Annotated in this window: 43 protein-coding genes and 1 pseudogene; 22 read left to right on the top strand and 22 right to left on the bottom strand. The window is 43.2% G+C overall.

Going from position 1 to position 51,908, the window contains the following annotated elements; translation table 11 throughout:
- The first annotated feature begins 259 nt into the window (after positions 1-259).
- Positions 260-4,330, top strand: coding sequence for a DUF2157 domain-containing protein (locus V7K27_RS11440; RefSeq protein WP_334947180.1), 4,071 nt, complete (start codon positions 260-262; stop codon positions 4,328-4,330).
- A gap of 18 nt (positions 4,331-4,348) precedes the next feature.
- On the opposite strand, the gene V7K27_RS11435 is transcribed toward V7K27_RS11440, so the two are convergent.
- Positions 4,349-4,702, bottom strand: coding sequence for a DUF5615 family PIN-like protein (locus V7K27_RS11435; RefSeq protein ID WP_334947178.1), 354 nt, complete (start codon positions 4,700-4,702; stop codon positions 4,349-4,351).
- A gap of 2 nt (positions 4,703-4,704) precedes the next feature.
- On the bottom strand, positions 4,705-5,031 hold the full coding sequence (locus V7K27_RS11430; RefSeq protein WP_334947176.1) for a DUF433 domain-containing protein: 327 nt from the start codon (positions 5,029-5,031) through the stop codon (positions 4,705-4,707).
- Positions 5,032-5,107: 76 nt separating this feature from the next.
- On the opposite strand from V7K27_RS11430, the gene V7K27_RS11425 reads away from it, so the two are divergent.
- Entirely contained in the window at positions 5,108-5,494 is a 387-nt protein-coding gene (locus tag V7K27_RS11425; protein ID WP_334947174.1) for a helix-turn-helix domain-containing protein, read from the top strand.
- A 263-nt stretch (positions 5,495-5,757) separates the two neighbouring features.
- Here V7K27_RS11425 and purE read toward each other — a convergent pair whose 3' ends face one another.
- Positions 5,758-6,276 (bottom strand): 5-(carboxyamino)imidazole ribonucleotide mutase, encoded by a 519-nt coding sequence (gene purE / locus V7K27_RS11420; RefSeq protein WP_334947172.1) that lies wholly within the window; start codon positions 6,274-6,276, stop codon positions 5,758-5,760.
- Between the two features lie 92 nt (positions 6,277-6,368).
- Here purE and nagA point away from each other — a divergent pair, with 92 nt between their 5' ends.
- Positions 6,369-7,550 carry an N-acetylglucosamine-6-phosphate deacetylase gene (gene nagA / locus V7K27_RS11415; protein WP_334947185.1) on the top strand — a complete coding sequence of 394 codons (1,182 nt, stop codon included), beginning with the start codon at positions 6,369-6,371 and terminating at the stop codon, positions 7,548-7,550.
- A 122-nt stretch (positions 7,551-7,672) separates the two neighbouring features.
- Here the strand turns inward: nagA and V7K27_RS11410 are convergent, their stop codons facing one another.
- The 3 genes from V7K27_RS11410 to V7K27_RS11400 form a co-directional block, all read right to left on the bottom strand.
- Complete coding sequence (locus V7K27_RS11410) at positions 7,673-8,797, bottom strand: site-2 protease family protein (RefSeq protein WP_334947170.1); 1,125 nt, start codon at positions 8,795-8,797, stop codon at positions 7,673-7,675.
- A gap of 472 nt (positions 8,798-9,269) precedes the next feature.
- The gene (locus V7K27_RS11405; protein ID WP_334947169.1) at positions 9,270-10,982 is read right to left on the bottom strand and encodes a putative bifunctional diguanylate cyclase/phosphodiesterase; all 1,713 of its coding nucleotides are present in this window, start codon (positions 10,980-10,982) and stop codon (positions 9,270-9,272) included.
- Positions 10,983-11,891: 909 nt separating this feature from the next.
- On the bottom strand, positions 11,892-12,608 hold the full coding sequence (locus tag V7K27_RS11400; RefSeq protein WP_334947166.1) for a 5'-methylthioadenosine/S-adenosylhomocysteine nucleosidase family protein: 717 nt from the start codon (positions 12,606-12,608) through the stop codon (positions 11,892-11,894).
- A gap of 235 nt (positions 12,609-12,843) precedes the next feature.
- Between V7K27_RS11400 and V7K27_RS11395 the strand changes: the two genes are divergently transcribed.
- From V7K27_RS11395 to radC, 4 genes are all read left to right on the top strand, one after another.
- A complete protein-coding gene (locus tag V7K27_RS11395; RefSeq protein WP_334947164.1) occupies positions 12,844-15,561 on the top strand; it encodes an efflux RND transporter permease subunit in 2,718 nt (905 codons plus the stop codon).
- Positions 15,561-16,610: a hopanoid-associated sugar epimerase gene (gene hpnA, locus V7K27_RS11390; RefSeq protein WP_334947162.1), complete on the top strand. Its 1,050-nt coding sequence runs from the start codon at positions 15,561-15,563 to the stop codon at positions 16,608-16,610. Before V7K27_RS11395 ends, hpnA begins: the two co-directional genes overlap by 1 nt.
- Positions 16,611-16,805: 195 nt before the next feature.
- Entirely contained in the window at positions 16,806-17,825 is a 1,020-nt protein-coding gene (gene hpnH / locus V7K27_RS11385) for an adenosyl-hopene transferase HpnH (RefSeq protein WP_334947160.1), read from the top strand.
- A 466-nt stretch (positions 17,826-18,291) separates the two neighbouring features.
- Positions 18,292-19,023 (top strand): RadC family protein, encoded by a 732-nt coding sequence (gene radC, locus V7K27_RS11380; protein WP_334947159.1) that lies wholly within the window; start codon positions 18,292-18,294, stop codon positions 19,021-19,023.
- Positions 19,024-19,306: 283 nt separating this feature from the next.
- On the opposite strand, the gene V7K27_RS11375 is transcribed toward radC, so the two are convergent.
- A complete protein-coding gene (locus V7K27_RS11375) occupies positions 19,307-20,851 on the bottom strand; it encodes a hypothetical protein (RefSeq protein ID WP_334947157.1) in 1,545 nt (514 codons plus the stop codon).
- Positions 20,852-21,503: 652 nt separating this feature from the next.
- On the opposite strand from V7K27_RS11375, the gene V7K27_RS11370 reads away from it, so the two are divergent.
- The 9 genes from V7K27_RS11370 to V7K27_RS11330 all read left to right on the top strand — a co-directional run bounded on the left by V7K27_RS11370 (position 21,504) and on the right by V7K27_RS11330 (position 30,255).
- Positions 21,504-22,661: a sulfate ABC transporter substrate-binding protein gene (locus V7K27_RS11370; RefSeq protein ID WP_334947155.1), complete on the top strand. Its 1,158-nt coding sequence runs from the start codon at positions 21,504-21,506 to the stop codon at positions 22,659-22,661.
- 84 nt (positions 22,662-22,745) lie between these two features.
- Positions 22,746-23,747, top strand: coding sequence for a PstS family phosphate ABC transporter substrate-binding protein (locus tag V7K27_RS11365; protein WP_334947153.1), 1,002 nt, complete (start codon positions 22,746-22,748; stop codon positions 23,745-23,747).
- A 49-nt stretch (positions 23,748-23,796) separates the two neighbouring features.
- On the top strand, positions 23,797-24,738 hold the full coding sequence (pstC, locus tag V7K27_RS11360) for a phosphate ABC transporter permease subunit PstC (RefSeq protein WP_334947151.1): 942 nt from the start codon (positions 23,797-23,799) through the stop codon (positions 24,736-24,738).
- Between the two features lie 6 nt (positions 24,739-24,744).
- Positions 24,745-25,644 carry a phosphate ABC transporter permease PstA gene (pstA, locus tag V7K27_RS11355; RefSeq protein WP_334947149.1) on the top strand — a complete coding sequence of 300 codons (900 nt, stop codon included), beginning with the start codon at positions 24,745-24,747 and terminating at the stop codon, positions 25,642-25,644.
- A gap of 51 nt (positions 25,645-25,695) precedes the next feature.
- Complete coding sequence (gene pstB, locus V7K27_RS11350) at positions 25,696-26,523, top strand: phosphate ABC transporter ATP-binding protein PstB (protein ID WP_334947147.1); 828 nt, start codon at positions 25,696-25,698, stop codon at positions 26,521-26,523.
- Positions 26,524-26,657: 134 nt separating this feature from the next.
- Complete coding sequence (locus V7K27_RS11345; RefSeq protein WP_334947145.1) at positions 26,658-26,882, top strand: hypothetical protein; 225 nt, start codon at positions 26,658-26,660, stop codon at positions 26,880-26,882.
- Positions 26,851-27,132 (top strand): type II toxin-antitoxin system RelE family toxin, encoded by a 282-nt coding sequence (locus tag V7K27_RS11340; protein ID WP_334947143.1) that lies wholly within the window; start codon positions 26,851-26,853, stop codon positions 27,130-27,132. The genes V7K27_RS11345 and V7K27_RS11340 overlap by 32 nt, the downstream gene beginning before the upstream one ends.
- A 430-nt stretch (positions 27,133-27,562) precedes the next feature.
- Complete coding sequence (locus tag V7K27_RS11335) at positions 27,563-27,988, top strand: hypothetical protein (RefSeq protein WP_334947142.1); 426 nt, start codon at positions 27,563-27,565, stop codon at positions 27,986-27,988.
- Between the two features lie 167 nt (positions 27,989-28,155).
- Positions 28,156-30,255: a single-stranded-DNA-specific exonuclease RecJ gene (locus V7K27_RS11330; RefSeq protein WP_334947140.1), complete on the top strand. Its 2,100-nt coding sequence runs from the start codon at positions 28,156-28,158 to the stop codon at positions 30,253-30,255.
- Between the two features lie 67 nt (positions 30,256-30,322).
- On the opposite strand, the gene psb30 is transcribed toward V7K27_RS11330, so the two are convergent.
- Positions 30,323-30,454 (bottom strand): photosystem II reaction center protein Ycf12/Psb30, encoded by a 132-nt coding sequence (gene psb30 / locus V7K27_RS11325; protein ID WP_334947138.1) that lies wholly within the window; start codon positions 30,452-30,454, stop codon positions 30,323-30,325.
- A gap of 271 nt (positions 30,455-30,725) precedes the next feature.
- Here psb30 and V7K27_RS11320 point away from each other — a divergent pair, with 271 nt between their 5' ends.
- From V7K27_RS11320 to V7K27_RS11310, 3 genes are all read left to right on the top strand, one after another.
- On the top strand, positions 30,726-31,076 hold the full coding sequence (locus V7K27_RS11320) for a YkgJ family cysteine cluster protein (RefSeq protein WP_334947136.1): 351 nt from the start codon (positions 30,726-30,728) through the stop codon (positions 31,074-31,076).
- Between the two features lie 371 nt (positions 31,077-31,447).
- Positions 31,448-31,882, top strand: a complete 435-nt coding sequence (locus V7K27_RS11315) for a TMEM165/GDT1 family protein (RefSeq protein ID WP_334947134.1) — start codon at positions 31,448-31,450, stop codon at positions 31,880-31,882.
- A 69-nt stretch (positions 31,883-31,951) separates the two neighbouring features.
- A complete protein-coding gene (locus V7K27_RS11310; protein ID WP_334947132.1) occupies positions 31,952-32,254 on the top strand; it encodes a TMEM165/GDT1 family protein in 303 nt (100 codons plus the stop codon).
- 339 nt (positions 32,255-32,593) lie between these two features.
- On the opposite strand, the gene V7K27_RS11305 is transcribed toward V7K27_RS11310, so the two are convergent.
- The gene (locus tag V7K27_RS11305) at positions 32,594-33,520 is read right to left on the bottom strand and encodes a cobalamin-binding protein (RefSeq protein ID WP_334947130.1); all 927 of its coding nucleotides are present in this window, start codon (positions 33,518-33,520) and stop codon (positions 32,594-32,596) included.
- A gap of 291 nt (positions 33,521-33,811) precedes the next feature.
- Here V7K27_RS11305 and V7K27_RS11300 point away from each other — a divergent pair.
- Positions 33,812-35,023 (top strand): annotated as a pseudogene (locus tag V7K27_RS11300) (sensor histidine kinase); the annotation flags it as partial.
- Between the two features lie 210 nt (positions 35,024-35,233).
- On the opposite strand, the gene V7K27_RS11295 reads toward V7K27_RS11300, so the two are convergent.
- The 4 genes from V7K27_RS11295 to V7K27_RS11280 all read right to left on the bottom strand — a co-directional run bounded on the left by V7K27_RS11295 (position 35,234) and on the right by V7K27_RS11280 (position 40,137).
- Positions 35,234-35,707: a GNAT family N-acetyltransferase gene (locus V7K27_RS11295; RefSeq protein WP_334947128.1), complete on the bottom strand. Its 474-nt coding sequence runs from the start codon at positions 35,705-35,707 to the stop codon at positions 35,234-35,236.
- A 233-nt stretch (positions 35,708-35,940) separates the two neighbouring features.
- Positions 35,941-38,994 carry an L-glutamate gamma-semialdehyde dehydrogenase gene (pruA, locus tag V7K27_RS11290; protein WP_334947126.1) on the bottom strand — a complete coding sequence of 1,018 codons (3,054 nt, stop codon included), beginning with the start codon at positions 38,992-38,994 and terminating at the stop codon, positions 35,941-35,943.
- 76 nt (positions 38,995-39,070) lie between these two features.
- A complete protein-coding gene (locus tag V7K27_RS11285; protein ID WP_334947124.1) occupies positions 39,071-39,202 on the bottom strand; it encodes a hypothetical protein in 132 nt (43 codons plus the stop codon).
- On the bottom strand, positions 39,199-40,137 hold the full coding sequence (locus V7K27_RS11280) for an RNA-guided endonuclease InsQ/TnpB family protein (RefSeq protein ID WP_334947122.1): 939 nt from the start codon (positions 40,135-40,137) through the stop codon (positions 39,199-39,201). Before V7K27_RS11280 ends, V7K27_RS11285 begins: the two co-directional genes overlap by 4 nt.
- Before the next feature lie 148 nt (positions 40,138-40,285).
- Between V7K27_RS11280 and V7K27_RS11275 the strand changes: the two genes are divergently transcribed.
- Complete coding sequence (locus V7K27_RS11275) at positions 40,286-40,936, top strand: HD domain-containing protein (protein ID WP_334947183.1); 651 nt, start codon at positions 40,286-40,288, stop codon at positions 40,934-40,936.
- 296 nt (positions 40,937-41,232) lie between these two features.
- Here the strand turns inward: V7K27_RS11275 and V7K27_RS11270 are convergent, their stop codons facing one another.
- The 7 genes from V7K27_RS11270 to V7K27_RS11240 form a co-directional block, all read right to left on the bottom strand.
- The gene (locus tag V7K27_RS11270) at positions 41,233-42,006 is read right to left on the bottom strand and encodes a HEAT repeat domain-containing protein (RefSeq protein WP_334947120.1); all 774 of its coding nucleotides are present in this window, start codon (positions 42,004-42,006) and stop codon (positions 41,233-41,235) included.
- Between the two features lie 426 nt (positions 42,007-42,432).
- A complete protein-coding gene (locus V7K27_RS11265) occupies positions 42,433-43,278 on the bottom strand; it encodes a HEAT repeat domain-containing protein (protein ID WP_334947118.1) in 846 nt (281 codons plus the stop codon).
- Positions 43,278-43,535, bottom strand: a complete 258-nt coding sequence (locus V7K27_RS11260; protein ID WP_334947116.1) for a phycobilisome linker polypeptide — start codon at positions 43,533-43,535, stop codon at positions 43,278-43,280. The genes V7K27_RS11265 and V7K27_RS11260 overlap by 1 nt, the downstream gene beginning before the upstream one ends.
- A gap of 135 nt (positions 43,536-43,670) precedes the next feature.
- Positions 43,671-44,540, bottom strand: coding sequence for a phycobilisome linker polypeptide (locus V7K27_RS11255; RefSeq protein WP_334947114.1), 870 nt, complete (start codon positions 44,538-44,540; stop codon positions 43,671-43,673).
- A 117-nt stretch (positions 44,541-44,657) separates the two neighbouring features.
- Entirely contained in the window at positions 44,658-45,470 is an 813-nt protein-coding gene (locus tag V7K27_RS11250; RefSeq protein WP_334947112.1) for a phycobilisome linker polypeptide, read from the bottom strand.
- Between the two features lie 166 nt (positions 45,471-45,636).
- The gene (gene cpcA, locus V7K27_RS11245) at positions 45,637-46,128 is read right to left on the bottom strand and encodes a phycocyanin subunit alpha (protein ID WP_334947110.1); all 492 of its coding nucleotides are present in this window, start codon (positions 46,126-46,128) and stop codon (positions 45,637-45,639) included.
- 86 nt (positions 46,129-46,214) lie between these two features.
- Entirely contained in the window at positions 46,215-46,736 is a 522-nt protein-coding gene (locus V7K27_RS11240) for a phycocyanin subunit beta (RefSeq protein ID WP_265273265.1), read from the bottom strand.
- 586 nt (positions 46,737-47,322) lie between these two features.
- Between V7K27_RS11240 and V7K27_RS11235 the strand changes: the two genes are divergently transcribed.
- The gene (locus V7K27_RS11235; RefSeq protein WP_334947106.1) at positions 47,323-47,979 is read left to right on the top strand and encodes a class I SAM-dependent methyltransferase family protein; all 657 of its coding nucleotides are present in this window, start codon (positions 47,323-47,325) and stop codon (positions 47,977-47,979) included.
- Between the two features lie 208 nt (positions 47,980-48,187).
- On the opposite strand, the gene V7K27_RS11230 is transcribed toward V7K27_RS11235, so the two are convergent.
- Both V7K27_RS11230 and V7K27_RS11225 read right to left on the bottom strand, forming a co-directional pair.
- A complete protein-coding gene (locus V7K27_RS11230; RefSeq protein ID WP_334947182.1) occupies positions 48,188-49,126 on the bottom strand; it encodes a phosphoribulokinase in 939 nt (312 codons plus the stop codon).
- 440 nt (positions 49,127-49,566) lie between these two features.
- Positions 49,567-51,558, bottom strand: a complete 1,992-nt coding sequence (locus V7K27_RS11225) for an alpha-amylase family glycosyl hydrolase (RefSeq protein ID WP_334947104.1) — start codon at positions 51,556-51,558, stop codon at positions 49,567-49,569.
- Positions 51,559-51,908 lie beyond the last annotated feature (350 nt).

Below are 51,908 nucleotides of genomic sequence, written 5' to 3'. Positions count from 1 at the left end.
GTCAGAATTCAGGAGTCAGAATTCAGGAGTCAGAATTCAGGAGTCAGAATTCAGGAGTCAGAATTCAGGAGTCAGAATTCAGGAGTCAGGAGTCAGGAGTCAGAATTCAGGAGTCAGAATTCAGGAGTCAGAATTCAGGAGTCAGGAGTCAGTTTTGTTAAAAATTAATATTAATTAGCCTCATAAGTGGCACAATTAAAGCCAAAATATACTTTAATTAAATTTACGATTTAAGTATATACTTATACTGCTGCCGCTTATGCCATCACCCCTTGAGCGCCCGCTAAAATTTGAAATCAGACTGCCATCCTCCCATCCTCAGTTATTAGAAGGACTAGATATCTGGCTGCGCTTAGGTTTGATATCCGATACCCAAGTTAGGCAGCTATGCCAAGAATTTCTGGTGTGTGCGGTGGTGTTGCAACCCCAGGCTAAAGCTAAAACAAAGGTAGCATTTGCAACTTCCGAATCCGTGCAACAGTTGCCCGTAGTAGCTTTAGAATCTAGTAGCCGTAGAGAACCGCAACAAAAACCAGCTAAACCCAACTTTATCAGCACAATGTTACAGTCCTTGGGAGCAGAACTGAGTGTGCGTTGGCTGCTTTTTCTAGGGGTATTTCTGGTAGTGGTGTCCTCTGGGGTACTGGCTGCGAGTCAGTGGGAGAGGTTTCCCGCTTCTGGACAGTATGGAGTTTTATTTGCTTATACTTTGACTTTCTGGGGATTAAGCTTCTGGGCAACTAGGCAAAATAATCTCAGATTGACGGCTCAAACATTGCTGATTGTCACCCTTTTGTTAGTCCCAGTGAACTTTTGGGCAATGGATAGCTTTCGGTTGTGGCAAAATCCTCTGGATTGGATTGTAGTTGCGATCGCCTGTCCTACCCTTACTGCTATAACTGTTTTACTCTCTAAAAATCGCACCATTTTTGCCAATTTACATACCGACAAATTACCTCTAGCAAATATTCTGGGGCTGAGTTATCTGCATTGGGGTTGGCAATTATCAGGATTTCCCTTGATTGCCGTTTATGTGGCAATGATCGGCACAACTATTATTACCATTTATCACAATCTTTACCAACAACCTAATTCTGTCAGCGAGGAAGATCGGCGCGATGTCTACGACGGGCTACGCCTACGCCATAGCTTAAGTATTAGTCTACTTTCTGCTGTAATTATTTATGCCTTGATAGTGTTATTAGTGCGGGCAATTTTTGTTGCTGGGGTAGATGTCACGCAGTTGGGATTAGCTATTGGTATTTGCGGCTGGTTAGTGACTTGGTTAGCACAGCAGGGAAGGGAGAGGGCAGGGGGCAGGGTGCAGGGGGCAGGGGGAGTAGAAGAAGTAACAGTAATATCTCCCTCATCCCCCTCATCTCCCTCATCCCCCCCATCCCCCTCATCCCCCTTACTCTGGGAAAAACTCGGTAGCATTTTACTCTTCCTGGGTTGGCTGGTTTCAGTAGTAGATTATCCTTGGCAAGCGATCGCTATAAGTGGTTTGAGTTTGTGGTTTATGGTAAATCGCTTGCGGCGGTACAGTTTAAAGATTGACTTCGCGGCAGTTTTTGTCATTGGCTTACAGACGATTTGCCTCTTTTGGCGGTTAGTACCTGATAGCTTACAGAAATGGGCGATCGCAATTGGCACCCAACTCACCAATTCTCAAAATGAACCTGGGGCATTGCTGAGTATAGCTTTATTTCCCTACGTAGTTTTGATGGTGGCGCTCACAGATAGCCTCTATCGCCGCCAAAAGCGAGAATTAGCTAAGTTTGGCGAACTACTCACCCTCTTATTTGGAGCTTTTTTAACAACGATCGCTCTCATAAATCCCACATTGCGATCGCTAAATCTGCTATTTTCCACAATCACTCTCGCATTCGTCACCCAACGCCGCTCCCCCTCATCCCCCTCATCCCCCTCATCCCCCTCATCCCCCTCATCCCCCTCATCCCCCCCATCCCTTCCCCTGATATATCTAACTCACATCATGGGTGTGCTGACCTTTTGTTCTACCATTAATTGGCTGTTACCAACCCTGACTCAACAAGCCTGGGCAAGTATTTTATTAGCTTTAATGGTTGCAGAATGGGTATTTAGCCTAGAGGAAGGTTTATGGCGACGTAGTGCATGGGACATCGGTTTAGGACTAGCCGCCGCTAGTTTTTTCCTATTGTGGATGAATGCAGAATTATCTTGGTATGGCCTGGCTGATAGTCAAGCTGATTGGGGAGTCTTATGGCTAGTTACGCCTTTAGCTCTCACGGGTGTTGCTAATTGCACAATTATAGAACGTCGGACTACTAGCCGTTACTTAAGCGTTTTGGCTGTCGGAGTTGCCCAGCTACTTACTTTACAGCTACCAGGAACCAGATTAATCGGTTTAGCTGTGGCTACCGGATTGATGTTTGTAAATACACGCTATTTACGAAACCAAACATCTGCGGTAATTACAGAAGGATTTGCTCTGAGTTTCATTGGGGCGCTGCTGTGGACGGGTGTACCTGGTTTACCTCGCCTCGCGCTAGCAGGTTGGTTTGTCGTGGGAGCGATCGCTACTCTCAGTTTATGGTTAGCGCGGACAGTTTTGAGCCGACGCAGTAACGAATTAGCAGTTATATATGCAGCCGCCAGTGATAAATGGGCGATCGCCTTGTGTGGTTTTGAGTTGTTGGGTTTGACGTTGCACTCAGTACTGATTTACCAAGGGTTTACTACTTCGGGATTTTTGTACTTAATTGCCACTGCGATCGCCTTGGCAGCCATTGTTTATCGCAGTTGGCGAGAACCGACAAATTGGGCATTTTATAGCATCGGTTGGTGTTTGGAATTGTTGACTGCCCAAGCGCTGGGATTTGGGGAACCTTCAACTGTTAGAATTGCGATCGCGGAGCGTGGCTTGCCAATCGCAAATATCGCTTTAGGTTTAATTGCTCAACTTGTCGGCGAGTGGTGGCAACGACGACATCAATTAGAAAGGCTTCCTAGCAGTTTTCACATTCTGCCATTAATTTATGCTGTATTTAGTGTATTGCTGCGTTTGGATACCTTCACCGAATGGACTGGTTTGTATTCTTTGGGTGTAGCTTTAATTATCATTGGCGTGGGGCGACGGCGCGAGAACTTTAAACCCCTGCTGTATTTAGGAATCATTGGCGTATCCATTTCTGCCTATGAACTTTTGTTCTATCAAATGTTACAAGCTTCAGGAGGAGCATTAGGTGATGGATTGATTGCCATGTCTACCCTTGGCGCCACTATCATGTATGCTTACCGCATCTTGTCGCCAAGGCTAGTCAGCTACTTACGTTTAACTCCCCAAGAACTGAAAGGAATTGCCCATATTCACTGGGTTTGGAGTAGCTGTTTATTAATGGCTGCCATTATTACTCCCATTGGAGTTAATCGTTTGGTGGGATTGGCAACGGGGGTATTTTTGATTCGTTATGCCATCTTTCAGGGACAAAATTCGCGCACTTCCTCCAGCATCTTGGGAGGAATCACAATCGGCGAGATGTGGGTTTACCTCGGCTTATTAGAAATAGCGGGTATGAGGATTTATTGGCGCGAGACAGCAGTCGGAAAATTTTGGGCTGGGCCATTAGTTCCTTGGAATGGTGCGATCGCTTGTGTAGTAGCCTATTTTCTATACATCCTACCTTGGGAAAATTGGGGTTGGTCTAAAAGACCTTGGCAACAAGCTGCATACATCATACCACTGATCATTTTATGGGAAACCAGACTGCAAACTTACCCTATCACCTTGCTACTCGCAGCTGGATTTTACATCTTCCTAGCAAAGGTGGGTGAAAACATCCGTTTTACCTATATTAGTGTGGCGTTGATTGATTGGGCGCTTTACCGTTGGTTTAATTCCTTACATCTAACTGATGCTTTGTGGTATATAACACCCATTGGATTATCACTGCTTTATATTGCTCAAGTCGATATCCAACTAAAGCTACCAGAGTATAAAACCGCTCGTCATATTCTGAGAGTGTTAGGTAGTGGTTTAATTTGTGGGTGGGCTATTTTATTTCATCAACATACAGTCTGGATACCAGGGATTTTCAGCCTCATCGCCATTTTTGCCGGATTAGCTTTGCGAGTGCGGGCTTTTCTCTACATTGGTACAGCCACTTTTTTAATCACTACAATCTATCAATCGGTAATTTTCAGCTTGCAATACTCTTTCTTAAAATGGGTTGTTGGCTTGCTAGTTGGCATTTTACTGATTTATATTGCCGCCAACTTTGAAACCCGTCGCGCTCAAATAACTTCCTTAATTCGTAGCGCCATTGATGAATTTCAATCATGGCAATAGGGGTTTTTAATTGCGTACTCATCCACTTCTCTGTGCAGGTGGGCGATTGACTCGCATAAGTTTTCCAAACAAAGATTCTTCAGCCGTAATTGCCTCATTAATCCGGGTGGCTAATCGCTGCCGATCTAAATCTTCTGTGCAAACAATGATACCTGCATGGTCTGGACTGATGCGATGCAAGCGAATAAAATCATCTCGATTCACTGTCAGCACTGCCCGCCCCTGAATCGTTGCAAATGCAAGTACTTGGTCATCGGGAATTTGCTGGTTGGCTTGCCCTGCTTCTTGTACCGTCAGCACATCGTGACCGAATTGACGCAGTAGCCCCGTAACCACCTTGGGAAACCCCTCATCAGTATAAAGCAATGCCACGCTTAAGCCGCCTCTTGGCGTGCGATCGCTGCTTCAATCTCTTCAGGATAAACCTCTGCATACAGCCATGCATTCACTAAATCAGCAGCGGTTAGCGTCGGGTAATCTTCTAACAAATAGGCTTCACTTGCCCCTTGATGGCGCAGGCTAACCAACAGCCAAACAGGAATTCGACTCTGCCGAATACAGGCATCGCCCCCCATCACGCCTGGTGTTTTCTCAATGCCAATCAACCCATTGCCCAGACTCGCCGCCAAAATCTGAATTGCCTGTGCCTTTTCTTTCAAAGACAGGGCTAAAAGTTGAGGTTGTAGCTCTTTCAGTGTCATTATGGGCATCAAGCTGAATACTTGAGATGACGATTGTTCTTTATTATAGGTAAGAACCAACGAACAAACAGCGTGTATGCTCTTTAAGCTAAAAGGACAGGCGATCGCACCCCTGCTTACGATTCGCAATGAGCAAGAGTATGAGCAAGCGATTGAGCGATTAAATGATTTAATTAATGAAATTGGCACAAATGAACAGCATCCTCTTTATAACTTTCTTGATACGTTAGGGACGCTGATTGGGGTTTATGAGGCAGAGCATTATTCTATCCCTAATTGTAGCGGGAGTGATGTATTGGCTTATTTAATCGAGGAACATGGGCTAAGTTTCTCGGATTTAACTGAAATTGGTACATCGGAAACAATAAAAGCTATTTTAAACAAAGATCAAGCCTTAACCCTGAGTCAAATTCAACACTTAGCACAACGTTTTAAGGTTCAAGCTCAAGTATTTCTAGATTAACAAAGTGTGACCTCCGAAAACGGCGATCGCATTCCAAGATCAGATGATCGCGCTTATACCATTTCTTTGTGAGGCTGCGCCAAATCCTTTTACAGCTATTTTCAGGTAAATAAACCACGCGGGTAGGGGCACAGCAATGCTCATTGGTGTCAACTTAAGCCCAAACGCTTATCCCACAGGCGTTTTACCCCCCTTAATCCCCCCTTATAAAGGGGGGAAAAAAATCCAGTTCCCTCCCCTTTATAAGGGGAGGGTTAGGGTGATTAAAACATTTGCTCTAAATATTGCTCATAGCCTAGTTGTTCTAGTTTTGCTTGCTTTGCAATTACTGATTCAGATAGAGTTTGGCGATATTGTTGCACTCTTTCTAGCAATTCTGGTTGCTGAGTTGCGAGGATTTGTACAGCTAAAAGTCCGGCATTTTTGGCATTACCGATCGCCACTGTTGCCACCGGAATACCCGCAGGCATTTGTAAAATAGAATACAAAGAATCAACACCTTGTAAGTTACGGGTGGGTATAGGAACACCGATGACAGGAAGTGGAGTTAAAGACGCTACCATTCCCGGCAGATGGGCAGCACCACCCGCACCAGCAATAATCACTTTAATGCCGCGTTGGTGTGCAAGTTGAGCATATTGCACCATGCGTTCTGGGGTACGATGAGCAGAAACGATCGCCACTTCGCTCTCAACGCCAAATTCTTCACAAACTGCGATCGCATCTTTCATAGTGGGCAAATCAGAATCGCTGCCCATGATAATACCAACTAGGGGAGTCATAGAATTTTGAATTTTGGATTTTGGATTTTGGATTAATCGGTGATTGTTTCATCTAAAATCGGATGAGATTTAGCTATCTTCTCGCCAATGTGATGACCCAAGCAACACAAAATCCTGTAGATATTATCAATGCTAGAGTACCAGGATACAAAGATTTGCAGATGCTCTTGATTAATCATGAGGGCATAATTGAGCAAATCTTGCCAATGGGTACAGTAGGGGCGCACAGCCGTGCATCGATAATAGATGTAGCAGGCGACTGGATTTCATTGGGTGGTGTTGATTTGCAAATTAACGGTGCGTTGGGTTTGGCATTTCCTGATTTGACGGCTGAAAATGCTCATATACTCGAGAAAATAAGGCAATTTTTGTGGGATGTCGGGGTAGATGGATTTTTACCGACACTTGTGACAACTTCAGTAGAAAACATTCAGCGATCGCTTGCTATTATTGCTGATATTATCCCCAGTCAACAAGCAGGTGCCAAGATTCTGGGAGTACATCTAGAAGGCCCATTTTTGAATTTCCAAAAGCGCGGCGCACACCCAGCAGAGTACCTGTTACCCTTAACAATTGACGAGGTAAAGCGGGTTTTGGGTAATTATGAAACGCTTGTGAAAGTCATCACCTTAGCACCGGAGTTAGATTTCACTGGTGAAGTAATTCCATATTTGCGTTCTCTGGGGATTATTGTCAGTTTAGGGCATTCTCAAGCAACAGCTGCCCAAGCGCAACGTGCGTTTGAACTCGGTGCAACGATGGTAACTCATGCTTTCAACGCCATGCCAGTATTACATCACCGCGAACCAGGATTATTAGGGGCAGCAATTACTCATCCTGATGTGATGTGTGGTTTTATTGCTGATGGTAAACACGTTTCGCCCACAATGCTGCAAATTTTACTTCGGGCTAGCTATCAAGAAAAAGGGCTGTTTCTTGTTAGCGATGCCCTTGCACCTTTGGGGCTACCCGATGGCGTGTATCCTTGGGATAGTCGGCAAATTGAAGTTAAAAACGGTACGGCACAACTGGCCGATGGAACTTTGTCGGGGACGACTTTAGCCTTGTTGGTGGGAGTGCAGAATTTGGTAAAATGGGGAATTTGTGATGTAGAAAGTGCGATCGCTTTAGCTACTAATGCACCTAGACAAGCAATTGGTTTACCAGGAATTGCCAAGAGTCAACCCGCTAATTTATTACGCTGGCATTGGGATGAGACTACAAAAGAATTAACTTGGCAACGATTATTGACTAAAAATGTAGAGACGCGATAAATCGCCGTCTCTACAAAGGACTGATTATTGTAAAGACGGCGATTTATCGCGTCTTTGTGATCTAGGATCTGTCATGAAAAAACCTTATCCGAACCGTATTGGGAAAACTGCTCGTAATTGAACTATGCAGGGTTAGGTTGAGTTCGACTTTGAAGCAGCTGAATAATTGCAGCTTTTTCTAAGATTCCAACTAGAACGCCATTTTCACGAATCACCGGGAGGACAGACAGCTTTTGTTGTTCGAGTAACTGCATGACTTCTAGCAGAGGTTGATCGGATTGGACTGTGGTAGATTCGGTAATTGGTCGCATGACTTCTTTGATTGGAGTTTCTGACCACAGTGCTGTTGGAATGCTTCGTAAATTATCAACCGCGATCGCACCTACTAATTGTCCATGATCATCAGTCACTAAGTACCGATGCCAGTTTTGCCCACTTATGACTCGCTCATCGGCAAACTCTCTCAAGCTAAGATTAGCAGATACAATCGGGCTATCATGAGTTACAGCATCCTCGGCTGTCAAACCTGTGAGCTTTTCTTGCACTCTGGCAAATTGAGCCGCATTACCAGCATTTTGCAACAAGAAGAAGCCAATTAACAAGTTCCAGAAGTTACCGAAGCTGCCAAATAATAGTAGGGGAACTATACCTGAAAGAATTGCTACCCAACCAAAGATTTGTCCAACTCGACTAGCAAAGGTTACACCTTTATAAGGATTACCTGTAATCTTCCAAACTATGGCTTTCAGTATATTTCCGCCATCTAAAGGCAAGCCAGGAATAAGATTAAACAGCGCTAATGCCAAGTTAACAGACGCTAGAACACCAATAATTGCAGCTAACGGCCCTGATGCAGCAGTCGTAATACCAATAGCTGTAAGGATACCGCATAGTAATAAGCTTACTAATGGGCCAGCGATCGCTACCCAGAATGCTTCACCTGGAGTTTTCGACTCTTTTTCTAAGCTAGCCAAACCGCCAAATATAAACAGTGTGATCGATTTGACATCAATCCCCTGACCAATCGCAACGAAACTGTGGCCTAATTCGTGGGCGACGACAGAGGCAAATAACATCAGCGCACTCATCAGTCCTAGCAGCAAAGCTAATCCCGCAGATAATTGGGGAAATTGCGCCGCCAGTCCACTGCTATAGCTCCAAGTTACCAAACCCAGAACTAAAAACCATGACGGATGGATATAGAAGGGAATTCCGAAGAGATTTCCAACGCGAATTGTGCCATTCATGTCGCTCACCTTTGATTTCAGCTTCGAGAGGTTTGCTTTCGTCCTTCTCGATATCTTTAGTGTAACGAGATGTTAAGAAATTTTAATCTTGATGACGGTAGTGGTGTCCGTCCGTAAAGGTGCGGTTATTGGGCCACTGCCGCGAGTAATACCATTTCACACAAACCCTGATACATATAGATTTCTCGTAGGGGCACAGCAATGCTCATAGGTGTCAACTTAAGGTGAAACCTTGCCAAGCACGTGATATTCAATTCTTTGGCTTCTCATCACGATCCGCGTTACCCCACCCTAACCCTCCCCTTATAAAGGGGAGGGAACTGGATTTTTTTTCCCCCCTTTATAAGGGGGGATTAAGGGGGGTAAAACGCCTGTGGGATAAGCGTTTGGGCTTAAGTTGACACCAATGAGCTTTTTCTGTGCCCCTACCAACGTATCTGCCTTTTTCCGGTCAATGGTATTAGGTATGCACCTATGCTGCCATTATCTCCATCTGCTGAGAACTTTTCTGCAACATCGGGGTAATTATATCAGCAGGGACAGGACGACTGAAGTAATAACCCTGACCTTCGTCACATCCACGCATTTGCAGGTAGTCAAGCTGTTCTTTGGTTTCTACACCCTCTGCCGTAATTTTCAATCGGAGGCTTTTGGCGAGGGCAATGATCGCATCGGTGATGGCGGCGCTATCAGGATTGGAGGTGACATCCCGTACAAATGACTGATCAATCTTGAGCATATTCACAGGAAAGCGCTTCAAGTAGTTGAGAGAGGAATAACCGGTGCCGAAGTCGTCTAGAGCCAACCATATACCCAGTTCTCGTAATTCTTTTAAGGTTTTAACCGATCGCTCAATGTTACCCATCAAGAAGCTTTCCGTCACTTCCAGTTCCAGGTAAGATGTTTTGAGTCCAGTCTCCTGAATAATTTGGCTGACGACTTCAACCAGATTCGGTTGTTCAAACTGTCGAGATGACAGATTTACAGATATCCGAATTGGGCTAAATCCAGCAAGCTGCCAAGCACGGTTTTGGGCACAAGCAGTTCGCAACACCCATTGATCAATTGGCACAATCAAACCATTGGCTTCGGCAATGGGAATAAACTTGGCTGGAGAAATCAAACCTAATGTAGGATGCTGCCAGCGAACCAACGCTTCCATTCCTGTAATTTGTCCGTTGTCTAAATCAATCAGAGGTTGATAATAAACCAGCATTTCGTTGCGCCCAAGCGCTCCATATAATTCATTTTCTAAGGTCAGTCGCTCCTGCAACTGAGCATTAATTTCCGGCGAATAGTATTGGTATTGGCTACGCCCTTGCTGCTTCGCCTGGTACAGTGCCATGTGAGCCTGTTGCAAGAGTTCATCTACGCTATTAGAATCATTTAGATCATTTATTGTGATGCCGATGCTGGCGGTGATATGAATCGATTTACCCTCTAAAAAGAAGGGTTTTTTCAGCGTACTTAACAGCAGTTGAGATAGCTGAATCACACTTTCAAAAGAAATAATGTCCGTACGGGCAAGGACAAATTCATCTTTACTCAAATGGGCAAGAATATCTGTTTGTGCGATGCAGGCTGATAACCTCTGAGCAACTGCTCTTAACAACAAATTTGTTGTCTGATGCTCCAACCCATGACTCATACCAGTGAAATCATCAATAGCCAGCAAAAAGACAGCTACAAGGCGCTGGTTGTTTTCAGGTTGAGATAGAATCTGGTGGAGGCGATCGCGGAATAAATCACGATTGGGTAATCCAGTTAGATCGTCATAATTAGTGATGTAGTGAATTAACTCATCTAATTTGTGAAGAGTTTGTGAGGTATCCGCCATCAATGTCCCCGCTTCATCAACAAATTCTGTGGGCAATTCCGGTAGGGTTTTGGTGGTCAGATAATTTTGCAATGCGGCAGATGTCAAAATAACCGGTTTGAGGAGGTGGTTTAGGGCGTAGAGGGTGGCAGCCGTACCCGCTAACGTCGCCAAGAGAGCAACGATCATAACTCGCGCCGCCATCTCCAAAGAATAGGAGTTTGAGATGACGAAACTCAAGAGTAAGGTCAAAAGTGGTACATGAGTGCCCAAAAATGCCACCAACATGATTTTAGCGGTGTAACTTTTCTTGAGCCATCCGAAATGAGCTAGGAACGAGTACAGGTAGAGGTTGTGATTGAGTTTCATAAATTCTGTTTCATAGTAGGCGAATTAGTTCCGAGCTATCCTGGCAAAAGAATATTTTTGATTGACAATCGAGTGGAATCAGCTCTCATGGAACCCAACCCTTATTAGGTTATATTTTATGCTTCCCAATCTAGGCTTATACTTGATCTATCTAACGATAAAGTTTCTGTAAAACTTATTCCATAAGCAATTTCACAATTAAGAAGGAATTGTGTTGATTGTTACCCTCTTAGTAGTTCTTAGTTTGTCTTAAGGTGAATAAGAGCAAAAAAATATATGGCAATCCTATCTGATTTGTGTTGGCGTAGCCTGCCGTAGGCATAAGATAATTTTTTATAACTAGGACTTACGCATTGACAAGAAATACCAAATATGTATAGGACTAGTATTTGATTTTTGAAATGCACGTAGTGGACTGTCTACGCAAAATAGTGCATTAGACGTAAAGGTAGGTTGGGTGGAGCGGAGCGCAACCCAACATATATCACGATGTTGGGTTACGCAAAGCCTCCACCCAACCGACAATTTTTTTGCAACATTTTAGCCTAGAGGGTCCACTACAAGACTACCGAGATTTTTTCAGAAATCAAATATGATTCCTATATCAGGTGAAAAACCATATCTTTCGTAGGGGTTTAGCATGGCTCATGCGTGTCAACTTAAGCCAAAACCCTTTTCAAATCTCGTTTCCAGCCTCTTGCTGGAAATGCAGTTACTGGTGGCTCTGCCGCCAGGAACAGAGGCGGAGCCTCAATGACGGGCATTCCCAGTCGGAGACTGGGAACGAGACAATCTTAAAAGCTGCTTATAGACTGGCTTTCACGTTAAGTTGACACCAACGAGCATGGCTTTTCCCCTACAGCATCGTCTATTTCCGATCGCTGAAAATTGCTGTAAAGACGCAACAGATTATTTCAGGCTATAGCCTGAAAAGAGCCGATTTGTCACTTGCTCTAACACCTTTAATGCTGTTAATGAACCTCGAATCAGCCGAGTCGCAGCAAGGGGTTGTCGAAGCATTGCGATCGCTAAAGGCAAAGGCTTTAGGGAGCCATCAGAGTTAATTGCTGGTGTAAGATCAGGGATATTATGCTGACAATCGTCGCTGACGACTCGCAGTATTGCCACGTCCACGCCAGATGCATTGAAAAACTCTAGGGCGGTAAATCCTTCCATATCCACAACATCAGCCGCCAAAGTCTCACCTAAACGGCGTTTTTCGGCAGCAGACCAAATGAGGCGATCGCTTGTTAATGACTTGACTAAAAGTGGGGAGTGGGGAGTGGGGAGTGGGGAGTGGGGAGTGCTGAGTGCTGAGTACAATTTTGCTGTGAAAGTGCGATCGCATTCTTGCTGCTTCCCCTGATAAACGCAATCTTGATACAGCACAATATCACCAACTGTATGGCGATCGCTCAAGCTGCCACATATACCCATAATCAGCACTCTGGATTTTGCAGCCAGAAATTGTCCTTGTTGCAGATATTTGCGTAAAGGCTTCATCCCAACAGGTATGGCTACTACTGTAGGGATGGAGCCAGTAACGCCGCGAAAGGCGCGACACACAGCTTTATATTCTGCTCCCTGAGGTACCAGAATTGTGTTGATGGGCAAAAAATTAGGCACTATCCCTCTCAACAGAAGCAAGTTTCATCTTTGAAGTTTCCTTTTGCATTAAAGATTGGGTCATATCTGAGTAACAATAAATAATATTGCCGTTTACTAGTAACCAAAACTCGCAAACCCAAGGTGATTGCTGCTCCCAAACAGCTGGCTAGGATTGTGTTTTTTCATTTTTAATTTTGAATTTTTAATTTTGAATTGCTTAATAATTGTGTCACCCACACGATAATTTTCCAAGATGGTAAAGCTTCATAACTCCAAATCCGCACGAGAACTCTTCAATATTTCCAAATTGGCGATTCAATTTTCGTGGCTGACGGTGAGTTTTTGGATTGCCGTAACCGTAGCTGGTGTTCTGGCTTTCAGTTCGCTTAAGTATGCCTTGTTTCCAGATATTACCTTTCCAGTGGTGGTTGTGAATGCTACAGCCCCCCTGACAACTGCTCTGAATACGGAGGCGAAGCTCACCAAACCCGTGGAAGAACGCCTTCGCTCCCTAGAAGGACTGGAAAATGTCCGCTCATCTACCTATCCTGGTCAAACTGCTGTTAGTCTTTCTTTTGCGGTTGGGACGAATTTGGAAACATCGACCAAAAAGGTTGAAACTGCTCTGAAGCAGTTAACTCTACCTCCGGGAGCGACTTCTAAAATTATTCCCCTGAATCTAAATGAGTCAGCCGCCATTAGCTATGCCATAGAGAGTCCTACACGGAATCTTAAAGATTTGACGAAGTTGGCGCAAGATGAGATTGTGAGTGCGATCGCTAAACTACCTGGAATCCTGAAAGTCTCACTACTGGGCGCAGCGACTGCAACTCCTCCCCTAAATCCAGCGAATGCGAGTGCAACGGCTCTCCCCCAAGGTGGGGCGACATTAGTCCGGTTTAATGCTCAAGATGCACTCGCATTTCAGGTAATCAAACGCGGTAACGCTAACACCTTGGAAGTAGTGAGTCGAGTTGAGAAAGAAGTCCAAAGGCTACGCTCTACCCTCAAGGATGTCAAGCTGACTTTAGCTGCCACCCAAGCAGAATATATCCGCCACGCTACCCAGTCAACAATCGATGCGCTAATGGAAGCAGTCTTGTTGTCAATCGTGGTAATTTTTCCTTTTTTATGGAATTGGCGGGCAACTCTCATCTCTGCCTTGGCGATTCCGACGTCTTTGTTAGCGACGTTTATCGTCATGGCGATTTTCGGCTTTAACTTGGAGACAATCACCCTGCTGGCTTTAGCTTTGGTGATTGGTAGTATTGTTGATGATGCGATCGTGGATGTGGAAAACATCATGCGACACATTGAAGATGGGGAAACTCCTCGGCAAGCGGCGCTTTTAGCGACAAATGAGATTGGGTTGACAGTCACCGCCGCCACTTTGACAGCAGTAGCGGTTTTTCTGCCCATAGGTTTGATGGGTGGGGTAATCGGTCAGTTCTTCAAGCCTTTCGGCATCACTGTTTCAGCCGCGATGCTTGCTTCTATGCTAGTTGCTCGGACTTTATCTCCAGTTCTGGCTATTTACTGGCTAAAACCTAAATCCTCACTCTCCCCGCATCAGGAAGCAAAAATCTGGGTGGCGTTTACCCAATCTTACAGAAATTTGCTGAGTTGGTCTTTGAATCACCGCAAGATAGTTATCGGGTTAGCTGTCCTCAGTTTCATCGCAGGTATAGCACTGATTCCACTAATTCCCAAAGGGTTTATTCCCAAACTCGATCGCGGCGAATTTAATATTGCTTATACGGCTCCTTTGCCAAGTATCCCCGAAGGAGCTCAAGATATCTTGAGCAGAGGAGCAGAGGGGCAGAGGAGAAACCCCAATGCCCAATTCCCACTCTCCACTCCCAACTCCCCACTCCCCATTCCCAATCCTTTGAACGACTCTCTTGAGGTTGCGAAGAAACTAGAAGAGGTTGTGAGAAAATCACCGGCAGTTGAAACGGTATTTACCACTGTTGGTTCTCGTGAGGGTGAGCCGAATAAAGGGACACTATATGTAAAGTTAAAGGAAAACCGGACAATCACAACTGGGGAACTACAAGATCAATTGCGCTCCTCCTTACCTGCTCTTTCTGGGGTAACTACCAGTGTTGAAGATATTCAATTTGTCGATTCTGGCGGTCAAAAACCCTTGCAAATAGCATTACAAGGTAATGATCTCCAAGCTCTGAGCAAAGCAGTCAAAGCGATTAAAGAGAGGATTCAGAGGCTACCGGGATTCGCTGATGTCACAGTTACAGGTGAAACGAATCCGCAGGGCAAGGTTTTTCAGATCGAGCGTCTGAATAATCAGCGCGTGGCCTACATCAGTGCTAATCTTGGCCAGGATCTGTCCTTGGGTGATGCCACTGACAAAGTAGTAGCTGAAGCAAAGGCGGTGTTACCCTCAGATGTTTCCTTAAATTTAGGGGGAGACTCTGCCCGTCAAGATGAAGTTTTTGGCAGTTTCGGCACTACTCTAGCTCTATCTGCCCTGTGTATTGTTGTGGTACTAATTTTGCTGTTCAAAAGCTGGGTAGACCCTCTGGTTATTGGTGTATCTTTGCCTTTGGCACTGGTGGGAGCAATGTTGGCGCTATTAATCACCAAGAGCGACTTTGGCATGATCTCACTGATCGGTTTCGTCTTTTTGCTGGGGCTGGCAAATAAAAATGCTATTTTGCTTGTAGATTTCATCAACCAGTTACGCAACGCTGGCTTAGAGCGCACTGAGGCGATCCTCAACACCGGACTAGTGCGCCTCAGACCAATTATGATGACCACGGCCTCGACTATTTTAGGAATGCTACCGATCGCACTAGGTTTTGGTGCTGGTTCGGAATTGCGATCGCCTATGGCTGTAGCGATCGCAGGTGGACTAGTAACTTCAACTATCCTCAGTTTGATTGTTGTGCCAGTAGTTTACACCATTTTGGATGATTGGTTTCCCCGATTTCAGAAGAGGGGGATAAGTTAATGCAAGTTTTTGTGACGGGGGGGACGGGTTTTATTGGTGCCCATTTGGTACGGTTGTTGTTGCAACAGGGTTACACAGTCAAAGCACTGGTACGCTCAAGCAGTAATTTGGAGAATCTACGCGGTTTGGAGGTGGAAATTGTCAAAGGCGATTTGAATTCACCAAATCTCTGGCAACAAATGGTAGGTTGTCAATACTTATTTCATGTGGCAGCCCATTATTCGCTGTGGCAAACAGACCGAGAATTACTCCATCTTCATAATGTCCTGGGTACGCGCAATGTGTTGGCAGCAGCTCGCAAAGCTAATATTGAGCGCACCGTCTACACGAGTTCAGTGGCAGCAATTGGGGTAGGATCATCTGGTGAAGTCGTCGATGAAACACATCAGAGTCCCTTAGAAAAGTTGGTGGGTGACTACAAAAAGTCTAAGTTTCTGGCTGAACAAGAAGCTATGCAAGCCGTTGCTACAGGTCAGGAGGTAGTTATTGTCAATCCCAGCAGCCCCATTGGGTCGTTGGATATCAAACCTACCCCGACAGGTGATATAATTTTACGGTTTTTACGACGGCAAATGCCTTTTTACTTGGATACTGGTTTGAATTTTATCGATGTGCGGGATGTGGCATGGGGGCATTTACTGGCTTTGCAGCGAGGTAAATCAGGCGATCGCTATATCTTAGGTCATCAAAACCTCACTCTCAAGGAACTACTGGAACAACTCGCCGATATCACAGGTCTAATAGCACCTCAACGAACTGTACCGACTTGGTTGCCCCTTAGTGTTGCCTGGGTTGATGAAAAGATTCTCGCACCACTGGGAAAATTGCCCTCAGTGCCATTGGATGGAGTTCGGATGGCGAAACAACCTATGTATTACAATGCTGCTAAGGCTGTACGAGAGTTGGGTTTACCTCAATCTTCGCTGAACGCGGCACTCAAGGATGCTGTGGATTGGTTTGTTGCTCAGGGTTACGTCAACCCCGGAGGGGAATTCAAAATTCAAAATTCAAAATTCAAAATTAAAGACCCCACAGATAAATCTTGCTGACTTTTCATGTTATCTGGAAAATCTCACTTCTATTTCTCTCTCCTTGTAGGAGAGAGACTTTGAATTTTCCCCCTTCCCGTGTCGGGAAGGGGGCTAGGGGGTTAGGTCTTTCCTGGGCTTTTCCACATGACGTGAAAAATCAGATAAATCTTGGGGCTGAGAAAGTGGTGTTTTGATCTACAGAGGAGTAATCGAATGGCAGTTAATATACAACAAGCTATGGATATTGGGAAGTATCTTGTTACTCAGCGTTTGAAAGGACGTAAACGCTTCCCGTTAGTATTAATGTTGGAACCTCTTTTTCGGTGTAATCTAGCTTGTACTGGTTGTGGTAAGATCCAACATCCAAAGGAAATTTTAAAGCAAAATCTCACCCCAGAACAGTGTTTTGCCGCAGTGGAAGAGTGTGGCGCACCGGTTGTTTCAATTCCTGGAGGAGAACCTCTGCTACATCCCCAGATTGATGAAATTGTCCAAGGATTAATTGAGCGCAAGAAATATATTTACTTGTGTACCAATGGTTTGTTGTTAGAAAAGAGTTTGGATAAGTTTCAACCTTCTCCTTACCTAACTTTTAGTGTGCATTTAGATGGGATGCGGGAGTTGCACGATCATTGTGTCGATCGCCAAGGTGTTTTTGATATTGCCGTCAAAGCCATTCGCGCCGCTAAAGCTAAAGGCTTTCGTGTCACCACTAACACCACTATCTTTGAAGGTACTCAACCCAAAGATATGCAAGAGTTCTTCGACTTTCTGGAAACACTAAATACTGACGGAATGATGATTTCTCCCGGTTACAGTTACGAGTGGGCACCAGATCAAGATCATTTTCTCCACCGTGAACAAACACGCGCCCTCTTCCGGGAAATTCTGGCTCCATACAAAGCTGGTGAAAAAAACTGGAACTTCAATCACAATCCGCTATTCTTAGATTTTCTCACTGGTGAGAAAGACTACGAATGCACACCTTGGGGTAGCCCTAGTTATAGCGTTCTCGGTTGGCAAAAACCTTGCTATCTGCTGAACGAAGGTTATTACTCTACCTTCAAGGAATTATTGGCACAAACTGACTGGAGTCAATATGGACAGAAGAGTGGTAATCCCAAGTGTGCCGATTGTATGGTTCACTGCGGCTACGAACCCACCGCCGCAATCGATGCAATGCAGCCGCAAAATATGGCGCGTGCCCTTGGCAGTGTGTTTGGTAGAAATTAGTAGGTAGTAAATACTACATCTTCAAGGGTGCGATGCCCTTCGGCGCAGGCTCAGGGTAAGACCTGCGGTGGTAACAGAGCCAAGCGATGCCCTGAGCTTGTCGAAGGGTCGAAGTGCGGGCGTAGATGCACCACCCTTGAACAAAAATATTGAGGGAGCATCTCAGTGAAAGCAAATATACCAGATGAGAAACAAGATTCTTGCTCCCTCTCCTTGGTAAGGAGAGGGTTGGGGTGAGGTTTTACAAGGCTTTTTACACTCATTGAGATGCCCCCAATGTTGAGCGCAGTCCCCACCTAAAAATACTAAAAAATGGGTAACTGTAGAGACATTATGGGTGAGTAATATCCAGAAATAGAGAAAATTTCCTAAAATTAAAGATTTTCTCAAATAAAAATGATTTTGAGAGCAAACAAGGGATAAATAAAGATAGTTACATCTTTAGTGACGATTCTCTTAGTTTTCTATGACCTATTGCCTCAGAATTGCCGACCTACCTACAAATGAGCGTCCGCGTGAACGACTAATGACGCATGGTGCCAAAATTTTAGCCACAGCAGAGTTAATTGCTATTCTTTTAGGCACTGGACAAGGGCCAGGGAAACTGTCTGCTGTGGGTTTGGGACAATATATCTTGAGCGAATTAGGCAAACACCAACGTGATCCTTTGGCAGTTATCCGAGAAGTTACTCCAGCTGAATTGATGCAAATATCTGGTGTTGGGCCAGCGAAGGCGACAAGTATCTTAGCAGCAATTGAATTGGGCAAACGCGCTTTTCAGTCTCGTCCCAATGACGGCACATTAATTGATAGCCCACTTGCTGCTGCTGCTACCCTCAGTCAAGATTTGATGTGGCAGATACAAGAACGTTTTGCAGTGGTGCTATTGGATGTTAAGAATCGCTTACTGGGTACGCAAGTAATTACCATTGGGACCGCAACCGAAACCCTAGCCTCTCCCCGTGAAATCTTTCGAGTAGTTATTCGTCAAGGTGCAACGCGGGTAATAGTTGCCCACAACCATCCTTCTGGGAACCTTGAACCCAGCCAGGAAGATATAGAATTGACGCGCCAGTTGTTAGCAGGGGCGCAGCTTTTGGGCATTCCGGTACTAGATCACCTGATTTTGGGTAATGGCAATCATCAAAGTTTACGAGAACTGACAACCTTGTGGGATGAGCATCCACAGGGAGATTAAAATAATTCGTAATTCGTAATTCGTAATTCGTAATTAAGTTTTGTGATGGGGATTTTAATGAAGTGTCAAAACGTGCTAGCCGTCTTGCTGGGGAATTAAACTGAACATACTTTGTTAAATGGGAGCATCTCAGTTTTTTTTGCAAATATCACCAAGATTCCTGCTCCCTCTCCTTGCTAAGGAGAGGGCTGGGGTGAGGTTTAGGCTTTCTACGAAAGTGAGATGCCCCGATTAAATTAACAGGACGCGGTGATGCAGAGAGTTTTTCATGAATTTTGAATTGTTAAGCTTCATCTACCCAATAAAGATAATATCGTTCACTATCCACCCAAGCTCTCTGAAAATCTTTGATCGGAACAATCTTCAAATCATTGCGGTTAACATTCAGTTTTTTATTTAAAATGAGCAAAATTTTCTTTTGCCCATCTTTATTTTTGAGTAGAGAATTAATTTGGCTTAATATCTCAGGTTGTTCGACATCTTGACGACCTTTTTTAAATAGGGTAAAACTTCCCATTTTTTGAAGCTCAGGATAGTAAAGTTTTCGATTTAGATAACCCGATAAAGGAGCCATATTTGCATCTCTACTGGCAACAATAAACTCATTACCTAACCCAGCTTTTTGAATATATTCAGATGTTTCCCGACTGGCAGAAAATGGTACAAAGAAATCTCTTGAAAAACTATAAAGACCTCCCCCAAACTGAACATAAAGAATTAGCATCAAAGCGATATGATGCCATTTGTTCACAAATGTAATTGAATTTGGGCGAATAGAAAACTTGTTGAGTAAAACTGGAGACTCTTGATAATAATTTCCCAGCCATAAAGCCGCTATCAGAACTAAATAGAAATGTCCAAAATGCCGAGGCATACCGATAAATCTCAAGTATGTAAAGGAAAATATTACACAATTACCTATAATGTAGAAAAAGAGAGCAACTGGCTTTTTAGATAATTTAATCAAGGTTAAAATTACAATGAATAAAGCAATTACTGCACAAACAATTAAATCCAATAATTTTTTGTGTGCAGGAATAATTAATAAATAACTACCAAAGATTCTACCTATGCTTCTCAACAAATGACGGATATCTAATTGGATTACCCAACCATTATTTAACCCCCCATGAAGATAACTATCTGTCGGAGGAGTAAGAATATAAATGGATAAAAGAAAAGAAAATGTGATAATTAAAATACTTAAAAATAAGTCGTAGTTTTGGCTTTGACTAAAATACTGCTGGCGATGTTCGCTATCAAAAAAAAATTCAGCTAGCAAAGTCAATGATAAAGAAAATGATACTAATAAACCATAAGCACTACTATTTGCTAATAAACCTAATAAAATTGCCAAATAAATATAAGTTACTTTTCTGGATGAAAAAACCGTACAAAATGCAAAAATAAACAACATACTAAAGGCATAATTTCGGGAAATTAAAAGATATTCATAAAAAGGAAAGAAACCAAAAGAAAACAGAAATTTCTGTTGCCAATTAAAAGGGCTATATAGGCAAAAAAGAGCAACCGAAGTAACTGTAATTGCCCAATGAAAGATTTGCATAATCATCGGGTTATCAACTATTTTTCTCAGAATTGCCAGAGAAAAATACCAGAGGACAGGATGACCTTCGTAATGAATATTTGCAATTAAATCGCCCAAAGATTCACTATCTCTGACAATCAGCCAGGGATTTAGTTCATCTCGCCACATCGAATGGTTGAGAATACCTATTAAACCAAGAATAGAAAAAATAATGATAATAAACCAAGGAGAATGAAAAGGTAATCTCGAAGTATATTTGATGATTTTTTTATTTAACATTGTTAGTTCAGAATGAAATTTATTTGGAGCAATATATGTACAGTCTGTCCAGCCATAGAGTCATACACCCCTCTGCTTCGAGAAATAGATAGATTACCACATTCTCGTATTAGTGGGATAGAATCTTGAATGAGTTTATGAAATCTGAGGGGAGCATCTCAATGAGTGTAAAAAGCCTAAACCTCACCCCAACCCTCTCCTTGGTAAGGAGAGGGAGCAAGAATCTTGTTTATCATCTGGTATATTTACAACACTGAGATGCTCCCAATCTGAGTGGGTTACACAAGGGGATAATTGCTGTAGCAGTGGGTGCCCAGCTACGGTAGGAATGATATGTATATTGTTCAAAGTTTTGGTTGATATCGCTGCGATCGCATGCCCTTCAGATTGGAAGTATATTTTGTATTACTCATCACATATTTTTGGCAAATATTATGTATGAATATTACTGAATTTTTTGGCTTCACAGTAGAAACAAGCCGTATTTTTCAAATGCTTTGAGAAATTCAGATTTATTTGCTACTTTCGACGATCAACTGCTCACTCAATAAAAAAAATTGAAGCCAGATGATAAATATTACTCTATATACCCTATAATTCTCTTAATTACGGTATCTGCTTATAAATACCGTAGATTTAGGGGTGAATTCTGATGAGCAAGTCGCAACAACCAACACAATTGGGTAAATTTCTAATTGAAGGAATGCAAGTTTATGCTGTGAAAGCTTTGCAGTCCATACAGCTTTCGTATCAACACACAATTAGAAGTTGGTTGAATGGACGCAGTGTGCAAAGCTTTGTGAGTTTGTTTCTCATCGGTACTTTTTTGAGTGTAGCAGTTGCTTCCTGCTCTGGAAGTAGTTCAGCTACCAAGGGTGATGTCAAGCTCAGACTCGTTTCTTTCTCTGTCACCAAAGCGGCTCATGACCAGATAATTCCCAAATTTGTCCAAATGTGGAAGCAAGAACATAACCAAAATGTGACATTTGAGCAAAGTTATGGAGGTTCAGTAGCTCAAGCGGCTGCTGTTATTGCGGGTTCGCAAGAAGCAGACATAGTACATTTAGCACTTCCTTTAGACGTCAACAAAATTCAGCAGGCAGGTTTAATTAAATCAGGTTGGGAAATAAAATCACCGAGAAGTGGTATTGTTAGTAGATCGGTTGCTGCGATCGTCACGCGCGAAGGCAATCCCAAAGACATTAATACTTGGGCAGACTTGGCAAAAGATGGCGTGAAAGTGATTGCAGCTAACCCAAAAACTTCTGGTATTGCTATCTGGGAATTCTTGGCTTTCTGGGGTTCGGTGAGTCTAACAGGCGGTGATGAAGCGACAGCATTAGATTATGTCACCAAAGTTTATAAAAACACCCCTATTTTAACGAAAGATGCCCGTGAAGCAAGCGATTTATTTTTCCAAAAAGGTGAGGGAGATGTCTTAATCAACTACGAAAATGAGGTTATTTTGGCGGGTAAAAATGGTAAGAACTTACCTTATGTTGTACCCCAAGTCAATATTTCAATTGATAATCCTGTGGCGATAGTCGATAAAAACGTTGATAAGCACGGTACAAGAGAAGTTGCACAAGCATTTGTTGATTTTCTTTACTCGACAGAAGCTCAACGGGAATTTGCAAAATTACAATATCGTCCTGTTAACCCCACAGTTACCCAAGAAGTAGCATCAAAATATCCGCCAATTAAAACTTTATTCACATCTCAAGACTTAGGTGGTTGGGATATTATCCAGAACAAGTTTTTTGGAGATGGAGCAATTTTTGACAAAGTGCAAGCTGCGAAGAAAGCATGATATCTTTTTTCTAATGCAGGATTCTCTACTTGCAGATAGCCAAGCATAAGCAATTCGCAGTAACTTTATCTCAATTGATAATTTATGAGCTTTCGTAGCAGATTTAAGAATAGCTTTTTCCTGACATTTTTAATGATTCTTGCCAGCAGTATCACTGCTTGTAGCAGTAATGAGGAAAAGAAAAGTCAGGTGAGTATTGATGGTGCAGCTGTAGGTTTTCCTATTTCTTTAGCAGTTGCAGAAGAATACGGTAAAGTCAAACCTGAAGCGAAAGTAAGCGTTGCCTCAAGCGGTACTGGTGGTGGTTTCAGTAAATTTTGTAATGGCGATATTGATATAGCTGGTGCTTCTCGCACCATTAGAGATGAAGAAATCAAAAAATGTAAAAGTAAGAAGATTGAATTTGTCGAGTTGCCTATAGCTTTAGATGGCATCGCTGTGATTGCTAACCGTCAAAATAAATTCGCCAAATGTCTAACTATTAAGGAACTGGGTACGATTTGGGGTGGCAAATCAGACGGCAAAATCTTGACATGGAATCAAGTTAATCCCAAGTTTCCTAATCAAAAGCTGAAGCTGTATGCTCCATCTTCTGATACGGGAACATTCGATTATATGACTCAAGCTGTGACTGGCAAAGCCAAGAATGGCCGTACAGACTACACTGCCACTCAGAATCAAAACCTTCTCGTACAAGGAGTGTCAGGTGATGTATCAGCCTTGGGTTATGTAGGGATATCTTACTACATTCAAAACCAACAAAAGCTGAATCTAGTTGCTGTAGAAAGTCTTACAGGAAAGTGTGAAAAACCAGTTCCAGTGGATAATGTCATCAAAAATATCTATACACCTTTGTCTCGTCCTCTGTTCATCTATGTCAGTAAAAAATCCTTAGATACTAAGCCAGCAGTAAAAGAATTTGTAGATTTTTATCTAGAAAATTCTTGGAAGTGGGTAGATAGTGTTGGTTATGTAGCATTACCTGATGAAGCTTACGTCAAAGTCAAACAAAAATTTGCTACTGGTGAAACTGGGACAAAGTTTAAAAAAGCAAAACCAGGTGAACCAATCACAAACTTTATTTAAATAAAGTCTCAGTCATTGTAGTCTGAGTGTAGTTAAAACTTAACTGTTTATGCAAAATACCAATTTTCAAGACGATCCTTATCTATTATCCAGACAGTCACTGGATAAAAATGCATCTGAAGATATCTCAGAGAAGATTGTTGCAGCAATTTTATTTGCTTGTGCTTTAGTCTCGGTTTTGACTACCTTTGGGATTGTCGTAATTATTTTTCAGGAGACATTCAGTTTTTTCCAAGAAGTCTCCTTTGCCCAATTCTTTCTTGATACTAAATGGACGCCTTTATTTGCCGATAGACATTTTGGCGTTTGGCCATTGATTAATGGCACTTTCTTGACTACAGCTATTGCAATGGCAGTTGCTATTCCTTTGGGTTTATCTTCTGCTATTTATTTGAGTGAATATGCTGAACCCAAAGTGGCTGCAATTTTACGTCCAGCAGTGGAACTTTTAGCAGGAATACCCACAGTAGTTTATGGTTACTTTGCGCTGTTGTTCCTTACACCATTGCTGCGGAATTTTATCCCTCTGGAAATATTCAACGCTTTGAGTGCAGGGTTAATGATGGGGGTAATGATTACTCCTACTATTGGTTCTATCAGCTTAGATGCTATCCGAGCAGTTCCACGTTCTTTGCGAGAAGGAGCTTATGCTTTAGGTATCACTAAACTGGAAACCATTTTTAAAGTAGTTCTACCAGCCGCGCTTTCTGGAATCATAGCCTCGATTATTTTGGGTATTTCTCGCGCTGTAGGTGAAACAATGACTGTTCTCATCGCCGCCGGACAACAGCCGAGACTAACTGTTAATTTTGCGGAATCAATAGAAACAATGACAGCTTACATGGCACAAATTTCTGGGGGAGATAGTCCGCGTGGTAGTCTCAATTTCAAGACATTATATGCTGTAGGCGCTGTTCTGTTTCTGCTTACCCTTGCTTTGAATATTGTTAGTTACTGGTTTGCTAATCGCTTTAAAGAAAAATACGACTAAATAGATATGGCTACAAGTTATCAACAAGATGATTCTCTAGATTCTGCGGCAGAATTTACCGATAATGTTGAAAGTAGGGAGACATTAGGGAAAGTATTTGAAGTACTTTTTTTGTTAGGATTGCTGATTGGTTTATTTGTCTTAGCATTGCTACTTTTTGATATTTTTCGAGACGGATTAGCCAGATTTTTGTCCCCCGGCTTTCTTACGGAAACTCCTTCTCGTTTTCCTGACCAAGGTGGTATTCGTCCGGCAATTATCAGCAGCGTTCTTTTGGGAGCTGTTGTGATTTTCGTTACTGTCCCCATTGGTGTTGGAGCAGCTTTATATCTAGAAGAGTACGCACCGAAAGCTTGGTGGACAGCGATTATTGAGATTAATATCAGTAATCTGGCGGGTGTACCTTCTATCGTCTATGGATTGCTGGGTTTAGGAGTTTTCAATTATTTGCTTGGGTTTGGCCCTGCTTTAATTTCTGGCGCGTTGACTTTATCTTTGCTGTCTTTACCAGTAATTATTGTGACAGCTAGAGAAGCAATTCGCGCCGTCCCGGATTCCTTGAGAAATGCTTCTTACGGATTAGGTGTCACCAAATGGCGAACTATCAGTAATCATGTCATACCCTATGCTATTCCCGGTATTTTGACGGGGGTGATTATCTCTGTATCCCGCGCTATAGGTGATGCAGCCTCTCTGATTGTTGTAGGTGCTGTGGGTTTTCTCACCTTTAACCCTGGTTTGTTTCAGAGGTTTATGGCATTACCCATTCAAATTTACAGTTATATAACTCGTCCTGAACCGGGTTTTGCTAGTGCAGCAGCAGCGACAATTATTGCGTTGTTACTATTGATTTTAGCTTTAAATGGTGTAGCAATTTATATTCGACAACGCTTCTCAATAAGTTAGGTAATTAAATATCTAATTTAATACATTCACAGATATTTGGAGAATAGAAAAATGACTTATAGCAATAGTAGAAGTCAATCAGATAGTGCCACAATCGACGAAGGTAATAGCGTCTTCAATGTTGAAGGTGTGAAGGTGTTATATGGAGGATTTCTAGCACTTTTAGATGTCTACCTAAAGATTCCTGATAAACAAATAATTGCTTTTATTGGCCCTTCAGGATGTGGTAAAAGTACCTTATTGCGTTGCTTCAACCGCATGAATGATTTAATTCCTGGTGCTAAGGTTGAAGGTAGACTGAATTACCGCGATCGCAATATTTATGATCCTAAGATAAATTCTGTAAAACTGCGGCGACAAGTCGGAATGGTTTTTCAAAGACCGAATCCTTTCCCTAAGTCAATATACGAAAATATTTCCTTTGGACCGCGTGCTAACGGTTACAAAGGTAACATCGATGAATTGGTGGAAGATTCCCTCAGACGCGCTGCTATCTGGGATGAAGTCAAGGATAAACTCAAAGAGAAGGGAACTGCATTATCTGGCGGACAACAGCAACGACTTTGCATTGCGCGTGCGATCGCCATGAAGCCTGATGTATTATTGATGGATGAACCGTGTTCTGCTCTCGACCCAATTTCTAGCCGTCAAGTAGAAGAACTCTGCTTAGAACTCAAGGAGCAATACACCATTATTATGGTGACTCACAATATGCAGCAAGCTTCGAGAGTGGCAGATTTCACCGCTTTCTTCAATACAGAAATTGATGAGCATGGCAAACGTCGTGGAAAATTAGTTGAGTTTAATCCTACAGTCCAAATGTTCAGTTCTCCTCAAACTAAAGAAGCCGAAGATTATATCAGTGGACGGTTTGGTTAAAGAAACATCACAGCAGAAGGGGAAAGGTATAAGGGTTCTCGGTTGGATGCATTACATTTTTGACCTCTCTCCAAACCTCTCTCCTACAAGGAGAGAGGCTTTGAGTCTTAATAATGATGAATAAAAGGCATACAGTGGAAATTCAAGAATTAAAAGCATTGATTAAAGAAACTATGCGTGAAGTTCTGCAAGAAGAAAGACTTCGCCTCTGTCAAATTCTTATTCCTTACATAAGTGATGATGAGCAACGCGAACTTGAAGCCAAGTTTGGTGTACCTTCAGATCATGGTGAGGATGAAGTAATTGATATGACCGATTGGGTAAGATATGGCAATAAAATTTCGCAAAAAAGCGATTAAATTTTTAGAAAAAGCAAATCCCGAAGATGTCGAAAATATTCGGGAGCAAATAAGGCAAATTGTTATTGCTGTCGAAGACCAAGGCATTATCCCGTTTACAGAACTAGATATCAAAAAGATGAAAGGTGATTGGGAGGGATTTTACAGACTACGTATAGGTAAAAACAGAATTATTTTTACAGTGGATATTGATTCCAAAGACATCGAAATTTATGCCATTGGTGCGAGAGGAGATGTTTATAAAAAATAATTCGTAATTAGTAATTTAATAACTGAGAATTAAGTAAGTGGGTCAAATTAAATATAAAACCTCATCCTGCCTCCGGCTTCCCTCTCCTTAGTAAGACTACCGTGTATACACAAGTCGGTCTTAACAGAATTTACGGTTTATCGAATAGTTCCAAAGAAACCTCACCCTGGTTATGCTACGCAAAACCTGTCCCTCTCCTTGGTAAGGAGAGGGATTAAAGTCAGGACTCTTTGAGGTTTTTGTTTTGTTTTGGGTAATTCGATGACTTGTGTGTATACCCTAGCCTTAGTAAGGAGAGGGATTGAGGGTGAGGTTTGATCTTATGTTTAATTACGCCTACCTACTTACCAAAGTAATTCGGGAGAATATGCTGAGGCTTAATAGTACTAAATTGAAGTAACATTTCAGTTTAGTACTTATATTGTGTATTATGTTTAAGCCTCTGTCATTTGCTTTAGTTGCAGCTACGATTCTAGTTGCATCAATCAATAATCCCAGTGCTACCTTAGCTGGAACTTGTGCCTCTAAGTGTGGACGGCATCCAATTCAGTTTACACCTGGGCAACACATCCGAGTTGAAGTTATAAATAGCACACCTAACCTGATTAAAATCCAAAAACCCTCTGGGACTGATGCAATATCCTTAAGTCCAGGGCAGAAATTAAATTTAGAACAAATAGAGGGTACTGAGCCAAATACATCTCTGATATTTTGGAGCCAAACGGGTTTATCACTACAAGCAATTGTCTCGAAACCTAACTTTGGCACATTGCGGCTGGAACTCCGTCCGACTTTGCGTTCTTCGGGCGATCGCTCGTTATATATTATGGATGATGGTAGGATAAACGTGTTTTAGATAGCAAATAATGTTATGAGTCACAGCAATTTTCAGGTAAATAGACCATGCGGTAGGGGCACAGCATTGCTGTGCCCCTACAATATATGTGGTTCAATTAAATGAAAACTGCTGTAATAAACAACTTTCAATTCAACACTCATAACTTTTAACTCCTAACTTTTACTGTGGTAGACCGATCTGTATCTGAACTCTCAAAACCTCGCAGGCGCTTACCTAATCAGCGCTGGCAGATTTATCCACAAAAACCAGAATTTGCCCAGAATTTGGCGGTTTTGACAAATATTTCCCCGATTGTCAGCCAATTGTTGATTAATCGGGGTATGGAAACACCAGAACAGGTACAAGCATTTTTAAATCCAGAGTCTTTAGTTTTGCCTTCGCCGTTAGAAGATTTCCCAGATTTGGCGATTAGTTTGGAGTTGTTGCAAAATGCGATCGCTTCTCAAACTAAAATTGCTATTTGTGGTGATTACGATGCTGATGGGATGACCAGCACTGCTCTACTTTTGCGTAGTCTCCGCACTTTAGGCGCAAAGGTAGATTATGCTATTCCCAGCCGGATGCACGAAGGCTACGGTATTAATAAACGCATAGTTGAAGAATTTCACAGCGAAGGTGTGGGGCTAATTCTGACTGTAGATAATGGCATCTCTGCGTTTGAACCAGTTGCTAGAGCTAGAGAACTTGGTCTTGCAGTTATTATCACCGATCACCACGATATACCCCAAAAATTACCGCCAGCTAACGCTATCCTCAACCCCAAACTAATAGCAGAATCCTCACCTTATCGGGGTGTTGCTGGTGTTGGTGTTGCCTACATTTTGGCAGTGTCTCTAGCACAACAGCTAGGGGAGACTAAGGGCTTAATTCAGCCGATGCTAGCACTATTTACACTGGGAACGATCGCAGATTTAGCTCCCTTAACTGGCGTAAATCGCCGTTGGGTGAAACGTGGTTTACAGCATTTACCCAAATCTAACTTACCTGGAATACGGGCATTAATTCAGGTAGGTGGCGTGCAGACGAGGGAAAATGAGAAAGCAGGGGGAGATGAAGAGAAACTTCAAAATCCAAAATCCAAAATCCAAAATCCAAAATCGCTAAAGCCTGAAGATATCGGTTTTCGCTTGGGGCCACGAATTAATGCTATTGGTCGCATTGGCAACCCTCAAACTGTTATTGAATTACTAACTACAGATGATATGCAGGTGGCGCTGGAACTTGCAAAGCAGTGCGAACAAACAAATGCTAGTCGCCAGTTAATGTGTGAGCAAATTGAACAAGAAGCGATCGCTTATGTAGAGACAGAATTTGTTGCATCTCTACAAAAAGACCGTGTATTAGTTGTTGTTCAACCCAATTGGCACCACGGCGTTATTGGGATTGTCGCCTCCCGCTTGGTGGAACGTTACGGCGTTCCCGTGTTCATCGGTACTTATGAGGATGAGAAACATATACGCGGTTCAGCACGAGGAATTCCAGAGTTTCATGTGTTTGAAGCTTTGGAATATTGTCACGATTTACTAGGGAAATTTGGCGGACACAAAGCAGCCGGGGGATTCTCTCTAGCAGCAGAGAATTTACAGATGTTGCGATCGCGTTTGATTGAGTTTGCTAACCAGTGTCTTGAACCCCAGCATCTCAAGCCTCTGCTCAAAATTGATGCCGAAGTCAACCTCAATCACATCAATCAGCAGCTTTATCAACAGCTTAATGCTCTACATCCCTGCGGTATGGACAACCCCGATCCAGTTTTCTGGACACCTAATGTCCAAGTGGTTGAGCAAAAAATCGTTGGTAAGGGTCACATTAAACTGACAATTGCCCAAACTGTCGATAATCAGGAGTATAAAATTAAAGCGATCGCCTGGCGTTGGGGCGACTATTTCCAGCTACCAACACGAGTGGATGTCGCTTACAAACTGCGAGAAAATTACTTTAACGGTAAGACCACCATCGAGCTAGAGTTAATCGGTGTCAGACTGCCAATTCAGCTTCAACAATTTTTTACTTCGCCACCTACCCCGTCAAGCACCACCTTTGAGTACAACCAGCGACATTATACTTGTGGTTTCTATAAAAACGGTATTGAAGCAGAATTAAGAATTAAAAATTCTGAAGGCAAAGTCTTAGCCATGCAACCAGGACATATAATTGGTTTGCTGGGTACTAATCGTCAAAACGCCAAAGAGGTTGATATTTCTCAACCACAGTATGACAATATTATCCAAGCGGCTCTTCAGGCGTTATCACTTAGGAGTTAGGAGTTAAGAGTTAGAAGTTGTTAATTAACTTATCACTCCTAACTCAGCACTCAGTACCTCAGTACTATTAAAGGTTGCCGTTGCGAAATGCCAGCACAAAGATTACTGCTGGGCCAGCAATCACGATTAGCGCCACGGACAACAATTGGAAAATAACTTCCCAATTAATACTGGTAAAAGCGTTAAACAACTCAGACATTTTTCCTTTTCTCCTTCCTATTGCCTTAAAAAATTTAATAACTTAATTACAAAACCTGCTATCGATCATATCTGGCTATGGTCTGTTAGATTTAATTTACTTAACAAAATTATAAGAAAAGATATAAAAACGTAAAATAATAGCATTGGGCAATGGGCATTGGGCATTGGGCATTGGTTCATCTCCCTCATCTCCCCCATCTCCCCCATCTCCCTCATCTCCCTCATCTCCCCCACTCCCCCACTCCCCACTCCCCACTCCCTAATCCAAAATGTCAACTTGGCAATGTGTAAAGCAATGTGGAGCCTGCTGTAATCTTGATCCAGCAGAGCGTCCAGATTTGGAAGAATATCTCTCACCACCAGAACTAGAACTCTACCTCAGCATGGTAGGCGAAGGGGGATGGTGCGTTAATTTCGACCATACCACGCGAGAATGTCGCATCTACTCCAATCGTCCTCGCTTCTGCCGTGTGGAATCAGAAGTGTTTCAAGAGATGTATGGGGTTGAACCAGAAGAAGTCAACGATTTTGCCATTGACTGCTGTCGCCAGCAAATAGAAGGAGTGTATGGCGATCGCAGTTTGGAAATACTACGCTTCAACAAAGCTGTTGGGGTATAAATCTTCCGCTTCGTTGCCATAGTGCCTTGGAATAAATTCCGAGGCTAATAGCTAAAGTCCTCTCAACAGGACTAAATACAAGATTTTAAGCGATGTAGATAGCTATACTCTGTAAAAACGAAAATTTCAGTCCACGCTTAGTGGACTTGAGCTATTAGCCCTGAACTTCAGTTCTGGGCGTGATTGCCTGTCTGCGCGACACTTTGACTGTTACAAAAATGTGGGTAACGACAAGGACTTAATTGCTGGGGTCAATCTAAAATCTAAAATTGTGTGACACTCCACCGCTTTTTTCTATAGGGTTGCAATTTATTAACAATCTGAGAATATGATAGAAATATGAAAGCAATCTAGCAACAAAACTACTGCCTGTGAAACTTGACTCTGCACCTTTGGACATTTCTGGCATATCTCAGACTGAGATTGGGCTAGAACTCAAAGACAGCAATGATTTGAGCTTAACTCCTGCGATCGCTGTTGAGCCAGTTGGGCCTGTAGTTGTCGATAGTCCTCAAAAGCAGCAATCAGTGCTAGTAGTTTTTGGTACAACTTTTGTAACCATTTTTCTAGCAGAAATTGGAGATAAGACTCAGCTATCTACCCTGTTAATGAGTGCAGAATCTCATTCGCCGTGGGTGGTATTTATCGGATCTGCGGCGGCGCTGATAACCACCAGCTTATTAGGTGTGCTTTTAGGTAGTTGGATAGCCACCCAACTCAGCCCGAAAACTGTAGAAAAATCAGCAGGCGTGATGTTGTTAGTGATTTCCCTAATGCTGTTTTGGGATGTATTTACTAGTCATTAGTCATTAGTCATTGGTCATTAGTCATTAGAAAAAATCCCCACTCCCCACTCTCCACTCCCCCTTAATTATATGGACTGGCATCTTTTAGGACTGAGCTTTATTACAGTTTTTTTATCAGAATTGGGTGACAAAAGTCAGCTAGCAGCGATCGCACTTTCAGGGCGTTGTAATTCTGGGCGTGCAGTATTTTTTGGCGCAGCAGGCGCATTATTGTTGACAAGCCTGTTGGGATCATTAGCAGGGGGTGCAGTAGCAGAATTATTACCTACACGCGTCCTAAAAGCGATCGCTGCTGTGGGATTTGCCATCCTCGCTGCACGTTTGCTGTTATTTAACAATGAACCATCGGCAGATTCTGAACAAACACCTTAAAGAAGAATTCAGAATTCAGAATCCAGGAATCAGAATTCAGAATTCTGATTCCTGGATTCTGAATTACTTTTCGTGGGGGATTGGAACCCGCCAAGGTTTAAAATCAATATCACTCAGTACTTCGACCCTTCGACCCTTCTCTACGAGACGCTATGCATAGCTTGCTTCCCCCTAGGGGGTACGGCAAGATCAGAGCATTGCAAGCTCAGTAACCATCGGACTCGAATTCATACTGAATTCTGACTTGACTGCTGAATTCTGACTCCTGAGTTCTGACTGCTGAATTCTGACTGCTGAATTCTGACTGCTGAATTCTGACTCCTGAGTTCTGAATTCTTCTTATAAAGGTTCCCAACCGGTTCCTTTGTAGCCGTATTGAAAAATTTCTGGATGCAAAACTTCTGCCAAAATTTCTAGAGAATCTACCAGCCGTGGCCCTGGACGATTGAAGTAAGAATTGCCATCAGTGATGTAGACTCTACCAGCTTTGGTAGCGTGCAATTTTTCCCAGTCTGGACGCTGAGTTAACAAATTGGCTTCTTGGCGAGTGCGATTTAAATCAAAGCCACAAGGCATAAAAACAATTACATCTGGATTAGTTGTTAACAGTGTTTCCCACGGCAACTTCGGAGAAGGCTGACCTGTAACACAAAATACAGAGTGTCCTCCTGCTAAGTTAACTAATTCAGGAATCCAATTGGCGGCGATCATCAAAGGATCAGTCCACTCAATGCAGGCGACAGTAGGCACTTCATTTAAAGAAAGTCCTTGGATTCTTTGCTGACAAATTTTGACGCGAGCTTCTAAGTTTTCTAAGATTTTTACCGAGTCTACGCCAAAGATTTTGCCGACTCGCTCAATGTCAGCCCAAACATCCTTGAGACTATTGGGTTGTAAAGAAATAATCTGAGGTTTACTGTGAATAAGTGTAGCAACTGCCTTTTCAACTTCGTCTAAGCTGACAGCACAAACATCGCACTGGTCTTGAGTGAGAATGTGGGTAGGCTGCAACTGCTCTAAAACATCTGTTTTGATTTGATAAATACTCAGAGCAGATTGCAATAAATTGTTCACCTCATCGTTAATTTCGCTGCTGGAGGCATTGGAGTTTAAACGTGCTTCGGTACAAATGGGGCGATTTTGGATTTCTGGAGGGTAATCGCATTCGTGCGATCGCCCCACAATAGCATCAACCAACCCTAGTGTCGCTAAAATCTCTGTTCCACCGGGAATTAAAGAAACAATTCTCACACTACTATCCGTCATCGTTCCACCTCCACAACAGCTGCTGTTACCTTGATTTTGGCAAAATTTAAGGCTTTAGACATCTTTCTCTAGGGGAATCAACAGTATTTTCGTAGTCAGTACTAAACAAAAATTTGATTAAAAAAATTATACTGTCCGGTTAGGGAAACACTTATGACGTAATTGTAGTTATACAAAGACGGTTCTACTTTTTCCGTAGAGATGCAAAGCAAAATTATTTCTTCTTGAGGGAAACTAATGCAGGTGGTGTCGGTTAGAGAGATTACAGAGCAGAAACAGGCCCAAGAGGCTTTACAATTCCGGGCAATTTTTGAGCGTTCCTCTATCGGCATTGGGCTTATAGATATGAAAGCGCAGATAGTCAATAGTAATCTGGCACTGTGCGAGATTTTTGGATACAGCCGAGAAGAACTATACGGCAAGCCCTTTACAGATTACATTCCCACAGAAAGGGGGGGGTTAAAACTTTACAAACAACTGATGTCAGGAATTCGTACAGACTTAAAGAGAACTTCGAGGGTTGGAAGCCGACCCTCCGAACATCAGGAACAGCTTTTCGCTAAACATCACATTGAGATGGAAAGACGCTGCCTGCATCAAAATGGTAGCTTAGTTTGGACTCATATCTCTGTTTCTGTTATACCAGGCAGCAATGGTGAACCGGAATTTTTTCTAGCGATGATTGAGGACATTACTGAACGCAAGCAAACAGAGTTGAAACTGCGTATTTCTCAAGAAGCAGCAGAAGCAGCCTGTCGGACAAAAAGTGAATTTTTAGCAACCATGAGCCATGAGTTGCGGACGCCTCTCAATGCGATTATGGGTTTGTCGCAGTTGCTGCAACAAGAAATAGTTGGCTCACTCAATGAAAAGCAGAACGAATATGTAAATTCGATATATAAGAATGGCGAACATCTGCTGGCACTGATTAACGATATCCTTGATTTATCTAAGGTAGAAGCAGGCAAAGAAGAACTGTTACTCTCACCTTTGCCAGTGTCAGATTTATGTAATTATGCCATCTGGACAGTGCGCGATCGCGCCTTAGAAAAGGGATTGGAACTCACGCATGAAATTGACCTAGAAGCGGATATTTGTATTGCTGATGAGCGGCGCATCAAGCAAATGTTACTCAACCTGCTGACCAATGCCATTAAATTCACCCCAACCGGACAGATATCGCTGGTAGTCACAAAAGTACCGCAAGGGATAACGTTTACAGTTTCAGATACTGGAATTGGTATAGACTCAAATCAGTTTCAATTTCTATTTGAACCGTTTAAACAGCTTGATAGTGGGTTAAATCGGCAGTATGAAGGCACTGGTTTGGGTTTAGCTTTAACACGCAAATTAGCACGTTTGCATGGTGGAGATGTTACCGTTACATCGACTTTGGGAAAGGGTAGTCAGTTCACTCTGTTTCTAGCAAATCCAGTGCATTCGGGAGAAATCAATTCAAAATTCAAAATTCAAAATTCAAAATTAAATAAAAAATTCGGATAATTCAGCTAGGTCAGTACTGATGCGATATTTGAGTTAATTTGTCATAAAAATACATTTTGTCATGATCAATTATTGAAAAAATATATATAGGACTCGTATTTGATTTTTGAAATGCACGTAGGGGACCCTCTAGGCTAAAATAGTGCATTAGACTATAGACGTAGGTTGGGTGGAACGGAGCGCAACCCAACTGATTATCAGGATGTTGGGTTACGCTTTACCTCCACCCAACCTACAATTTTTTTGCTGTGAGAGTTTTTTCCTCATTTTTACATGACTAATACTGGCTTCTTCAAATATTTCTCCCTCTTCTACAAAATCCAATTTTTCGTATAAATTTTTCACATATTCTTGGGCATGAATCACTACTTCTGGAATATTTTTATTAGCTATAACCTCTAGTGCTTTTATCATAATTTTCTTACCAATACCTTGTCCTCTAGCTGTAGACAAAACAGCAAGCCTTTCTATTTTGGCGGTTTTATCATCTAAATATCTAATTCTGGTAGTAGCCACGACTTCCCCATTTAAATAAGCAATTAGATGATCAGATATTTCATCTTTGCCATCAAATTCTAAAGCGGGATCTACCCCTTGTTCTTCCTGAAATACTGCTATTCTAATTGCTTGAATTGCCGGAAATTCTTGAGGTAATTCGGCAACTTTTATAACTAAATTGGTCATAAAGCTTTGTTTATATTATTTAATGACAAAAAAGGTGGACAGCATTGCCCACCTTACCTGTTTTAACACTGTGCGTTCAGTTTAATTTCCCTGCCTAACGACAGCAGAAAGTTTTGTGGCTGGGTCTGTCTTGAGAAAACGCTCCACTTGGGCAAAGCCCAAGACCGCGTTTCTCGCTAAATCCCCGTTACAAAACTGTACTTCCGACTTCCGACTTCCGACTTCCGACTTCTTTAATCAGCACCTTCAATTGGTGCAAAACCTTGGCGCTGAATATTTTCTGTGACTGCGCGTGGTTCCAAAAATTGCAGGAGGTAATCAGGACCGCCTGCTTTAGAACCAACTCCAGAAAGTTTGAATCCACCAAAGGGTTGCCGTCCAACGATCGCACCTGTAATATTACGGTTAATGTACAAATTCCCGACTTCAAACTCTGTTTGCGCCTGTTGAATGTGCGAAGGCGTTCTAGAATAAAGTCCGCCAGTCAAGGCGTAGTTTGTACCGTTGGCGACTGTTAAGGCTTCCTGGAAATCTTTCACCCGAATTACCGCTAACACCGGCCCAAAAATTTCTTCCTGGGCTACTACTGCATTTGGCGATACTTCACTAAAGATCACAGGGCCGATAAAATATCCTTGTTCGGGTGCTGCTAATTCCAACGCCACTTGTGCTTCTGCCTTACCCTTCTCAATATACTCGCGGATGCGATCGCGGGCATTAGCATCAATTACCGGCCCAACTTGTGTACTCGGTAACTCTGCTTCCCCAATGTTCAAGGATTTTGTCGCTTCTACCAATCGTTGCACAAAGGTATCATAAATCGGTTGCAGCACAATTACCCTGGATGCGGCAGAACATTTTTGTCCACTGTAACCAAATGCCGACTGCACTACGCCCACAACGGCTTGGTCTAAATCAGCACTTTCATCGACGATAATGGCATTCTTGCCACCCATTTCCGCAATCACCCGCTTCATGTGCTTTTGTCCAGGTTTCAAAATTGCCGCCTCTGCGTAAATTCGACAGCCGACTTCCTGTGAACCCGTAAAAGCAATTACATGAGTATCTGGATGATTTACCAAATAAGCGCCGACTTGTGAACCCTTACCGGGTACGTATTGAAATACACCTTTAGGGATGCCAGCCTCAATTAAGATTTCTGTAAGTTTCGCGGTAATTACAGAAGATGTTTCCGCAGGTTTGAGGAGAGTACAATTGCCTGAAACCAAAGCTGCAACAGTCATTCCACAAGCGATCGCTAGCGGGAAATTCCAGGGAGAAATAACTACAACAATACCCCGTGGCTGATAAATATAACGATTATTTTCACCAGGAATGTCGTAATTAACACCTTTATCTAAACGTTCCATCTCGTCAGCGTAATACCGACAGAAGTCTATCGCCTCAGAAACTTCTCCATCAGCTTCCTTAACTGCTTTCCCAACTTCCAAAACCATCCAAGCTGAAAGTTCGGCGCGGCGTTCTTCCATCAAATCACCCGCTTTCCGCAAAATATCAGCGCGTTGTTTCGCTGGTGTTTTCTTCCAACCAGGAAACGCCGCTTTCGCAGCTTGCATCGCCTGTTCTGCTTGTTCAACGCTAATCAACCCAACTTTACCAACTACCTCACTGAAATTAGAAGGATTCAGAGAATCAACAAATTCCGGCGTATTAACATACTCGCCATTAATCAGGGGTAAATAAGTTTTACCCAACTGTTGACGAACGCTTTGGAAAGCTTCAGCAGATTTTCTTGTCATCTCTTCCTGTGCGTAATCGGTATCAGCAGCGCCAAGGAAATGAGAGACGCGATTAATCGCGTCTGTACTTTGGAGAGACGCGACGCCAGTCGCTACAACGGGGGGAACCCCCGCAACGCGCTGGCTCATTAATCGCGTCTGTACGTTTTCTTCTTTGACAATCGGCGGCGCTAATAATTCTTCAATCGGTCGATTTTCGAGATTTTGCCGTAAAAAAGAACTATTAGCTGTATTTTCCAGCAACCGCCGAATTAAATAGGCCATTCCAGGCAATAATTCACCGTAAGGACAGTAAACTCTGACGCGATAACCCTTGTCAACCAACGCCTTTGCAACTTTATCACCCATACCGTAGAGGACTTGTAATTCAAAGCGACGGCGGGGGACATTTAAACTTTCAGCTATAGCAATGGCGCGAGAGTGCGATCGCACATTATGGCTACCAATGGCAGAATACACATATTGATGATTTTCTAACAACAACTGAGTGATGGTTTCAAAGTTAGCATCACTTGCCGCTTTCTCGTTGTAAACTGGCTGTGACCAATGCTTCTGCGCTGCTTTGATAGTTTCCTGATCCCAATATGCGCCTTTCACTAAGCGGATTGTCAGGGGATAACCGCGCTGTTTCAACCAAGAAATTAAATCTTTGGTATCTTGCTCACTGTCACGCAGATATGCTTGAATTGTCATGCCAATATCTGTGCGTTGGCGAAACTCTTCTTCCAATAACAGTTTTTTCAGGATGCTGAGAGTGATGTCCTTATAGGCATACTGTTCCATATCAAAATGCACAGCTGCGCCTAATTCTTTAGCACGGCGTAAGAGAATACGAATGCGATCGCTAACTCGCTCCTCACTACCTTTAGCATCTAATGGGTCAAATTGGGAATAAAACGCCGTTAACTTCACAGAAACCTGAACTTTTGGTATTGATTCGCCATCAGCCTCATCAATAGCCGGGATAGCTGACCAATTTTTTGATGCTTCCACCAATTGTTGCATTAGTTCTAGATAGCGTTCTAGATAAGACTGCGCTTCAGCTTCGGTAATTACGGCTTCACCAAGTAAGTCGATGGTGAAAGCCATTTTTTCTTTTCGTAGTCGTTCAACTGTTTTGATGACTTGTTTAATATTTTCCCCAGAAATATATTTATGAGCAAGAGTTTCAACGGCTGTACCAACGGTTGTAGCAGCAACTTGTCCTGGCATAGAGTCGGGGTTAGCAAAGTTGAGCATTCCCTTCAAAGCTGCCGGTAATTCTACAGATTCATCTCCGAGATATTCTTGTAAATGGGAGGCAATTTCTGATTTACTATGCAAAGCAGGTAGCGTATCTATAAAGCGAAATAGTTGTACCCGCAACCCAGGATTACTCATCGCCCAAGCTAGTAATTTATCATCCCAGCGCATTTGATCCCGCAGGGAAGAAAAAAACGAACGATTTTCCGACGTCGCTGCAAGAAGTTGTTTAGCAATTTCTTGGGTTTTAGCTTCGTAGGCGCTTGTTTGTACTTGTAATACCACTGATAATAAACTCCGTTAATCAAGGCAAGGCTTTTTGTACAAAGCCTGTGTCTTCTATTTTGACGCGTTCATATATTTAGTGGGGAGTGGGGAGTGGGGGAGATGAGGGGGATGAGGGGGATGAGGGAGATGAGGGAGATGAGGGAGATGAGGAGGGACAAGAATTAATAACCAATGCCCAATGCCCAATGCCCAATGCCCAATTCAATCACAAGTGTTATCCTTTTGGTAAACTACCCGCCACTGACAGCCGTACAGGTACAGTGGGGGCGCCTCAGTTGCCCTAGAAATATCAAATAAGTTTAGCTGCACGTACTCAGTCTTTCTCCTAGTACGCACATCTAACTTACAAGACAATCCTGAACCACGAGGCTGGTTTACAATCACAGCCCCAATTGCAGAAATATTTTTCGCCCCATTCAAATCAGCGTCACCAATCCACCCACAATGACCACAAACAAACCTCTTACCACTGCGATACGATTCACCCTTCACAGGATGAATGTGCAAACAGTTGTGGCAGGTTTGCGAAGTATAGCGCGGGTCAACAAGAATCAGTTTCACCCCAAACTTAATCGCTTTGTAATCTATGAATTGTCGCAACTGGTAGAAACTCCAACTGTTAGAAAGTCGGCGTTCTCGTTTACTACGGGGCAATATGTTTGTGCGTTCTCTGATTCCGGTCAATTCTTCCAAGGCGATTATCTGATTGTTGTCCTTGGCAGACTTAACAATTTGGTAGCTGCATCGGTGATTAATGTGAGTCTGAAAGCCCCTCTCTTTCCCCGACAACCGTTGCTGAAGCTGACGGCATCTCCGCCGACTACTTCTTGTGCCTTTGGCGGACTTGTGTTGGAGTTGTCCTCTAACTCTGGCGTATTTGTCCCGAATCTTTGTTATGACGCATCCACTAAATTTATCTCCAGACGCTCGTTCGCCCTTGGCGTCTCCCCTTGGGAGAAGACTCGCTACCGCTTCGCTATCGGAAGTAATCGCAATATCTGTGCGTCCGAGGTCAACGCCCAATACCTTGTCAGTATCTTCCGGCGTTGGTGGCTCAGACTCAAGCTGAATATTCAGATAGTATGTGCCATTATTGCGTTTTACCAAAGTCGCTGTTTTCGGATTTTGTCCCTTCAGCAATCCCCTTTGGTAATTACCGATAGCAAGATTAAACCTTTCCCTACCACCAATCCGAGTACAGATTTGGTGGGGGACTCCAAGCTCAAGGAAGTTGATCTATTTCTAACGTCATATTAAGAGTGCAAATACTATTGTGAATACTATGTTTATGCCTACAGAAAACCTCACGCATATCTTATTTTCTAACTGGCAACACACACTCCAACCCTTTGGTGTTGAACAGGTAGCGGCTGAGAAAGCCTTTAATTGCTTGGTTGCAGCTTACTCTACCCCCGATCGCTACTACCATACACTGAAACACATTGATCAGGTTCTCAGCATAATTCAGATTTTGCAAGGCTACACCAATAACCTAGCTGCTGTTCAACTAGCTGCCTGGTTTCACGATGTAGTATATAACTCTCAAGCTGAAGATAATGAAGAACGAAGTGCTGACTATGCTTTGGAATTGCTAAGTAATTTGGGTATTCCAGAGAGTACCATAACTACTGTCACCCGTCTGATTCTGAACACTAAAAACCACCAAGCTGCGGTGGATGACTATGATAGCCAAGTTCTACTTGATGCAGATTTAGCGATTTTGGCTACTAACCTAGTCGAATATCCAGAATATGCCCATGCCATTCGCCAGGAATATGGCTGGCTGGCACAGGCAGAGTATATCACAGGTCGTCGGCAGGTTTTAGAGGAATTTTTACAGCGATCGCATATCTACTTTACGCCTTTAATGTCAGAGTTCGCCGAACCATCAGCCCGTGGCAATATCCAGGGAGAAATTCAGTCTTTATTATCTGGTTAGTTTTACACTTAAATAAAATACAAAACTTCATCCTATATCTAGTCTCCCTCTCCAATATATCGGAGAGGGATTGAGGGTGAGGTAAGCCAGGGACATAAATTGTATGTTAACGTGAGTTCGACAAATCTTGTTTGACCTCTCAAGAGCAGCCCCTCGACCTTGGCGTCAGCCTGCCGTTAGGCAAGCCCAGAGGGGAGTAAAAAGCTTAATTTTTCGTTGCTCCTCCCTTTCCGTTTCGGAGAGGGAGGCTGTCCGGGAGAGGTTTATTGAACTCACGTTTATTTAATTCTTATTTCTTAGCGTCTGCCACTACCACGATAAGGCACTTCAGGCACATCAATGTCTTGTAGCTTTTTTTTAGGTGCAAACACTTCTTGATGTTGTGGGGGCTGAATTTTTTCCTGTGCAAACCTTACACGGGTGCGAACTCCCAGATCGGCATCTGTATCGAGCATTTGCTGAAGTTGATTTGTAATCCGTGACGCTTGATCGGGTAAAGTAACTGCGTTGTTTACCGCCGCAGGCATCGCGTTGCCGCTTTGCGGGTTGTCGCCAGACATCGCTAGTGTTTCTAAACTCGTCACTGCTGCATAGCGCACTACCCACTCTGGATCTTGACAAATTAGTAATAGCGCCTCTAATACCTGAGTCTGAACAGATTCCAGTTTCTCAGACGGTACTTGATGCCAGCGCAAAGTGCCTAATCCTCTGGCAGCTGCCCGCCGCACACTTAAGGAAAAATCGGTTTTTGCTGCCTCTAACAAGGTATCCAGCGCCCGGACATCGCCAATTCCCGCTAAGGCACGAATAGCCCAGGCTCTAGCACCGTAGTTGTAGTCATCAATTAGTTCCAACAGTGGCGGTACTGCGGCTTCCCCGATCGCAATTAGTCCATCTACCGCCGCCACCGCCGCCCCTGGATTGTTGTAGCCCAAAGCTGCAATCAGTGTGGGAACAGATTCCTCTATACCAGCTGCTGCTAACTCTTGAACTGCGTCTACTAGGCGCTCTGAGGAGTCTGCTTCTTGCACAGCACGGATTAATATTTGGGCAAGCTCATTGTTATTCATAGCAATTTTTCATGGGTCATTAGTCGTCAGACAATTGTAGCTTAGGTTATCCGTAGTTGGCATCATACATAAACCCCTAACCCTGATTTTGCAGTTGGGTTGGGGGTTTATGTGTATTAGACATTTAGTTTAAACGTATTAATTAAAACTCATTATCAGAAAAGAATTCAGGAGTCAGGAGTCAGAATTCAGAATTTAATTGGAGTCCGACTGATGTTAGCGTTCGCGCAGCGTCTCGTAGAGAAGCGGTAGCAAGTCATCTCCCAAGGGGAGACGCTTTAGCGCAACGAGCGTCGGTAGCGTGGTTTTCTCCCTTCGCGTAGCGTCTCCGACAGGAGAAGGGCGGGTCAACAACAGAGTGGCGGATCTGAATCCCCTACTAATTTATTCTGACTCCTGAATTCTGAATTCTGAATTCTTCTTAAACTACAACAACGAATCCATCAAATTCATGACTTTAATCGCACCTGCTGAAAAAGTGCTTGTTGCTGTATGGTTAACTTGATGTTCTAGTAATCCTTTAAGAGAAATTAGCTTCAGGCTATTTTCGGCTAGAGTCTGGGCGATCGCATCTGCTGCGGGTAGATATCCAATTGCTCCCAAATCTGCTAACACTGCTCGACGCAATTGCAATTTCTCACCCCCTAAAGCCTTTACCAACCGTTCTCCATAAACTGGTTCTTGAGTTAATTGATACATGGCTCGTGCGGCAGCATATTGCACCAATTCGATTGGATGCTCTAAGAATGGCTTTACCAAAGGGATACACTCAGTTGCCTTCAAGGTTCCCAAGGCTTCTAAGATGGCGTCATAAGGTTGAGATAAATCAGGCTGGTTTGATATCAGCTGCTCTCCCTGCAAACCTACTACTAATAGCTTGATCAGGGCAGGAATACAAACCGGATCACCCAACATCTCTAAAGATTGTGCCGCCGCTTCCCGGACATAAAAATCTGAACAGTCTAAACACCCAATTAAAGGTGATACTGCCTGGCGATCGCTTAGTTTCCCTAAAGCCCTAGCTGCATTCCGGCGCAGAGGATATCCGCCTTCTGGTGTGCGATCGGCTTCATCCTCTAAAGCTTTAATCAATCTTGTAACCGCAGCTGGTTCATTTATCCGAAACCTGCCCAACCACCAAGCAGCATAAAAGCGCAGACCTAAATCTGCACTTTCAAGATTAGCTAGAGCTTGCTCTACTGTTAAAGATTCACCATCGCTAAAGTTACCTGTCGGTGATAAATCTTCAAATTTCTGCGGACTGGAATTCATTATAAAGAAGGAGGAGCGCTTTGTTCGCTATCTGTTTTAGTCTCAGCGTTCAATGGCTGAATGCTGACTATTTTGCCACCCAAGCGAGTAATCCGTTGCATTTCTTGATTCATCCGGTTCTCAGGCACTGTGAAAAACACAGTGGCACTAGAACGAATGGGATAGTTGGTTTTATCGGTTTCTTCGCTTTGGCGCAGACCCACTACTTCATACCGAAAGTAGCGATTACTCGTTCTACTACTAATTAGTCCAACCATAAAATTAATTCCCAATTCTAAATTGTCATTAGTCTCAGTTCGTGGCGCGTCTCCCTTGCCAGAAGTTCTGAGCGGAGACTTCCTCCGATCAGACTTCTCTCTTTGTCATTTATCAATGACCATTGACAAATGACACTAAAGAGGCTTCACACTGGCTATTTTACCACCTTGTTTTACCACTCTTTGGAAGTAAGTAGATAGTTCTTCATAAGGTATGATCACCGCTTGATTGACACGGCGGGTGCTAGGATAGCCAGCTCCAAAAACGCCTGCCACTTCAATGCGGTAGAGTCTGCCTTCTTTACCAAAAGTTCCCGCACCACCGAAAGTGCTGTTGGGGGTAACGCCTTTTTCCGAAGCAACGTATGAAAAGCCTGATTGTCCACCAGAGGGAGGAACAACGATGGATGCACTATTGCGACCTAGTTCGCTAGCAAGGCGGGAGGACTTGCCTTTGAGTTGAGAGGTATCGCTACTGGCATAGCCGCGATAAAGTTGGAATATCCGGCTAAATCCGACAGTTTTCTGTCCTGTTTGGGTTTTAAAGCCGCGATAGTAAGGCACTATATTTTCACCAAAGCTAGATTGATACTCTGGCGAATCAATATAAGAATCAATGTCGGCTTCATATCCCTTGGTTTGATACAAGTCTAAGTGATAGACCACTTCAGACTCATCATAGGGGGCACGACCCAACAAATGTTTATAGTTCAGTTCGATGAGGCGAGTTTGGAAACTGTCGTAGAAAAACTTGGATTTATACAGTTCTGATTTAGCTACCTGACGCACAAACTCTTGTACTGTATTTTTTCCATCGCGCAGGATAGATTCAGCACTTGTAAGGCGGTCAGATGTCAATATGTAGTTGTTGCCCAACACCTGACGATAAACGGCAGCAATTACTCTCTCAATGTCTTCTTTGCTTGCATTTGGACGCAATTCTATAGGAGCCTGATCGCTAAAAGGCTCTGTCCCCAGACGGGACGCTGCTGTTGTAATAGCCATTGGTAATTTTCCTTTTGTAATTCGTAATTGGTAAGGGGAGTGGGGAATGGGGAGTCGGGAGTGGTGAAATTCCCTACTCCCTACTCCCTACTCCCTACTCCCCACCCCAGCCCCTATTTATACGGCTGTAATGCTAATAACCTTACTGCCCTTGCGATTCAACTGCTGCAATTTACTCGAAAGTTGCTCGTAGGGTACGATCAATTCCGCAGTACCGCGCCGTACTACAGTTGAGTTTGGAGAAGCTGCTTGTAGTAGTCTGATGCGGTATGTGTTACCGCGACCACCTGTAGAGAGTCCTGTTAAGGCTCCGGCGGAGACTGGATAAATGGGTGAAGCTAGATTCTTAGCCACTTCCCAGGTTAGCCGTCCTTGTTTTTGTCCTTGAGCGCGATCGCTATTGGCATAACCCCGATACAGTTGGAATAGTCGGCCAAATCCAACGTTTTTCAGTCCTACTTGACTTTTAAAGCCCCGATAGTAGGGCACAATATTTTCGCCAAAACTCTCTTGATATTCTAATGAGTCAATGTAAGAATTAATCTCAGCTTCATAACCTTGTGAGTTATAAAGCTCAACATGGTACGAAATCTCTGACTCATCTTGTGGGGCACGCCCCAATAAATGCTTATAATTCAACTCGATAAACCGAGTTTGGGAGTTGGAGTAGAAAAACTTATCCCGATAGAGTTCCGATTGAGCAATGGCTTGCACAAATCCCCGAACGGAGATTTCACCTTGTTGCAACAGTGATTCTGCACTTACAAGACGCTCTCCTTCCAGTAGGTATTCATTACCCAATACCTGACGGTAAGCCGCCCGGATAACCACTGCCACATCCGCTTCTGTTCTATCGGGACGTAGTTCTACCAGTGCTAAGTTTTCAAATCCTCCAATCCCTAATCTTGCTGCTTGTCCCAAAGCTGCCATCTTTAACCTCCTCAGTTTTAACTGCAAAACTGAAAACTTTTTAGAAAATTTTTTTCTAGTCTTTTAACAGTTTTTTGAAAATAAAACTGCCCGGAGAGGTAAACAACTCATAGAACTTACTTGTCAGTCATAAGAGCTGATTTCCTCTCCGGGCTAAAGAAACACTCTAGCTTAGAGTATTGATTACATAGTCGATGTAAGAATTGGCTTCAACAGCTGGATCGCCACTTAGACCGTGGTTAGCTTTGATGTACTTGAGAGCTTCAATGTACCAGCTAGGAGACAGATCAAAAGTCCGGTTGATTTCAGCCAAGCCAGAAATCAAGAAATCATCCAATGGACCTGTGCCACCGACAACTAAAGCGTATGTGATAATCCGCAAGTAGTAGCCGACATCACGTACACACTTGCCTTTGCCGCGTGCATCAGACGCGAAGTTGGGGCCTTGTTGTTGAGTGGTGTAAGGGAACTTGTTATACACTGCTTGAGCTGCACCTTCGGTCAACCGTTGAGCATTTGCGCTCAAGGCTTTTGCTGCTTGTAAGCTAGCTGGCGCTTGGCGGAAGCGACCAAAAGCAACTTGAATCTCAGTGCTGCTGAGGTAGCGACCTTGAGAATCAGCCGATGAAATTGCTTCAGTTAGAGGTGTTTTTGTCATTTTGGTATTTCCCTTTTACAAACTTTTGGTTGAAATTTTGTTTTGTCCTATGGACAATATCTCGGTCAATCGCAGAAATGTCTGCCTTAAGCTACTGCTGAAGCAGCACGATCAAAATAGCTAGCGATTTCAGCTACTAGAGCGCTGCAATCGCCTCTGGTGATGTTGTTTGTATCGTTGACAATAGCCAGAGAAGCTTGTTTCAGCTTCTGAATACCAACAGCAACTGACGCTCCTGGAGTTCCCAATGCTAAATAGGTTTCCCGCAAACCATTGAGGGCACGGTCATCTAGCACGCTGGAATCGCCAGCAAAGATTGCATAGGTGATATAGCGAAGGATGATGTCCAAGTCTCTGATGCAAGCAGCTGCGCGACGGCTGGTGTAAGCATTACCACCGGGAGTGATCAATTGGGGTTGTTCTGCCCACAAATCACGAGCCGCAGCAGCAACAAGAGCTGAGGCATTGCTGGTAATCCGGTTAACAGCATCTGCACGCTTGTTACCATCTTTCACTAGTTCGCTCAATGCATCCAATTGTGCATCGGAGAGATATTCGCCGCGTGTATCAGCTTGGGAAACTACTTTTGCAAATGCATCTAAAACCATTGCCTTAAATCTCCAAATTTGCTTGGTTAAGAATAATTGGACTCAAAACTGAATAGTTCAGTTTCTTTTTGATGTCAGCACTGCCTGACGAGTTACGAAAGGTTTAAAACAGACATCCAAGAAATAAGTTTACGATCTCCAGGCTTTCAGATTAAAACTTTTGTTAGAAAACTTAAAACTTCTGCGAACGACTGGAAAACCTCATTAAGATGTTGTTTTTTCCCTCTAAGTTCTCTTTATACAATGCTGCCGCGTCATAATTTATTACAAATTATTGTTATGTTTGTTAATTTCATTTACATAACTTTATATTTTCTCAAAGGCTAAAAAGCTCCCTTAAAGAATGAATGCGATGCCTGCGGCGGGCGTAGTTGCGGTGCCTTGGATTTGTGTAGCATTAGCTACTTCCTATATGAAATTGCCAGATTCACAAACCAAAAGAAAAAAGACTTGATTTTGGAGGAATTTTCATGATAGTCTGCGTTAAACCATAAAATACGGTTTCTTGATATGGTTATAGTATTTTAAAATTGCCCAGTGTGTTTGTCACAAACTCATAGTTAATGGAAAGGGAAATCACCTCATTATGGTAAAAGACTGGTTTGAATGGCACGACCTCTATAAGAACGAACCAAAATTGCAACAACGCCTGCAAATTGTGCAGGAATACATTTCCTATAGCTTGAATTTGTCCCAACCAGGGTTAATCCGTATAGTTAGTGTTTGCGCGGGCGATGGACGAGATTTGCTAGGAACGCTATCAAATCACCCACGGGCTAAAGATGTTTATGCCCGACTCGTAGAGCTAAATCCACAACTAGTTGAACGTGGACAAGAAACAATAGAATCGTTGGGTTTGACAAAACAAATTGAGTTTATTAATGGTGATGCAACTATTTCCTCTAACTATGTAGGAGCAGTACCAGCAGACATTGTAATTGTATGTGGTGTATTCGGCAATCTCGCAGACGAAACTGAACTCAATCGCTTACTGGCAAACCTGAGTTTTCTGAGCAAACAAGGTGCTTTTGTAATTTGGACTCGTGGACACTCTCAGGGTATTCCCCACTCTGAGACTGTTCGTAAATTACTAGGTGAAAATGGATTTGAAGAAGTGAACTTCAAACTCACTGCAACAGGAGATATGGGGGTAGGTATTCATCGTTACCTGGGTGAAAGTTTGGCTGCACCCAAAGAACAACAGTTGTTCGCGTTTATTGGTGTTCCAAGTAAAGCCAGGTAAACAGTTAACAGTTGACAGTTCACAGTTGACAACGAAGTTTTATAATTCGGGGGATTTAAAGCCCCAAATTAAAAACAATCTGCCTCAAGGCGGGGGCAAAAGAGCCATGCTATAAAGGTAAATAATGCCGCAAATTCAGGAGGCGGAGCCTCACAATAGGCGTTCCCAGCCAGAGTCTGGGAACGAGAGAATTAATTTTACCAGATGTCTACTGATAGATTTGCGTTGCTTTGAGCATGTGGTAGGTAATTATTAACTGAGTGAGAGCGAGGGGATAACTTTGGATTGTTTCCCCAGTTGTACCAGCAATTTTACCCAGTTCTGGATTACTTTCGCGATCGCAAATATTTCGTAAATGAGGCATATCGGAACAAATAATATGCTCTAGCTTATTCACTTGTTCTAAGGTTGCATGACCATCAACTTCTAAGACATCTACCGGCTTACTCATATCCCTGTCTAGCCCCAGGCGGATCGCTGAATCAGAATTCCCATAGCCAGAATTGATAATCTGGGTAAAATCTGGGTGGGGAATTGTCGGACGTAATACCAAACGCACATTTAAATGTCCATTGGTTTCATCATCTTCGCCGACGGGGGGATAGAAACTAATGACTATATCAGACCATTGCCGTTGCGGACGAATAAATTGTGCTGAGTCTGATTCACGCTTTTCTAGTTCCGCTAGCACCTGTTCAGCAGTGTAGCCCCGTTTTTGGGTATCCCGCTTAACTTTCCACTTAGCGCGTAGTTCTTCAGGGGGTGCAAGGTAAACTTTAACGTCGTAGGAGTCGCGCGCAGCACGGGTAGAATAACCGAGTAATCCCTCAATAATCACGAATTTATTGGGCTTGATATAGTTCGGTGCCTCGAATCTGCCGGTTTTATGGCTGTAAACTGGTTTGAGAATTGGCTGTCCTGTGCGTAGCAGCGATAGGTGTTGCTGCATAATATCTAGGTGGTTGCAGTCCGGGTGGAGAGCGGTGATGCCAATATCTGCACGTTGTTGGCGATCGTAACGGTGATAATCATCTGTACATATCAGCGTGACATTTTCTGGGCCGAGTACCTGAGCGATTCCTCGCGTTAGTGTTGTTTTCCCAGCAGCGCTGTCGCCTACAATACCAAGAATTATTGGACGGCTCATCATACCTCCCAGAATAAAAACAAGTTTATTAATAAAATTCCCCACGATAGTTTTAATTCTAGAAGGGTTTAGGCGAGTAACTCAAACAAAGACTTGCTATGCAATATCTCTACACACATACAATGTTTGGCCGTAGACGCAAAGCGGCTTGCCAAAGGCATCGCTTTTGGCACAATAATTACAAACTACATCACTTTCAGATTAATTTGTACACGAATCCCCGACTGATTGCAATACTGCGTAGGTTTTGAGTCGATCCCCCCAACCCCCCTTAAAAAGGGGGGCTAAAAATGCTTTATTTTTCCCCCTTTTTAAGGGGGACTAAGGGGGATCTCAAATGACTATGCACCAAAAACCGAGCAGTATTGCGACTGATTGATTCTGATTCCTGAATTCTGACTTCTGAATTCTTCTTCAACTTTGACTGAGCGGCATTGAGATTAAACTAGAGCGTACACTTTCGCTTCCCAGGGGAAAATACCTTCTCTGGCTACCCATTCAGATGGAACTATCCGCTCTTGAGTAATTTCCTTCCACTGCTTGCCAACTGGGGTTGCAGGCCAATTCGGGACTCTGTATTCAGAACCAACTTGAGTGCCGTAGTCAGAAAAATTCGCCACTACAATTACTAATTGATCGGCTTTATTACCACGCTGCCAGACTAGAACTCGTTTACCATCATTAAAGTCAACATGAAGAAATTGAGTATCATTTACAGCTAAAGCATCGGAAGTTTTACGCAAGCGAACCAACCTGGCAACGTATTGGAAAATGCGTTGCCGCCAATCATCATTTACACGGCTGTAGTTAACTGGGTCAATCTGCTTATAATTATCTGTTGGAGGCAAATCCTGCTGATCGGCAAATTCGTCTCCAGCAAGGATCATGGGAATTCCTACAGAGGTAAGCAGACAGACAAATGCCAACTTAATGCGCGGTTCAGTATGATCAATTCCATTACTAGCAAGGTAGGTGAAGAAACGCTCGTTTCCATAACCGCCAACATCATGGGAAGTGATATAGTTTACCGCCTGAGAACCATCTGTAAAGCCTAAGTTTCGGCAATCAATTAGTTTGCGGATACTCCACTCAAAGCTGGGTTCATCCCAGGCATTCTTACCTAAAATCACCTGTCGGATGATTTGCTTGAACTTTTCATTCCAAAGTCCATCCAGACGATTTTGTTGGATGAGAGATAGGGGTACACTCAACTCTTCGCCAACTACGAGGAAGCGATCGCTACTTCCACCTCTTTTGTCCCAAAGGCTGCGGGCAAAATCTTTGAATTCCTGCAAAAAGTCATAGTTGGCAATATTGTTGACGCTATCCAACCGCAGACCATCAACTCGATAATATTCCAACCAGTGAGCAATATGGCCTTTTAAGTATTCACGGGCTGGGACAAGCCATGACTTTTGCCCAGTAATCGGATTATAGCCCTCTACCCAGTAGTTGTACTTAAATAAATCCCCACCAAAGCCATCTCTTGACCCTTGTTCTGGATCACCACTAGCCCATTTGATGTAAAATTCCAAAAAATTAACGTTATGGTAAGGATTATTCCGCGAGAATGCCATCACTAGATCCACAAAAAAGCGCAACCCTTGCTGATGGCAAACTTTGATCAGATTCGCTAAATCAGTCGAAGCAGTGGGTGCTGACTGGCTATCTGGGCGTCCTAAGTCAAAATCTGCGGCAAAATAATTTGCTGTACCATAGCCCCAATTGAGATTATCATCACTGTCTTCTGGTGGCAGAAGTTCGAGGGCGTTGATTCCTAATTCTATAAGATGAGCGCGGTCATTCAAGGCGCCCAGTATGGGAAAAGTCGGAGCGATCGCTTCTGGTACTAACAGTGCTAGTACGTCACGAAAAGTGCCGGTTCCTTCTTCAATCAATCCATTTGAGTTAATCTTTGTCCAACGGGTTGGTAATTCGTAAATCACCAGTTGATTATTGGTTGGCAGCGTCTCTAAAGGAGCATCGTCTTCCCAATTTACAGTTTGCCCTTGAGGATCACAGGGAATCAGCGTCTTATTTTGATAAAGCACGACGCTTGCCGGATCGAAGCTAGTAACGCCTCCCGATTCTAACGGCGTTGGTGCAAGTAAGCGTCGATCCACAGTCGTTGCTGTTGGATCTGTGCAGTAGAGAATTTGGTTAGCATTGGCAGAGTCGTAGGGGTCTGAGTTGCGGACTTTAAACCAGTAAAAGTAGACCTGTCCTTCAGTCAGACCAGATTCTTGAGCCGAAACTTCCCACAATTCGGGAAATTCTGTTGATTGACGAAGCGGAATTTCTTTAAATTGAGCTAATCTGTCTGCGCTTTCGGGAGCAGTATTGCCAATATAGAGAGTGGGAGCTAGTTCTGAAGCACTGGGACGCCACAAAACAAAATGAGTTTTTTTGCGGCTCAATAGATCGATAGGCATTATAAAAACCTCTATCAAAGTTCAGTTATCAAGTTCTTACACAAAAGCCAAGTGTTATTTCAGACGATAGGTTGAATTTCTTTAACGGTCAATATTAGTAGATTGGGTGGAGCGGAGCGCAACCCAACTGATTATCAGGATGTTGGGTTACGCAAAGCCTCCACCCAACCGACAATTTTTTTGCAGCATTAAAGCCATGACGGTCTACTACAAGACTACCGAGATTTTTTCAGACGTAGGTTGGGTGGAGCGGAACGCAACCCAACTGATTATCAGGATGTTGGGTTACGCAAAGCCTCCACCCAACCGACAATTTTTTTGCAGCATTAAAGCCATGACGGTCTACTACA

This window comes from Nostoc sp., from assembly GCF_036919575.1.
GTDB lineage: Bacteria > Cyanobacteriota > Cyanobacteriia > Cyanobacteriales > Nostocaceae > Nostoc.
Note: the sequence above shows the minus strand (reverse complement) of the source record. Positions and strands in the feature narration are given on the sequence as shown.

What these genes read in the sequence shown, in the direction of transcription:
- V7K27_RS11440 (WP_334947180.1), top strand. Translation starts at nt 260, where the DNA reads ATGCCATCACCCCTTGAGCGCCCGCTAAAATTTGAAATCAGACTGCCA.
- V7K27_RS11430 (WP_334947176.1), bottom strand. Translation starts at nt 5,031, where the DNA reads ATGACACTGAAAGAGCTACAACCTCAACTTTTAGCCCTGTCTTTGAAA.
- V7K27_RS11425 (WP_334947174.1), top strand. Translation starts at nt 5,108, where the DNA reads ATGCTCTTTAAGCTAAAAGGACAGGCGATCGCACCCCTGCTTACGATT.
- purE (WP_334947172.1), bottom strand. Translation starts at nt 6,276, where the DNA reads ATGACTCCCCTAGTTGGTATTATCATGGGCAGCGATTCTGATTTGCCC.
- nagA (WP_334947185.1), top strand. Translation starts at nt 6,369, where the DNA reads ATGACCCAAGCAACACAAAATCCTGTAGATATTATCAATGCTAGAGTA.
- V7K27_RS11410 (WP_334947170.1), bottom strand. Translation starts at nt 8,797, where the DNA reads ATGAATGGCACAATTCGCGTTGGAAATCTCTTCGGAATTCCCTTCTAT.
- V7K27_RS11405 (WP_334947169.1), bottom strand. Translation starts at nt 10,982, where the DNA reads ATGAAACTCAATCACAACCTCTACCTGTACTCGTTCCTAGCTCATTTC.
- V7K27_RS11395 (WP_334947164.1), top strand. Translation starts at nt 12,844, where the DNA reads ATGGTAAAGCTTCATAACTCCAAATCCGCACGAGAACTCTTCAATATT.
- hpnA (WP_334947162.1), top strand. Translation starts at nt 15,561, where the DNA reads ATGCAAGTTTTTGTGACGGGGGGGACGGGTTTTATTGGTGCCCATTTG.
- hpnH (WP_334947160.1), top strand. Translation starts at nt 16,806, where the DNA reads ATGGCAGTTAATATACAACAAGCTATGGATATTGGGAAGTATCTTGTT.
- radC (WP_334947159.1), top strand. Translation starts at nt 18,292, where the DNA reads ATGACCTATTGCCTCAGAATTGCCGACCTACCTACAAATGAGCGTCCG.
- V7K27_RS11375 (WP_334947157.1), bottom strand. Translation starts at nt 20,851, where the DNA reads ATGTTAAATAAAAAAATCATCAAATATACTTCGAGATTACCTTTTCAT.
- V7K27_RS11370 (WP_334947155.1), top strand. Translation starts at nt 21,504, where the DNA reads ATGAGCAAGTCGCAACAACCAACACAATTGGGTAAATTTCTAATTGAA.
- V7K27_RS11365 (WP_334947153.1), top strand. Translation starts at nt 22,746, where the DNA reads ATGAGCTTTCGTAGCAGATTTAAGAATAGCTTTTTCCTGACATTTTTA.
- pstC (WP_334947151.1), top strand. Translation starts at nt 23,797, where the DNA reads ATGCAAAATACCAATTTTCAAGACGATCCTTATCTATTATCCAGACAG.
- pstA (WP_334947149.1), top strand. Translation starts at nt 24,745, where the DNA reads ATGGCTACAAGTTATCAACAAGATGATTCTCTAGATTCTGCGGCAGAA.
- pstB (WP_334947147.1), top strand. Translation starts at nt 25,696, where the DNA reads ATGACTTATAGCAATAGTAGAAGTCAATCAGATAGTGCCACAATCGAC.
- V7K27_RS11340 (WP_334947143.1), top strand. Translation starts at nt 26,851, where the DNA reads ATGGCAATAAAATTTCGCAAAAAAGCGATTAAATTTTTAGAAAAAGCA.
- V7K27_RS11335 (WP_334947142.1), top strand. Translation starts at nt 27,563, where the DNA reads ATGTTTAAGCCTCTGTCATTTGCTTTAGTTGCAGCTACGATTCTAGTT.
- psb30 (WP_334947138.1), bottom strand. Translation starts at nt 30,454, where the DNA reads ATGTCTGAGTTGTTTAACGCTTTTACCAGTATTAATTGGGAAGTTATT.
- V7K27_RS11320 (WP_334947136.1), top strand. Translation starts at nt 30,726, where the DNA reads ATGTCAACTTGGCAATGTGTAAAGCAATGTGGAGCCTGCTGTAATCTT.
- V7K27_RS11310 (WP_334947132.1), top strand. Translation starts at nt 31,952, where the DNA reads ATGGACTGGCATCTTTTAGGACTGAGCTTTATTACAGTTTTTTTATCA.
- V7K27_RS11305 (WP_334947130.1), bottom strand. Translation starts at nt 33,520, where the DNA reads ATGACGGATAGTAGTGTGAGAATTGTTTCTTTAATTCCCGGTGGAACA.
- V7K27_RS11295 (WP_334947128.1), bottom strand. Translation starts at nt 35,707, where the DNA reads ATGACCAATTTAGTTATAAAAGTTGCCGAATTACCTCAAGAATTTCCG.
- V7K27_RS11275 (WP_334947183.1), top strand. Translation starts at nt 40,286, where the DNA reads ATGCCTACAGAAAACCTCACGCATATCTTATTTTCTAACTGGCAACAC.
- V7K27_RS11270 (WP_334947120.1), bottom strand. Translation starts at nt 42,006, where the DNA reads ATGAATAACAATGAGCTTGCCCAAATATTAATCCGTGCTGTGCAAGAA.
- V7K27_RS11265 (WP_334947118.1), bottom strand. Translation starts at nt 43,278, where the DNA reads ATGAATTCCAGTCCGCAGAAATTTGAAGATTTATCACCGACAGGTAAC.
- V7K27_RS11260 (WP_334947116.1), bottom strand. Translation starts at nt 43,535, where the DNA reads ATGGTTGGACTAATTAGTAGTAGAACGAGTAATCGCTACTTTCGGTAT.
- V7K27_RS11255 (WP_334947114.1), bottom strand. Translation starts at nt 44,540, where the DNA reads ATGGCTATTACAACAGCAGCGTCCCGTCTGGGGACAGAGCCTTTTAGC.
- V7K27_RS11250 (WP_334947112.1), bottom strand. Translation starts at nt 45,470, where the DNA reads ATGGCAGCTTTGGGACAAGCAGCAAGATTAGGGATTGGAGGATTTGAA.
- cpcA (WP_334947110.1), bottom strand. Translation starts at nt 46,128, where the DNA reads ATGACAAAAACACCTCTAACTGAAGCAATTTCATCGGCTGATTCTCAA.
- V7K27_RS11240 (WP_265273265.1), bottom strand. Translation starts at nt 46,736, where the DNA reads ATGGTTTTAGATGCATTTGCAAAAGTAGTTTCCCAAGCTGATACACGC.
- V7K27_RS11235 (WP_334947106.1), top strand. Translation starts at nt 47,323, where the DNA reads ATGGTAAAAGACTGGTTTGAATGGCACGACCTCTATAAGAACGAACCA.
- V7K27_RS11230 (WP_334947182.1), bottom strand. Translation starts at nt 49,126, where the DNA reads ATGAGCCGTCCAATAATTCTTGGTATTGTAGGCGACAGCGCTGCTGGG.
- V7K27_RS11225 (WP_334947104.1), bottom strand. Translation starts at nt 51,558, where the DNA reads ATGCCTATCGATCTATTGAGCCGCAAAAAAACTCATTTTGTTTTGTGG.